The organism is Rosettibacter sp. KY25 (genome assembly GCF_057554405.1).
In genome coordinates this window covers 57,672-115,342 of the sequence record NZ_BAAJAO010000004.1, presented here as the reverse complement: position 1 = coordinate 115,342, position 57,671 = coordinate 57,672, and the positions used below count along the sequence as shown (strand labels likewise).

At 30.7% G+C, this 57,671-nt stretch carries 53 protein-coding genes (2 of these 53 cut by a window edge); 12 read left to right on the top strand and 41 right to left on the bottom strand.

The window, feature by feature from the left end:
- Window positions 1-317, top strand: the final stretch of a protein-coding gene (locus AC27L2_RS03945) for an outer membrane protein assembly factor BamB family protein (RefSeq protein WP_487210383.1). 1,492 nt of this gene lie to the left of the window's left edge; only the last 317 of its 1,809 coding nucleotides appear in the window; its start codon lies off the left edge, out of view; the stop codon is at window positions 315-317.
- Between the two features lie 3 nt (window positions 318-320).
- A complete protein-coding gene (locus tag AC27L2_RS03940; RefSeq protein WP_487210381.1) occupies window positions 321-971 on the top strand; it encodes an HAD family hydrolase in 651 nt (216 codons plus the stop codon).
- Between the two features lie 52 nt (window positions 972-1,023).
- Here the strand turns inward: AC27L2_RS03940 and AC27L2_RS03935 are convergent, their stop codons facing one another.
- The 4 genes from AC27L2_RS03935 to AC27L2_RS03920 are packed head-to-tail and all read right to left on the bottom strand — an operon-like array spanning window position 1,024 to window position 6,159.
- The gene (locus tag AC27L2_RS03935) at window positions 1,024-2,367 is read right to left on the bottom strand and encodes a hypothetical protein (protein WP_487210380.1); all 1,344 of its coding nucleotides are present in this window, start codon (window positions 2,365-2,367) and stop codon (window positions 1,024-1,026) included.
- Window positions 2,368-2,387: 20 nt separating this feature from the next.
- Entirely contained in the window at window positions 2,388-3,596 is a 1,209-nt protein-coding gene (locus AC27L2_RS03930; RefSeq protein WP_487210379.1) for a murein hydrolase activator EnvC family protein, read from the bottom strand.
- Window positions 3,590-4,372, bottom strand: coding sequence for a lipoprotein insertase outer membrane protein LolB1 (gene lolB1 / locus AC27L2_RS03925; RefSeq protein WP_487210378.1), 783 nt, complete (start codon window positions 4,370-4,372; stop codon window positions 3,590-3,592). The genes AC27L2_RS03930 and lolB1 overlap by 7 nt, the downstream gene beginning before the upstream one ends.
- Window positions 4,369-6,159 (bottom strand): tetratricopeptide repeat protein, encoded by a 1,791-nt coding sequence (locus AC27L2_RS03920; protein ID WP_487210377.1) that lies wholly within the window; start codon window positions 6,157-6,159, stop codon window positions 4,369-4,371. Before AC27L2_RS03920 ends, lolB1 begins: the two co-directional genes overlap by 4 nt.
- 246 nt (window positions 6,160-6,405) lie before the next feature.
- On the opposite strand from AC27L2_RS03920, the gene AC27L2_RS03915 reads away from it, so the two are divergent.
- Window positions 6,406-7,311 (top strand): ATP-grasp domain-containing protein, encoded by a 906-nt coding sequence (locus AC27L2_RS03915; RefSeq protein ID WP_487210376.1) that lies wholly within the window; start codon window positions 6,406-6,408, stop codon window positions 7,309-7,311.
- Here the strand turns inward: AC27L2_RS03915 and rsgA are convergent.
- The 5 genes from rsgA to cysS form a co-directional block, all read right to left on the bottom strand.
- Window positions 7,297-8,259 carry a ribosome small subunit-dependent GTPase A gene (gene rsgA / locus AC27L2_RS03910; RefSeq protein ID WP_487210375.1) on the bottom strand — a complete coding sequence of 321 codons (963 nt, stop codon included), beginning with the start codon at window positions 8,257-8,259 and terminating at the stop codon, window positions 7,297-7,299. The genes AC27L2_RS03915 and rsgA overlap by 15 nt on opposite strands.
- Before the next feature lie 112 nt (window positions 8,260-8,371).
- On the bottom strand, window positions 8,372-9,817 hold the full coding sequence (locus AC27L2_RS03905) for an OmpP1/FadL family transporter (RefSeq protein ID WP_487210374.1): 1,446 nt from the start codon (window positions 9,815-9,817) through the stop codon (window positions 8,372-8,374).
- 36 nt (window positions 9,818-9,853) lie between these two features.
- Window positions 9,854-10,756 (bottom strand): hypothetical protein, encoded by a 903-nt coding sequence (locus tag AC27L2_RS03900; protein ID WP_487210373.1) that lies wholly within the window; start codon window positions 10,754-10,756, stop codon window positions 9,854-9,856.
- Between the two features lie 131 nt (window positions 10,757-10,887).
- Entirely contained in the window at window positions 10,888-11,661 is a 774-nt protein-coding gene (locus AC27L2_RS03895) for a hypothetical protein (RefSeq protein WP_487210372.1), read from the bottom strand.
- A 72-nt stretch (window positions 11,662-11,733) separates the two neighbouring features.
- Window positions 11,734-13,149: a cysteine--tRNA ligase gene (gene cysS, locus AC27L2_RS03890; protein ID WP_487210371.1), complete on the bottom strand. Its 1,416-nt coding sequence runs from the start codon at window positions 13,147-13,149 to the stop codon at window positions 11,734-11,736.
- Window positions 13,150-13,387: 238 nt separating this feature from the next.
- On the opposite strand from cysS, the gene AC27L2_RS03885 reads away from it, so the two are divergent.
- The 3 genes from AC27L2_RS03885 to hydF all read left to right on the top strand — a co-directional run bounded on the left by AC27L2_RS03885 (window position 13,388) and on the right by hydF (window position 18,242).
- Window positions 13,388-15,496, top strand: a complete 2,109-nt coding sequence (locus AC27L2_RS03885) for a T9SS type A sorting domain-containing protein (protein ID WP_487210370.1) — start codon at window positions 13,388-13,390, stop codon at window positions 15,494-15,496.
- Window positions 15,497-15,604: 108 nt separating this feature from the next.
- Window positions 15,605-17,014 carry an aspartate ammonia-lyase gene (locus AC27L2_RS03880; RefSeq protein WP_487210368.1) on the top strand — a complete coding sequence of 470 codons (1,410 nt, stop codon included), beginning with the start codon at window positions 15,605-15,607 and terminating at the stop codon, window positions 17,012-17,014.
- Window positions 17,007-18,242, top strand: coding sequence for a [FeFe] hydrogenase H-cluster maturation GTPase HydF (gene hydF, locus AC27L2_RS03875; RefSeq protein WP_487210367.1), 1,236 nt, complete (start codon window positions 17,007-17,009; stop codon window positions 18,240-18,242). The genes AC27L2_RS03880 and hydF overlap by 8 nt, the downstream gene beginning before the upstream one ends.
- On the opposite strand, the gene AC27L2_RS03870 is transcribed toward hydF, so the two are convergent.
- The 9 genes from AC27L2_RS03870 to AC27L2_RS03830 form a co-directional block, all read right to left on the bottom strand.
- Window positions 18,239-19,222 carry an RluA family pseudouridine synthase gene (locus AC27L2_RS03870; RefSeq protein ID WP_487210366.1) on the bottom strand — a complete coding sequence of 328 codons (984 nt, stop codon included), beginning with the start codon at window positions 19,220-19,222 and terminating at the stop codon, window positions 18,239-18,241. The two genes, hydF and AC27L2_RS03870, sit on opposite strands and share 4 nt — an antisense overlap.
- Entirely contained in the window at window positions 19,191-19,853 is a 663-nt protein-coding gene (lspA, locus tag AC27L2_RS03865) for a signal peptidase II (RefSeq protein ID WP_487210365.1), read from the bottom strand. Before lspA ends, AC27L2_RS03870 begins: the two co-directional genes overlap by 32 nt.
- 12 nt (window positions 19,854-19,865) lie before the next feature.
- A complete protein-coding gene (locus AC27L2_RS03860; RefSeq protein WP_487210364.1) occupies window positions 19,866-20,468 on the bottom strand; it encodes a TraR/DksA family transcriptional regulator in 603 nt (200 codons plus the stop codon).
- A gap of 23 nt (window positions 20,469-20,491) precedes the next feature.
- Window positions 20,492-23,686 carry an isoleucine--tRNA ligase gene (ileS, locus tag AC27L2_RS03855; RefSeq protein WP_487210363.1) on the bottom strand — a complete coding sequence of 1,065 codons (3,195 nt, stop codon included), beginning with the start codon at window positions 23,684-23,686 and terminating at the stop codon, window positions 20,492-20,494.
- Between the two features lie 29 nt (window positions 23,687-23,715).
- Entirely contained in the window at window positions 23,716-24,333 is a 618-nt protein-coding gene (locus AC27L2_RS03850; protein WP_487210361.1) for a hypothetical protein, read from the bottom strand.
- Window positions 24,330-25,151, bottom strand: a complete 822-nt coding sequence (locus tag AC27L2_RS03845) for a purine-nucleoside phosphorylase (protein ID WP_487210360.1) — start codon at window positions 25,149-25,151, stop codon at window positions 24,330-24,332. The genes AC27L2_RS03850 and AC27L2_RS03845 overlap by 4 nt, the downstream gene beginning before the upstream one ends.
- The gene (locus AC27L2_RS03840; protein ID WP_487210359.1) at window positions 25,148-25,690 is read right to left on the bottom strand and encodes a DivIVA domain-containing protein; all 543 of its coding nucleotides are present in this window, start codon (window positions 25,688-25,690) and stop codon (window positions 25,148-25,150) included. Before AC27L2_RS03840 ends, AC27L2_RS03845 begins: the two co-directional genes overlap by 4 nt.
- Before the next feature lie 11 nt (window positions 25,691-25,701).
- Window positions 25,702-26,385: a YggS family pyridoxal phosphate-dependent enzyme gene (locus tag AC27L2_RS03835; RefSeq protein WP_487210358.1), complete on the bottom strand. Its 684-nt coding sequence runs from the start codon at window positions 26,383-26,385 to the stop codon at window positions 25,702-25,704.
- Window positions 26,386-26,530: 145 nt separating this feature from the next.
- Window positions 26,531-30,097: a vitamin B12-dependent ribonucleotide reductase gene (locus tag AC27L2_RS03830; protein ID WP_487210357.1), complete on the bottom strand. Its 3,567-nt coding sequence runs from the start codon at window positions 30,095-30,097 to the stop codon at window positions 26,531-26,533.
- A gap of 260 nt (window positions 30,098-30,357) precedes the next feature.
- Between AC27L2_RS03830 and AC27L2_RS03825 the strand changes: the two genes are divergently transcribed.
- Window positions 30,358-30,801: a tellurite resistance TerB family protein gene (locus tag AC27L2_RS03825; protein WP_487210356.1), complete on the top strand. Its 444-nt coding sequence runs from the start codon at window positions 30,358-30,360 to the stop codon at window positions 30,799-30,801.
- Window positions 30,802-31,361: 560 nt separating this feature from the next.
- On the opposite strand, the gene AC27L2_RS03820 is transcribed toward AC27L2_RS03825, so the two are convergent.
- From AC27L2_RS03820 to AC27L2_RS03785, 8 genes are all read right to left on the bottom strand, one after another.
- Window positions 31,362-32,129: a hypothetical protein gene (locus AC27L2_RS03820; protein ID WP_487210355.1), complete on the bottom strand. Its 768-nt coding sequence runs from the start codon at window positions 32,127-32,129 to the stop codon at window positions 31,362-31,364.
- Window positions 32,110-32,334: a PleD family two-component system response regulator gene (locus AC27L2_RS03815; RefSeq protein WP_487210354.1), complete on the bottom strand. Its 225-nt coding sequence runs from the start codon at window positions 32,332-32,334 to the stop codon at window positions 32,110-32,112. Before AC27L2_RS03815 ends, AC27L2_RS03820 begins: the two co-directional genes overlap by 20 nt.
- Window positions 32,335-32,411: 77 nt before the next feature.
- On the bottom strand, window positions 32,412-32,957 hold the full coding sequence (locus AC27L2_RS03810; RefSeq protein WP_487210353.1) for a hypothetical protein: 546 nt from the start codon (window positions 32,955-32,957) through the stop codon (window positions 32,412-32,414).
- A 174-nt stretch (window positions 32,958-33,131) separates the two neighbouring features.
- On the bottom strand, window positions 33,132-34,853 hold the full coding sequence (locus AC27L2_RS03805; protein ID WP_487210352.1) for a sigma-54 interaction domain-containing protein: 1,722 nt from the start codon (window positions 34,851-34,853) through the stop codon (window positions 33,132-33,134).
- Window positions 34,854-34,870: 17 nt separating this feature from the next.
- Entirely contained in the window at window positions 34,871-38,314 is a 3,444-nt protein-coding gene (locus AC27L2_RS03800) for a protein kinase domain-containing protein (RefSeq protein WP_487210351.1), read from the bottom strand.
- A 243-nt stretch (window positions 38,315-38,557) separates the two neighbouring features.
- Complete coding sequence (locus AC27L2_RS03795) at window positions 38,558-39,130, bottom strand: glutathione peroxidase (protein ID WP_487210350.1); 573 nt, start codon at window positions 39,128-39,130, stop codon at window positions 38,558-38,560.
- Between the two features lie 99 nt (window positions 39,131-39,229).
- Window positions 39,230-39,748 carry an anti-sigma factor gene (locus AC27L2_RS03790; protein WP_487210349.1) on the bottom strand — a complete coding sequence of 173 codons (519 nt, stop codon included), beginning with the start codon at window positions 39,746-39,748 and terminating at the stop codon, window positions 39,230-39,232.
- Window positions 39,745-40,311 (bottom strand): RNA polymerase sigma factor, encoded by a 567-nt coding sequence (locus AC27L2_RS03785; RefSeq protein WP_487210348.1) that lies wholly within the window; start codon window positions 40,309-40,311, stop codon window positions 39,745-39,747. Before AC27L2_RS03785 ends, AC27L2_RS03790 begins: the two co-directional genes overlap by 4 nt.
- Before the next feature lie 197 nt (window positions 40,312-40,508).
- Between AC27L2_RS03785 and AC27L2_RS03780 the strand changes: the two genes are divergently transcribed.
- Entirely contained in the window at window positions 40,509-40,871 is a 363-nt protein-coding gene (locus AC27L2_RS03780; RefSeq protein ID WP_487210347.1) for a DUF6249 domain-containing protein, read from the top strand.
- A 13-nt stretch (window positions 40,872-40,884) separates the two neighbouring features.
- On the opposite strand, the gene trxB is transcribed toward AC27L2_RS03780, so the two are convergent.
- The 4 genes from trxB to AC27L2_RS03760 form a co-directional block, all read right to left on the bottom strand.
- Window positions 40,885-41,835 carry a thioredoxin-disulfide reductase gene (gene trxB / locus AC27L2_RS03775; protein WP_487210346.1) on the bottom strand — a complete coding sequence of 317 codons (951 nt, stop codon included), beginning with the start codon at window positions 41,833-41,835 and terminating at the stop codon, window positions 40,885-40,887.
- Between the two features lie 74 nt (window positions 41,836-41,909).
- Window positions 41,910-42,869, bottom strand: a complete 960-nt coding sequence (gene queG / locus AC27L2_RS03770) for a tRNA epoxyqueuosine(34) reductase QueG (RefSeq protein ID WP_487210345.1) — start codon at window positions 42,867-42,869, stop codon at window positions 41,910-41,912.
- Window positions 42,863-43,195, bottom strand: a complete 333-nt coding sequence (nirD, locus tag AC27L2_RS03765; protein ID WP_487210344.1) for a nitrite reductase small subunit NirD — start codon at window positions 43,193-43,195, stop codon at window positions 42,863-42,865. Before nirD ends, queG begins: the two co-directional genes overlap by 7 nt.
- A complete protein-coding gene (locus tag AC27L2_RS03760) occupies window positions 43,192-44,040 on the bottom strand; it encodes an MBL fold metallo-hydrolase (RefSeq protein ID WP_487210343.1) in 849 nt (282 codons plus the stop codon). The genes nirD and AC27L2_RS03760 overlap by 4 nt, the downstream gene beginning before the upstream one ends.
- A 70-nt stretch (window positions 44,041-44,110) precedes the next feature.
- Between AC27L2_RS03760 and AC27L2_RS03755 the strand changes: the two genes are divergently transcribed.
- The gene (locus AC27L2_RS03755; protein WP_487210342.1) at window positions 44,111-45,004 is read left to right on the top strand and encodes an endonuclease/exonuclease/phosphatase family protein; all 894 of its coding nucleotides are present in this window, start codon (window positions 44,111-44,113) and stop codon (window positions 45,002-45,004) included.
- Window positions 45,005-45,071: 67 nt separating this feature from the next.
- On the opposite strand, the gene AC27L2_RS03750 is transcribed toward AC27L2_RS03755, so the two are convergent.
- From AC27L2_RS03750 to yidD, 9 genes are all read right to left on the bottom strand, one after another.
- A complete protein-coding gene (locus AC27L2_RS03750) occupies window positions 45,072-47,222 on the bottom strand; it encodes a VIT domain-containing protein (protein WP_487210341.1) in 2,151 nt (716 codons plus the stop codon).
- A 188-nt stretch (window positions 47,223-47,410) separates the two neighbouring features.
- Complete coding sequence (locus AC27L2_RS03745) at window positions 47,411-47,743, bottom strand: 4Fe-4S dicluster domain-containing protein (protein WP_353680792.1); 333 nt, start codon at window positions 47,741-47,743, stop codon at window positions 47,411-47,413.
- A gap of 283 nt (window positions 47,744-48,026) precedes the next feature.
- Window positions 48,027-48,761, bottom strand: a complete 735-nt coding sequence (locus AC27L2_RS03740) for a TPM domain-containing protein (RefSeq protein WP_487210340.1) — start codon at window positions 48,759-48,761, stop codon at window positions 48,027-48,029.
- Between the two features lie 14 nt (window positions 48,762-48,775).
- Window positions 48,776-49,381, bottom strand: a complete 606-nt coding sequence (locus AC27L2_RS03735; RefSeq protein WP_487210339.1) for a LemA family protein — start codon at window positions 49,379-49,381, stop codon at window positions 48,776-48,778.
- A 27-nt stretch (window positions 49,382-49,408) separates the two neighbouring features.
- Window positions 49,409-50,770, bottom strand: coding sequence for a PFL family protein (locus AC27L2_RS03730; RefSeq protein ID WP_487210338.1), 1,362 nt, complete (start codon window positions 50,768-50,770; stop codon window positions 49,409-49,411).
- Window positions 50,771-50,924: 154 nt separating this feature from the next.
- The gene (locus AC27L2_RS03725; RefSeq protein ID WP_487210337.1) at window positions 50,925-51,353 is read right to left on the bottom strand and encodes an ACT domain-containing protein; all 429 of its coding nucleotides are present in this window, start codon (window positions 51,351-51,353) and stop codon (window positions 50,925-50,927) included.
- Window positions 51,350-52,174 (bottom strand): tetratricopeptide repeat protein, encoded by an 825-nt coding sequence (locus AC27L2_RS03720; RefSeq protein WP_487210336.1) that lies wholly within the window; start codon window positions 52,172-52,174, stop codon window positions 51,350-51,352. Before AC27L2_RS03720 ends, AC27L2_RS03725 begins: the two co-directional genes overlap by 4 nt.
- A 6-nt stretch (window positions 52,175-52,180) precedes the next feature.
- Window positions 52,181-53,080 (bottom strand): hypothetical protein, encoded by a 900-nt coding sequence (locus AC27L2_RS03715; protein ID WP_487210335.1) that lies wholly within the window; start codon window positions 53,078-53,080, stop codon window positions 52,181-52,183.
- A gap of 1 nt (window position 53,081) precedes the next feature.
- Window positions 53,082-53,519 (bottom strand): membrane protein insertion efficiency factor YidD, encoded by a 438-nt coding sequence (yidD, locus tag AC27L2_RS03710; protein ID WP_487210334.1) that lies wholly within the window; start codon window positions 53,517-53,519, stop codon window positions 53,082-53,084.
- A gap of 177 nt (window positions 53,520-53,696) precedes the next feature.
- Here yidD and rlmN point away from each other — a divergent pair, with 177 nt between their 5' ends.
- The 3 genes from rlmN (at window position 53,697) to AC27L2_RS03695 (ending at window position 55,813) form a co-directional block, all read left to right on the top strand.
- Window positions 53,697-54,758 carry a dual-specificity RNA methyltransferase RlmN gene (gene rlmN, locus AC27L2_RS03705; RefSeq protein WP_487210333.1) on the top strand — a complete coding sequence of 354 codons (1,062 nt, stop codon included), beginning with the start codon at window positions 53,697-53,699 and terminating at the stop codon, window positions 54,756-54,758.
- Window positions 54,759-54,826: 68 nt separating this feature from the next.
- On the top strand, window positions 54,827-55,372 hold the full coding sequence (locus AC27L2_RS03700; RefSeq protein WP_487210332.1) for a hypothetical protein: 546 nt from the start codon (window positions 54,827-54,829) through the stop codon (window positions 55,370-55,372).
- A 3-nt stretch (window positions 55,373-55,375) separates the two neighbouring features.
- Entirely contained in the window at window positions 55,376-55,813 is a 438-nt protein-coding gene (locus AC27L2_RS03695) for a hypothetical protein (protein WP_487210330.1), read from the top strand.
- A gap of 104 nt (window positions 55,814-55,917) precedes the next feature.
- On the opposite strand, the gene AC27L2_RS03690 is transcribed toward AC27L2_RS03695, so the two are convergent.
- Both AC27L2_RS03690 and katG read right to left on the bottom strand, forming a co-directional pair.
- Window positions 55,918-56,502 (bottom strand): class I SAM-dependent methyltransferase, encoded by a 585-nt coding sequence (locus AC27L2_RS03690; RefSeq protein ID WP_487210329.1) that lies wholly within the window; start codon window positions 56,500-56,502, stop codon window positions 55,918-55,920.
- Window positions 56,503-56,591: 89 nt separating this feature from the next.
- Window positions 56,592-57,671, bottom strand: partial view of a catalase/peroxidase HPI gene (katG, locus tag AC27L2_RS03685; protein ID WP_487210328.1) — the 3' end only. Its footprint extends 1,110 nt past the window's final position; only the last 1,080 of its 2,190 coding nucleotides appear in the window; its start codon lies beyond the right edge, outside the window — the gene reads right to left on this strand; it ends in the stop codon at window positions 56,592-56,594.

Genomic DNA, 57,671 nt, shown 5'->3' with positions numbered 1-57,671 from the left:
TATCTGATGATAAAAAATTTGTTTTTGCTGGAACTAAAAACAATGAGTTTATGATAATATCTGCAGACAAAGGTAAAATCGAAAGAAAAATAAAAACAGAAATAAAATTTTCAAATTCATTTTCAAAACCTGTTGAACTTGATAATAAAATTTTCTGGAGTGATAATGGATTTGTTAATCACTTCGATTCAAAATTTAATTTGGTTAAAAATTTATATTTAGGCAGCGCACCAATTCATATTGTAGAAAAAATATCTTCAAACAAATATTTGACATCAAATATTGATGGAACAATTGTAATATTTAAGTCGAGGTAAAAATTGAAAAACTTTGAAGGAATAATATTCGACATTGATGGAACACTCGCATCCACACACGATTTGATTTTCGAAAGTTTCAATCATGTAATTAATAAATATCACAATAAAAGATTAACAACTGAAGAAATTGTAGCTTTGTTTGGACCAACTGAAGATGTAATTCTCAAAGAATGGATGAAAGATGACTATGAAAAAGCAAGAAAAGATTATTTCGATTTTTATGAATCACAGCATAAAGAAATGGCAAATATTTTTCCTGGTTTGGAAGAAGTAATAATACTTATCAAAAGCAAAATAATTCCACTTGGAATATTCACAGGGAAAGGAAGAGACACTTCGATAATTACATTAAAAGCAATTAAACTTCATGACTACTTTGATTTAATTGTTACGGGTGATGATGTCAAAGAACATAAACCAGCACCTGAAGGAATAATAAAATTTTTGAATACATTTAATCTAAAACCAGAAAAAGTTTTAATGGTTGGCGATACAAACACAGATGTAATTGCATCAAGAAATGCGGGAATAAAATGCGCCCTTGTTTTATGGGATGATTTTTCAAGAAACAATTATTCAAATGCTAAGGCTGATTATATTTTTTACTCTGTAGAAGAATTTAAAAAATTTATTGAAGAAAATATTCAATAATATACTTTAGTCGACATCTTAAATTTTATTTGAGACATCTAAATTTTTGATTCTAAATTCCTACTGGATAAATGAATGATAATCTTGGTTCAATCTTCTTTTGCGGTTTATAACCAATAACATTATCAGTTTTATCTCTCAAAGGTGTATAAGTCCAAGAATAAACTACTGAAAGCAAAAAGTATTTTTGAATTTTATAACCAAATTCTGCAAAGAGATAAGAGCGGTCATCCATCTTAAAAATATCTCCAAAATTTTTTATCTGAATTTTATCATACCCTGCACGAAAGAGATAAGGAAAACTTTCTGGATTAATAACTGTCCACAAGTGAAGCATTCCGCTCTCAGGAACTCTATCTAATTTTTGAAAACTTCCAAGAATATTATATGCACCAAAAAAATTCAGCAGCAGTTCTCCGAAGTAACCATTTCCCTCATCTGCAGCTTTTAGTTTTTGAACTTTACTAATTACCATTCCAGTTGATTTATCAATTCTGAATCTTTCAATTTCATACAGAGAATTAAAGTAAGAAGGCAAATATTTTTTTCCATTGAATCTTCTTTCTAATCTGGCTTTTAATGAAATTAAGTTTAATCCCTTAAAATCAAAAATCAGTCCTAAAGCCGAGCCGCTTCCAAATTTTATAATTTTAGAATGGTCAAAGTATATATCGAAATCGAGCAGACTTGTTCTTAACAATGGAAGTCCAATATCCACACCAACAATTGTTATTTTACCTTCATCAATTAATGGCAGAAATGTGTTATTGATTGGATTATAATCACCGGATATTATTCCACACTTTTCATCTGAATCTGTAGTTAAAGTTGCACCAAGTTCAAGATTTCCAAGTATTGGAACCGAAGATAATTGTGTAAATCTAATTGGTCTGATATAACCTCTAAAACCCATCACTCCTGATTGTCCAAAATTTCCATAGACAGATTCAAATCCAAAATTATTGAAATCGATGTCGAATTCTGTTCCGATTTTTCTTGTATCATAAGCAGGGCTGTTGTTGTAAAGATACATTATGCTTCCATGTCCAAGTGTAGCATAATCAAGAGCGCCAATTCTAAAATAAAGCGGGTCATGTTTTCTTCCGTATCGAACATAACGAATTATACTTAGATAATCTGTGAATTCATTAAAATTTTCTTTACGAATTTTTCCTTCAGGAGTAAATTCTAAATTTAAATCCAGACCAATGCCTACTTTTGAAAATTGAATTTCCGGAAAAATTCGAAATGCATAATGCGGTCTTCCATCAATCCATGTCAAACCAAAACCTCCTCCAAGCATTGCCTCGTTTTGATTTAACTGTTGAAATTGACCAAGTATAAGACTTGATAGAAAAAAGAAAATTATCGTGAATAATTTTTTTAAGTCATTCATAAATTCTATGATTTTTGTTCTTACCTTCTTGCAAGCCAGAGTTCTGGATTTTGATAATTTCTTTCATTCCAGATTTCGAAATGTAAAATATTTCCTTCAAGACTTTCACTTACTCTGCCAATTACCGTTCCTGCTTTTATTTTATCTCCTTCTTTAACTTTTATATCGCCAACATGACCATATACAGTTCGATATTGATTATTGTGAGTTAAAATAATTACGCTTCCAAATCCTGGAATCCATTCAATCGTAGAAACAATTCCTTCTGCAACAGCAATAATTTCCTGTTGGGATTTTGTTGCAATATCAACACCATAATTCAAGGTAATTGTATTTAATTTTTCATTTTTATTTTCTCCAAACTTTCGTGCAATTTTTCCTTCTTTAACGGGCCAGAGCAATTTGCCTTTCAATTTGTCAAAGTTTTCAAGCTTTGTGTAATCAAGAACTGATTCTGAAATTTTATTCTTTGTTTTCTCTTCAAGCATTTTTGCTTTTTTAATTCTTTCTTTTTCAACCAAACTGAAAATTAAATTCTTAATTTCTATTTCAGCTTTTCTTTTTGCATCAATCTCTTCCGCAATTATTTTTTTATCCCTTCTTAATGATGCAATTAATTGTTTTCTTTCTGCTTGTAAAGATGCAAGTTTTTTTTGCTCTTCAAGTTTCCGGGATACAAGAATTTCTTTCTGTTCTTTTTCCTGCTGTAGCTGATTTTTATACTTTGCTAAATTTATTTTGCTTTGAGAAAGAAGTTTTAAATCTTTTTCATTTTGCTCAGAGATGAATTTCAAATACTTATATCTCTTAAGCATCTTGCTGAAAGAATCTGAACTTAACAGAAATTTTAACATTGAGGTGTTTCTATTCTTGTAAATCCAGACAATATAATTTGAATATTTTTGTTTGAGGAGTGAAATTTTATTTTCTATTTCAGCAATTTTTCCCTCAGTCTTTTTAATTTCTGCAGACTTCTGATTTTCTTCAGCTATAAGATTATTAATTAGTTTTTGTATTAAAAGACTTTGCTTACTGCTTCTTTCTAAAAATTCGAGACTCTCTTTTTCTTTTTGTGATTTGCTGCTCAGTTCTTTTTCTAATAATTCTATTTCCTTTTTAATCTGTTCAAGTTCTTTGTTTTTAATTGCTATGCTGTCTTTCTTTTGAGAAAATGAAAGATACGACAGCAAAAGAATGAAAAGAATTATTTTTATAAATTGATTTACCATTCTAAGATTTTTGCATCTTCAGGAATTTCTATATTTATGTTAGAAATTTCCTTGTTAACATTAATGTTTCTGTATTCAATTTTTAGATGCTGGTTATTTCTGAAATCATTTATTTTTATTTCATATGGAACAGGGACATTATCGAACATTTTGAAATTTGAGTACTTCCCTTCAATTAATTTTTCTCCTTTAAGATTTTGAATAATACTTTCTGAAATTGAAAGGTCATCTGCATTAACAAGATAAATTTTCTCCAGCGAGTTAACTGAATCAATATAAGTTAATTTGTAAAACTTATTTTCGTATTCAAATTTATCTGGTTCTTTTCTCAATTTATCAGAAAGATTTACAGAACCTGTAAGTGCATCAATTACTTCATTCAGTGATAATTTTACTTTCAAAATTTTCTGCAGAACATCATCTCTTAAATTTCCTTTATAAATTTTATTGTTAATCACATCGTAAAACAAAAATCCATTTGAAGAAACTACTGCTTGAGCAAGTTCAATTCCAAAAGGACCAAAGAAATCAACTCTTAAAGAATCTGGCTTTTTTAAATTAACTTCAAAATTACTTTTTGCATTAAACTCTTTGTTTTGAACACTTATGACCCCACTTCCTTCAAAACTTTTTATTTTTCTTCGATTGGCTTCCAATTTTATGATTAGTCTGTCAGGAGAAATTAGTCTTTCTTTCTCAATTGTTTTAGTTGGTGCACAAGCAGATAAGATTGACAAAATTATTGAAAGAAGTAAATAAAAATATTTTCTTTTCACAGCTCACCCTTTTCTAATTTTTGTTTGATTTTTTCATTCGATGGTTCAAGTTCAAGTGCTTTCTGCCAGAATTCTTTTGCTTTCTCCTTATTACCAAGTTTAAAATAAACATCACCAAGATGGTCAGTTACAGTAGCACTTTTTGAATCTTGCTTGATGGATTCTTCAATATATTTTTTTGCTGTTTTATAATCTCCAAGTTGATAATAAATCCATCCAATCGTATCAAGGTAAGAAGCATTCTTTGGCTCTTTTTCAACTGCTTTCTTCGACATTCTTAATGCTTCTTCAAGCTTAATTCCTCTTTCAGCAAGCGAATAAGCATAATTATTCAGTATCAATGCATTGGTCGAATCGATTTTCAATGCTTCGCTGTAAAGAGAATCTGACATTGCAAAATTTTTTTGAGAATCATAAATCAATGCTGCCATACCGATGATATCAATATTTTTTGGGTCAATAGCTAAAGCTCTATTAAGAATTTTGAGTGCTCCTTCTTCATCTTTTAATTGATTCAAAGTATAACCATAAGCAGTTAAAGAAGTAATATCATCAGGATTAATATTGACAGCACGTTCAAGATAAATTTTTGCTTTTTGATGTTCATTATTCTGTGAAAGCGATAATCCATAAATTAAATTAATTGCAAAGTCATTCGGAAATTTTTCAACTGCATTTGCGAGAAGTGAAATTACATCCGAATATTTTCGTCTGTCGAATAAAAGTCCTCCTAATCTAATCCACAATTGCGAATTCCATTCTGCAAGTGAAACAGCTTTTTTGAAATATTCTATTGCTGAAGAATCATTTTTAAGTTTAATCTCAATTTCGCCAAGTGATGCATTTATCTGCCAATCTGTAGAATCTTTATTTAATTTTTCAAAAAACTTTTTCGCTGTAAAAAGATTAGTTGAATCTTTTTCTGAAGCCATCATGAACAGCGATGCAATTTTAAGTTTCTGGTTAAAATCGATTTCTCTGCTGTCAAAAATTTTTTCATAAACCTGAGCTGCATCATTCCATTTATCCTGCTGAATAAAAATATTTCCCTTCAGTTCAAGAAGACCAATATCATCAGGATAGCTGATTAAAGCTTCTTCACATATTTTTAATGCTTTATCATAATTTTTTGTTTTAATGTATGAATCAATCAACAATTTTTGAAGTTGTAAATCAGAAGGATTAAGCTTTATTAACTCTTCAAGGAAAGTTATTGAATCTTCATTATTCCCAAGTCTCTCGTTTAAATCAATCATATTTACAAGCACATTCCAATCTGGACCAATCATATCAATAAGTTTTTTATAGATAGCGAGAGCTTGTTTAGGTCTATTTTTCTCGTAAAGTTGTGCTAACTGAAAATAAGCCGCTGCATCAGTTGAATCCATAGAAATAATTTTTTCATAGACTGCAATTGAAGAATCTTCGAGATGAGAAGCATTATAAACAGAAGCAAGAAGGAAAAGAAATTCTTTGTTATCAGGTTCAAGCTGTGCTGCTTTTTTGGCATGCAGAAGTGCAGAAGCTAATTTATTTATTCTGTAATAATTTTTTGCAAGGGCATAGTGAATACCGGGTTTTTCAGCATAACTTAATGCAATATTATATTCATTTATTGCTTCCTGAATATTCCCTTTAATTTCCTGAATTGAACCGTTAACAAATTTTTCTATTGCTAATTTTTCATTATCTATTTTGACAGATGATGAAGGTAAAGATTTTTTACTTATGTCAGAAGAACAACTTACAATAATTATCAAGCTTAATAGGGATAATAAATATTTCATAATCACCATTTAATTTTATTCAAAATATAGTTTATCAAGGATTGATTAACAAGTTTGTAAGAGAGAAATCATATTCCAAATTAAATTAAAATGCATAGTTCAATAGAACAGTTTTCCAGTCTAAACATGCATAAAAGTAATTTTAACTATGCATTCTCATAATTCTTTAATTCGATTCTTAATTAGTGGCAAATGTAAAATTCGATAAAAGCTTTTATATTAATTTTGTAAAAAAATTTTTTCGATATGAATACATTTGACCTTGCAATTTCTTACACATGGGAATATGATGTTGAATTTGTTGAATTGACAGAATTCATATTTCAAAAAGATGGTTTTTCAACTTTTGTAATCAGCAATTATAATGTTTTTGAAGTTATAGATTCACTAAAATCGAAGCAGCTCCATTTTCGAGCTTATTTAGACAGAGCTTCCGATGTTGATTCAGATTTTGAACCAATTGCAGCAATTTTATCAAAAAGAAAATCCTACTTAATCAATCCTCATAAAAAAGTTCATAAATTCACAAATAAATCTTACATGCACAAATTGCTTTCAAAGAAAAATTTTGATTTGCCAAAAACAATATTACTGCCGCCTTACTATTTCAATCACAATCTAAACATAAACGAAGAAGAATTAAAGCAATTGGGAATACCATTTATAATCAAACCAGCAATTGAAACTGGGGGCGGCGAAGGTGTTGAGGTAGATGCAACTACGCTTGCTCAAATTCAAAAAGAAAGAATTAAAAATCAAACTGAAGAATTTTTAATTCAGGAAAAAATATATCCCAAAACTTTAAGTGGAAGAAGAGCATGGTTTAGAGTGTTCTGGGCTTTTAATAAAGTGATTCCAACATGGTGGGACGACCACACTCATGTCTACGAATCAATTACTTACGACCAGATTAAAAAATATCATCTTCAGCCTTTGCATCGAATTACTAAAAGATTATCAAGAATAACAAGAATAGATTATTTTTCAACAGAAATTGCATTAACAAGAAAAAATAAATTTGTGTTGATTGATTACATCAATGACCAGTGTGATATGAGATTAAAATCAAAACATCACGATGGTGTGCCTGACGAAGTAATTATTCAATTCATAGAGCAAATGAAAAAGAAAATTAAATCACTCAAAAAATAAATCTTCTTCTACTGTTTCTAAAATGTTCAAATAACTATTATATCTTTCTTCATTTATCTTGCCTTCCTGGCATGCCTTAACTACTGCACATCCTGGTTCATGATGATGTGTACAAGTGTTAAACTTGCAATCATAGATGTAATCTTTGAAATCTTTGAAGTAATGACTCAAATCTTCTTTTTTGATTCCATAGGGGTCAATTTCTCTTATCCCCGGTGTATCAATTACAAATGTGTTTTCATCAACTTTTTTCATTAGAACGGTTACTGTGGTGTGTCTTCCTTTCAATGTATAATCACTGATTTCACTTACTTTGAGATTAAGTCCAGGATAAAGTTGATTTAACAGACTTGATTTTCCAACTCCAGAATGTCCCCAGAACAAATTAATTTTGCCTGTCAAAAAATATTTCAACTCGTCAAGACCAATCTTATTTATTGTGCTTGTCTCAAAAACATTGTAGCCAATTTGTTGATAAAGATTTACCCATTTTTTTCTTTCATCATTTATATCAAGGTCAATTTTGTTGATTACAATTACTGGCTGAACAGAAGAACTTTCTGCAACGACAATCATTCTATCAATTAATCGATTATTAAATTTTGGATTGAGCCAGCTTGAAACAATTATAAGATTATCAACATTAGTAGCAATAATTTGTTCTAATCTTTCTCCTCTTATACTTGCCCCCTTAATTCTTGGAGCTTTTCTTGAAATTTTATTTCTTCTTGGGTAGATATCTGTTATTACACCTGTTCCATCATTATTCAAATTAAATTCTACAATATCACCAACTGCAGCAATGTCGAGTGTTAGCAATTTGTCTTTCTTAATAGAAAATTCTTTTTGAAATTTCCCTCGTAAAAAACATCTTACTTCTTTATTATTCTCATCAAATACATAATAATTTCTGCTTTCTATCTTAAAAATTATTCCTTTAATAAACACCTCCTTTAATAATTTTATTTTGCAAATCTATCTTTTGAAATCTTTAAAAACAAAAAGCATCTTATTTCTAAGATGCTTTTTGTGGTGAGCATTAACCAAGTAGGAGTGTGTATTAAAAACTATATCTTATTCCTGCAATGAAATTATTTTTTGTTATATCCTGATAAGTTCTTGAAATATTATTTCCATAATTATCGCCAAAATCTTTCCACCAGCCGTAAGCATAAGTAATATTAAAAGATAAATTACGATTTGGATTTAAGCCTAATCCTACCGTAATAAATTTTTTGTCATACTCTGCCGGGTCATCTTTATAAGGAGAAGGGAGAATCATAAATCCGCCTCTTAGTGCAAGATTTATATATGGAATTTCATACTCCACTCCAGCATGTAAATTTATTACCTGTCTGAATAATTCTTTGATATCACGATTGTTACTTTCTATGTCCCTAATATCTAATCCGCTTGTAAATTCCATTTGAGTATAATCGATAAACTTTGCATCAAAGCTTATTAATAAATTTTTCTCATTAATTGCGGCACCTAAAGAAAATTCATAAGGTGTATTAATTTTATATTCACTTCGATTTTCTATTGGAGGATTTAATGAAAATCTTGTTTGAGCGAACTGACTATAAGCATCAACAAAATAAGTTTCTCTTATTGTGAATTTTCTTGGTGTTTTGATTGAAAATCCAATATTGAATTTATCATTAATTCTTGTTAGTAAACCTAAATTTAAATTCCACCCAGAAACATCCCAGCGAATAATATCATTCATGTAGAAAGTTTGAAAATCACGAGTTTTTGGTTCACTTGGGTCTAAAAGGAAATTAATATTATAGTAATCATTCACATCATCTTCCCAGTATTGGCGGTCGCGTTTAAAATCACCATTAATAATATTCAAAGTTGCACCAAGAAAAACATCTTTCTGAATTTCAACTGCACCAGAAAACGACCAGCTGTGCAATCCTCCATCTTGAGTAATCTTACCACTCTGGTTTAATCTCCCGTTTATTAAAGTTGTATCATAAACATATTTGTTTGATTTATTATAAACTGGGTAACTAAGTGCAAGTTCATATGCAATATCATCGTTATTACTTGTTAGATCCTGAATTAATGAATTGTTGTTAGGATTATATCCATCAAATTTCATTGTATAGTTAAAATCTTTTAATTGATTATAACCAAGTGCAAATACTAAACTGCCTCTTTTTGTTGGCATAGGGAAAACAAATCCAAACTCGCTCAATTTTGTTATGCTGTTTGAATAGTCCACATTTTTATTGAAGAAAGTAGTTGAATTATTAAAAGAGTTATAGGAAAGTGCTCCTGAAAATTCTGACTTTTTAATCAAGCCAAATCCAGCAGGATTAAATAATGATGCAGAAAAATCATTACTCAGAGCTGTATAAGCATTTCCAAGAGAAAGTGCTTTTGCACTTGTTAAAATTTCTGGTTCAGTTAATCGTAAAGCATCTTTAAAATTTTGTGCTTGAGTAGTTACATTCAATATTAACAAACCTGAAATGATTAAGATTATTTTTTTCATATCAATCTCCCAGCAATAAGTTTAATAGAGAAATTTTTATCTTCTTCTTCCACTATCACCGCCTGAACGACCTCCATCACTTCCTCTTGTTGATCCACTGCTTGAACTTGACCTTGGTGGAGGATTATATGATGGAGCCGGAGCTCTCGATTCACTTGGTGGTGGCGTATAACTTGGCTGCGATGACCTTCCTGAACTGTTATTATCAGCACTTCTATCACGTGATGAATTTTCTCTGCTTCTTTCACCTGTCTGTTCTCTTGTTCCTCTGTCTCTTGTGGCTTCTATAGGATACTTAATTCTTGTCTCGCTTCTTTCTCGTTTTCGTTCAATATTAGTATTGGCACTTTCTTTTGAGAGTGTGCCTGAAGTATTATCTCTGGTTCGAGATACACCTGTTCTGCTTAAATCCACATCTGCTGGTTTTGTTGTGCCAGTTCTGTTATCAATAATACTTGACCTTCCACTTCTATAACTATCACCTCTATCCCGAATATCAACATTCCTTCCGCCATCAGTATTTCTCAATCTTGTGTAAGTATTTCTGTATTTATAAACTCCAGAATTAGAATATCCATAATGCCAGTAATTTGGATAATACCAGTAATCATAATATGCCCAATAATTATAACTGTATGGATAATACCACCATGGAACATATGGATAATAAATATCCCACCAGAATGGGTCATAGTAGGTTCCAATAGTTATACTCCAACTGGGATAATAACCCCAGTAATATCTTCTGTAATTTGGATAGAAGCCATCATAATAATAATTGTAAATATTTACTTCTCCGCGATTATATGTTGTATCTTCTTGTTCTTGATAAGTATATTCATCTTCATAATTATAATCATTGCGAAGAGCCAATTGAGTATAGCATCCTCCTAAAGTTAATAATGGAATCAATAATAATATTTTAGCTAAAGTTTTCATTTTTCACACCCCTTTTTCTGTTTCTTTGACAAAAATTATGCCTTAAATAGTTTAAAAGAAATGCTAAAAAGGAAGGACTAATAAATTAATTGTATATTTCTATGAACTTATATGTTCGATTTAGAGAACAGTTAAAAAATTGATTTTACATATTCTACAAAAATTCCTCTATCGGCACGACTGCTGTTGAATTTTTTATTATCAAGTAAATCTCTAAGATTAATTCCAATAGTAAAACCATCAGCAACTGTCCATCTTAAACCCATATTTAAATAACCATTTCCATTTCCAAGAGATAGCCCAGTATTGTCATTTACTGCGAAGTCATATTCACCAATTAATGAAATTTTATTTCCAATTGTTTTTTCAAAACCAATTGCTAAGTTTAGGTCTTTATCATTATCATCTCTTTCGAGTGAGTAATTAACAGAACCATGCAAACTTAAGTATCCAAAGAATTCAAAATTTTTTGATGCGGCTGCAAAAAATCCTGTGGATTTAATTTGATAGCGATTTAAATCTCTATCAAAAGTTCCTTTGCCTTGAGAATCAAAACCAAGTGTGATTGCAGGGGAGGATACTGTTTCATTAATTATTCTTATTCTCACATTCACACCAGGTAATTTGTACCAATCTATTTTACCCTGACCAATTATGTTGCTTCCGCCGTAAGAAATACCAAAACTAAAATTATCAAAAACACCAACTTCAATTTTTGAAATAACTACTCCAAGAGGCATTACATCTAATGATACTCCAACTACACCTTTATCAAGAACTCCTGCTGTTGGAATATCAATTAAATTTCTGTATTCATATTTTGCATCGGTACCCGAAGTGCCTTGAGATAATATTTTTGTTGATAATGCCAATAAAAAAAAGTACAGGTAGAAATTTTTCTTCATAACATTATTTTTCAATTATTATTGATAAATAATACAATATTTTTTTCTCAATACCTAAAAATTTTTTATTCACTATCTTTTTCTTTTGAAAGTTGTTCCCTCTTTACTATCCTGAAGTATTATTCCGAGTTTATTCAATTCATCTCTGATATAATCTGATAAAGCAAAATTTTTTTCTTTCTTTAATGCAAGTCTAACATTAATCAGCAGTTCTATTAATTTATCTTCTATTGCTTCTGATTTTTGATTTTCGAATAACGAATCAAAATGAATTATGCCAAGAACATTTTGTGCAGTATCACTCAGAAATTTTTTAACATCGTAATAAAATTGAGAATTTATTTTTTCATTTTCAGAAATTACTTTATTGACATTTTTGACAAATTCAAAAATTACAGCTACTGCTTGTGGAGTATTGAAATCATCATCCATCACATTTTCAAATTCTTCATAATATTTTTTGAAATCAAACTGGGGATAAACTCCATCATCTGCCTGTTTTTGAATTTCCTGCTCAACTTTTTCGGCAAGGTTTTTAATTTTTTCAATTCCTTTTTCTGCAGCAGATAGCAGTTCTTCGCTGAAATTTAGAGGACCACGATAGTGAGTTTGTGAAAAGAAAAGTCGAATTGCTTCCACAGAATATTTTGAAAGAATTTCTCTTGCAGTAAAAAAATTACCAAGCGACTTCGACATTTTTTCGTTCTGAATATTTAGAAAGCCAAAATGAAGCCAATATTTTACAAACTTCGTTTCATTAGCAGCTTCACTTTGAGCAATTTCATTTTCATGATGAGGGAAAATTAAATCATTGCCTCCAGCATGAATATCTATAGTATTTCCCAAATGTTTACAACTCATTGCAGAACATTCGATATGCCAGCCCGGTCTTCCTTTGCCCCAGGGACTATCCCAGCTTGGTTCACCTTCTTTTGCTTTTTTCCATAAAACAAAATCAAGAGGATTTCTTTTAGATTCATTTACTTCAACTCGTGCACCAGCTTCAAGTTCTTCAAGATTTTTTCCGCTGAGTTTTCCGTAATCCTTAAATTTTGTGATATCATAATAAACATTGCCATCAACACTATAAGCATATCCCTTTTCTTCCAATGTCTTAATCATTTCAATTATATCTGGGATTGATTCCGTAGCGCGAGGATTTTTTACAGCAGGTTTAATTCTTAATTTTTGAATATCTTCATAAAAAGCAGCAGTAAAAAACTTTGCTATCTCTTCTGTTGATTTTTTACTTTCTTTTGATTTATTAATGATTTTATCATCAATATCAGTAATATTCATTACAAAATTTACATTATAGCCTTTGTATTCAAGATATCTTCTTACGATGTCTGCCATGATAAAAGAGCGAGCATTCCCAATATGGAAGTAATCATATACAGTTGGTCCACAAACATAAAAAGTAACATTGGGCGGGTTAACAGGAATAAATTCTTCTTTAGTTTTAGAAAAAGTATTATAGATTAACATTAATTTTCCAAAATTTGGGAAAAAAATATACAAATAGTGCGCTGTTTATACAAATTTAATTATGGAATGAAATTTGGTGATAAATACGATAAAAAGATAATTAAACATAAAATAAAATTAGACTTTGACATCTTACATGTTCTTTTTATATTAAATAAAGGAAAAAAAATAAAAATATCTTAATAACTTGAAAATCATGATTTCATCTTCTCAACTTCTTAACTAAAGGAGGATCTTTATGATTCGAAAACTTACTTTCATTTTATTTGCGTGTATTCTCTCGACTACTCTAATGGCACAAACAGTTAAATTAGATTTTCAGCCATTTGGAGTTTCGCCGAGAGATGTTGCAAGATCCACAACCGATATTTACACTTATCCATACAATGGATTAACAAATGTCGGTGTAGGAACATTAATGTATTTTAAGGCATCAATTACAGGGAAAAAATTTGAAAATCCAGTTTACACAATTACACGTAAACCTGCAGGTTCTACAGCAACTATTGGGGCTGACAAAGATATTAAAAATGATTCAACACAAGTAGTTACATTTACACCAGATAAACTTGGTGTTTATGAAATCACTGTTACAGAAGGTTCTTATACCAAATCAATTGTTTTCAATGCTGCCAAATATTTGGGTTATACAAATACTGTTGTAAATGGAGTTGATAAAAAAGTTAACTGCCAAACATGCCATCCAGGAAAAGTAGAAGAATGGTCAAAGACAAATCATGCTACAATGTTTACTCGTGCTATGAAAGCTACTCCTGGATTGAGCGGTCCCACTGATCATTATGCAAGTTATTGTGTACCATGTCATACTACTGGATATGATGCAAATCCAACTGCAGTAAATGATGGATTTGACGACTTAGGTTTTGTTTATCCTTCTAAAATCACCCCGAATACTTACGATACATTGTTAGTGAAATTTCCTGATGCAATGTTGAGAGCAAATATTCAATGTGAAAGTTGCCATGGTCCAGGAAGCGGACATCTTGGTGTAACTTCTGATTCAAGAATGCAAGCAACTTTTTCAGCAGATGTTTGTGCATATTGCCATGATTCAGGTACTCATCACATTTTCCCTGAACAGTGGGATGCATCTGTACATTCCGGAGCTACTTCATATCCAACTGGTCCTGGACGTGAAGACTGTGTACCATGCCATACAGGAAAAGGTTTTGCACAATATGTTAATGGTATTACAAAAGCAGACCCATATTTTGATGCTTCATATACACCAATTACCTGTTCAGGATGCCATGATCCACACAGTGATAAAAATGTTCATCAATTAAGAAAAGTAGATGCAGAACTTTTAGCCCCAAATAACACAACAATTAAAATTGATGAAAGTAATGCAGGAACTGGTGCTCTCTGTTTCAATTGCCATCGTTCAAGAACAGAAGCAAATGCAGCTTTGAGCGGAACTATCAATGTAAGATTCGGTCCTCATCATGGTCCTCAAGGAGATATACTCGTTGGAAATAACATGTTAGAGCTTGCTGGAGTAAAATTAGCAAAATCCAATCACTTCGGTGCAACTCAAGAAGCCTGCGTAAGATGCCACATGTACAGCGCAAATGCAGTAACAGGTACAACTGTTAATCAATGGGGTGGACATTCATTCAGCATGAGCACATTTAAGAAAGATGAAAAAGGTAATTTCATTCTTGATGCAAGCGGAAGAAAAATTCCTGATAAAGATAACATGGAAGCCTGCGCTCAATGTCATGGAAGCACTTTTGGAACATCATTCGAAGATGTTAAATTCTTCCTCAATGGAAATGGTGACCATGACAATGATGGTGTTGTTGAAGGATTACAAGAAGAAGTTCATGGAATGATTGAAAAAATTATGGCTGCTTTACCACATAAAGCAGATGGAACACTCGATGGTCCAAAATCTTCATGGACAAAAGACCAATTAAGTGCATACTGGAATGCAATCACAGCTGAAGAAGATAAGAGCGGTGGTATTCATAATCCAAAATATGTTGTTACAGCATTAAAAGGTGCCATGAACTTACTTGGAATCCCAACCGATGTTAAATCTGATGAACAAACAATTCCAAGCGATTATGCACTATTCCAGAATTATCCAAATCCATTTAATCCAACAACTTATATCAGATTCCAGCTTCCTAAAGAATCTAATGTTAAATTAACAATTTATGATGCAATCGGAAGAGAAATTGTAACATTGGTTAACAATAGATTGAATGCAGGAACACATACAATTGAATGGAATGCAAAGAATATGGCTTCAGGCGTTTATCTCTATAGAATTGAAGCCGACAATTTTGTTAAGACAAACAAAATGTTACTGCTCAAATAATCTTCATTTTACCTCCTTCTTAAGCCCTCTGCTTGAAAAAGCAGAGGGTTTTTTTATGCCTTTAATAAGATATAGTTTTTATATTTTTGTAAAACAATTTTGAAAAAAATGAGAATTGAAAAAGATTCATTAGGCGAATTGCAAATTCCAGATGATGCACTTTATGGAATTCATACTTTAAGAAGTTTTAATAACTTTCCGCGCAGTGGTGAAAAAGTCAACCTGCATTTAATAAAAGCTTATCTACAGGTTAAACTTGCAGCAGCAGAAACAAATTATAAATGCGGAATTCTCTTAAAAGAAAAATATGATGCAATATCAGAAGCAATTCAAGAATTAATAAAAGAAACAGAAGCCTGCATCAAAGGCAATTTATCTTCTATCTATGAAAAAATTATTGTTGACCCTTATCAAGGTGGGGCAGGAACATCTCTTAACATGAACATCAATGAAGTAATTGCAAATACTGCACTGCAAATTGCTGGTAAGAATTATGGTGAATATGATTATATTCATCCTATTGATGATGTTAATATGAGTCAATCAACAAATGATACTTTTCCAACTGCACTTAAAATTGCTTCAATAAATTTATTAAGAGAATTAGCAGATTCATTTGCTGCGCTTCAAAATTCATTACAAAAAAAAGAAGAAGAATTTAAACACATCTTAAAACTTGGAAGAACTCAATATCAAGATGCAGTTCCAATTACACTTGGTCAGGAATTTGGTGCATACGCTCAGGCAATTGCTCGAGACAGATGGAGACTTTATAATGCAGAAGAAAGATTGCGTTCTGTAAATCTTGGTGGAACTGCAGTTGGCAATTCAATTACAGCACCAAGAGAATATGTTCTAAATGTAAATAATATTTTAAAAAAAATTACCAAGCTGCCAATTGCAAAAAGTGAAGACTTAATTGATGCAACACAAAATCTTGATGTATTTGCAGAAGTTCATGGACTTGTTAAAGCTGGAGCAGTTACAATTATAAAAATTTGCAATGATATTAGATTTATGTCCAGTGGTCCAAATGGAGGAATTGGAGAAATTAACATTCCACCAAAGCAGGCAGGTTCAAGCATAATGCCTGGCAAAGTAAATCCTGTAATTCTTGAAAATACTATTCAGATATGTGAACTTGTTAAAGGTCATGATGTTATTATATCGAACATTATTGGAAGCGGACACCTCGAACTCAATCCATTTGTTCCATTGCTTGCTCATCTATTTTTGAAATCACTCGAAATGCTCAGGGACTCAAATATAAATCTTGCATTAAATTGTATTGATGGAATAACAGCAAATGAAGAAAGATGCAAAATTAATTTAATCAATAGCTCTGCTATAGCTGCATCATTAATTACAACTTTTGGATATGATGCAATTCAAGAATTAGTAAAATATGCTTATGAAAATAAAATTCCATTTGTAAAAGCATTAATGAAAAGCAAGCTGCTTGATGAAAAACAATTATATAATATTATATCAAAAGAATTGGGAGTGAACCTTGAGTAAAGTTGCTCAATCCGAAAGAACTCATATTGCTTTTGTTGGAAGAAGAAATGTTGGAAAATCTTCTTTGATGAATAAATTTATAGGTCAGGATCTTGTAATTGTAAGTGATATCCCTGGAACAACTACAGACCCGGTTAAAAAAGCTATGGAGCTTCTTCCTTTTGGTCCTGTAGTTTTAATTGATACTGCTGGAATAGATGATATTGGTGAACTTGGAGAAAAAAGAATTTCAAAAACAATTAAAACAATTTCTGAAGTTGATTTTGCGATTCTTGTTTTGGATTCGCAGCAAAGATTAACTCAATATGAAATCGAACTGATAGATAAGCTGAAAAACTTTAATGTTCCTTTTCTTGCTGTAATTAATAAATCTGATTTGGGAATTAATTATGAATTAATTGAGGAACTTCAAAAATTTGATATAAAATATCATCCTGTCTCTTGCTTAACTGGTGATGGAATTTATGAACTAAAAGAAAAAGTATCACAACTTCTTCCTGTAGAAGACGAAATTCCTTTAATTGGAGATTTGGTCAAACAGCATGATTTAATAGTTCTGGTTGTTCCAATTGATTTAGGTGCACCGAAGGGAAGATTAATAATGCCGCAGGTTCAAACAATTCGCGAAGCTCTTGATGAAGACACAATTGTTGTAGTTGCAAAAGACAAAGAATTAAGAGCAGCATTAAGCAAATTAAATCAAGCACCAAAATTAGTTGTTACTGACAGTCAGGCAATTATGAGAGTAATTGCAGATGTTCCTGATGAAGTTCTTCTTACAACTTTTTCAATTTTAATGGCAAGATATAAAGGTGATATTACAGAATATGTAAGAGGACTAAAAAGAATTGAAGAACTTGAAAACGGTGATAAAGTTTTAATTGCAGAAGCCTGCACTCATCATGCTCAGGAAGATGATATTGGTAGAGTAAAAATTCCGCGCTGGTTAAGACTTCATACAAAAAAGAATCTCGAAATTGATATTGTTAGCGGTCATGATTTTCCAGAAAATTTATCTGAATACAAATTAATTGTTCATTGCGGCGGCTGCACTCTTACACGAAAAATGATGCAAACAAGAATTAAACAAGCACGTTATATGGGAATTCCAATTGTAAATTATGGTATAGCAATTTCATATCTTCATGGTGCAATGCCAAGAGTTCTTGAACCATTTTCAGAAGCAATTGCTGAGTGGGAAAAATTATTTCAACGAATTGATACTTAATCACTTCTTAATTTTTCTAATAATATCTTCATATCTTCTGGCAGTTCAGAATCAAGAAAAATTTTTTCGTTTGTGTGTGGATGAACAAAGCCAAGTGTTTTTGCATGAAGTGCCTGCCGTTTCATGATTTGAAGCAAATTTTCTACTCTGCTTTTCATCTTAGGAAGATTTGAACCATAAACAATTCTTCTTCCGCCATAAGTTGGGTCGCCAAATACTGGATGTTTAATATGTGACATATGAACTCGAATTTGATGTGTCCTCCCGGTTTTTAATTTCAATTTTACCAGCGAAGCAAATTCAAATTCTTCAATCACCTCATAAAATGTATGTGCATATCGTCCTTCTGTTTGGCTTACAGTAAAAATTTTTCTATCCTTATTTGATCTTGCAATATTTCCTATTACTTCCCCTTTCTTTTCTTCAAATAATCCCCAGCATACAGCCCAGTATTCACGTTCGATTGTATGAGCAGAAAATTGTTTTGCAAGTTGAGCATGTGTCCACTCATCTTTTGCAATAAGCAAAAGTCCGCTTGTATCTTTATCAATTCTGTGAACAATTCCTGGTCTTCCGGGTTCATTAAGTTTACTTAACTTTTGTGTATAATGAAGTAATGCATTAACAAGGGTTCCACTGTAATTCCCTAAAGCTGGATGTGCAACCATGCCAGCAGGTTTATTCACAACAATTATATAATCATCTTCATAAACTATATTTAATGGAATATCTTCTGGTTCTGTTTCTTCTGGGCGTGGAGTTACTGGAATTGTAATTTCAATTTTATCGCCGGGACAAATTAAATAATTCGGTTTAACTGCTTTATTATTAACAGTAACAAGATTTGATTTAATTAATTTTTGTATTCTTGAGCGGGTTGCATTTTCAACTGAATTGGCTAAAAAAATATCTATTCTTTCTTTCTTTTTCCCCTCAGGTATTTCAATTTTAATTTTCTTCTCTGTTATTATCTTCGACATTTTTTACAATTGGATTTGAACTCTCAAGCTCTAAATTTTCATTTGCAACTGATTCTTTTGTAACTAACAAATTTTTTTCTTCAGTGGTTGTTTCTTCAGCAGATTTATGAAATATTATCAAAAGAATAACACCGATTGTTACCGAAGCATCTGCAATATTAAAAATAGGCCAGCGGTCATATGTTCTTCCAAAAATTGTGAAATCAAAAAAATCTACATTAAAAAAATCCACAACTCTTCCATAAAATAAAGGTGCATAACCATAAAACAATCCATAAAAAGCTCTGTCAATTAAATTTCCAATTGCACCTCCGAGAATTAATGCAAGTGCAAATCTCACAATAAATTTTTTATCTCTTGATTTATACAAATAATAAAAGATTCCAATACTTGCAAGGAGAGAAAAAATAGATAAAATTAATTTCGATGAATTATTAACATCAATTCCAAATGCCAAACCTGGATTTTCAACAAATGTTATCTTAAAAAAATCTCCAATTACATTTATACTTTGACCATATTCCATTCCATTTGCTTTGATATTCAAAAATGGAATGGTTCCTCCTTTCACAAGAAATTTTGTAACCTGATCAATTATTACTACAATTACAGTTGTGTAAAGAACTTTCAAGATTTCTACCTTTTATGTTGTTTTCATTTTCTGTTTAACTTGAAGACAATGCTGAGTATGAGGCACTGCCATTAATCTTTCTTTTGGAATTAATGGGCAAGTTGGACATAAATTTTGTGGTTCATCAATACATTCAATGCAAATACCGTAAGTTCCATTTTCAATTCTTTGAAGAGCATCATCAAGATAACCTAAAAATTTATTTTCACGTTGAGCCCAGAGATATAATTTTTCTCTTTCCATTGCATCGGTTCCCTGCTCTGCCATGTGAAGAGAATACGGCGAATTTTCATTTACATACTGCCCGGTTGATGGATCCATCATTTGTTCTTTTAATGCCTGAAGCTGTTCAATTATTTCATTTCTTTTTTCAAGAATAATTTTTTTGAATTCTTCTAAATCTTTTTTCGAGTATCCCTGAATTTTTTTGACTTTCTTTGTTGGTGAAATTACTTCAACATGTTTTCCTTTTTTCATAGTTACCTTTTTTTCATTTTGATTCGACTTAGCCATTACCTTCCCCTTCTTTGAGTTTAACTTGCTCGCTGTTTTTTTTGTTGTTTTAGATTTAACAGCGGTTTTCTTATTTGTTTTTTTATCAGTCTTTTTTGCCATAACTCCTCCCATGCTTCAGAAAATTAATTATTTTGCTTTGCAATTATAATCTCACATTCATAATCGCCAATCTGCCAGTTTTGTTTATAGCCATTCATTTTCCCTTCATATCGTATTGATTCTGCAAGAACTTCATTTGAAATATAATCAGAAAATTTTTGAATATAGTTCAAAAATTTATCGTCTCCTTTAACATCAACAAAAATTCTGTCCACAACATCAAAACCTGCATCTTTTCTCATATTTTGAACACGATTAACAAACTCACGAGCATAACCTTCTGCTATTAAATCTTCTGTTAGTTCTGTATCTACTGCAACTGTAACCCCTTCTTCACTTTCGACGAACCAGCCTTCGATTTCGTGACTTACAATTTCAACATCTTCAAGTGTAATTTGAATGTTTTGCCCTTCAACTTCCACATTAAGTTTACCAGATTTTTCGAGTTCAGCAATTGAATTTTTATCGAGTTCTTTAATTACATTTGTTAATGATTTCACAAGCTTACCATATTTGGGACCAATAACTTTAAAATTCGGTTTTGCAGTTTTATTCACAATTGAAGAATCATCTTCAAGAACAATTAATTCTTTGATATTCACTTCTTCCAGAATTACATCCTGCATTTTTCTTAAGGCATCCTGTTTTTCTTTATCAACTGCCACCATTATTTTTCTTAATGGTTGACGAACTTTCAAATTGTGTTTTGCTCTGATTGAACGAGTAAGATAAACAACTCGTTGAGCAATATCCATTTTTTCTTCAAGTTCTTTTTCAAAGTATGATGGTTTAGGAAAATCTGCAAGATGAACTGATTCATAATTTTCTTTTTTTGTAACAGTGTTAAGATTCTGATAAATTTCTTCTGCTATAAACGGCGCAAATGGTGCTGTTAATTTTGAAATTGTAATCAAGCATTCATACAGAGTTTGATATGCTGATAATTTATTTTTATTAATTTCAGATTTCCAGAATCTTCTTCTGCTTCTTCTTACATACCAGTTAGATAATTGGTCAATTGTAAAATTAGCAACCTGACGAGCAGCTTTTGTTACATCATAATTATCCATTAATTCTTCATATTCTTTGACAAGCGAACTCAATTTAGAAATTATCCATCTATCAATTTCAGGACGTTCTTCATAAGGTATTAATTCTTCACTGAAATTAAACTTATCTATGTTTGCATATAGCGAGAAGAATGAATAAGTATTTATAAGAGTTCCAAAGAATTTTCTTTGAACTTCGAGCACACCTTCTTCATCAAAAAGTGTAGGTTTCCATGGCGGACTGGTTGTAATTAGATACCATCTTGTTGCATCGGCTCCATATTTATCAAACAAATCAAATGGGTCAACAGTATTGCCGCGTGATTTGGACATTTTCTGTCCTTCTTTATCGAGTATCAATTCATTCACAATAACATTTTTGAAAGCTACATTATCAAAAAGCATTGTACCAATTGCATGAAGCGTATAAAACCATCCGCGTGTTTGGTCAATTCCTTCACAAATAAAATCTGCAGGATATTTTTTCTTGAAGGTTTCAACATTTTCAAATGGATAATGGAATTGAGCAAAAGGCATTGCACCGCTGTCGAACCATACATCAATCAATTCAGGGGTTCTTTTATAAATTTTTCCATTCTTCTCAAATTTAACTTCATCAACAAAAGGTTTATGAAGGTCGATTTCTTCTTCAGGTAAATCTTTAACCAGAATTCTTTTTCCGTCTCGTTCAACAAATCCTTCTTTCAATTCGGCGATAGAACCAACAGCAAACATATCACCGTCTTCACTAATCCAAATTGGAAGAGGGGTTCCCCAGTATCTATCTCGAGATAATGACCAATCTTTATTTTCTTCAAGCCAGTTACCAAATCGACCTGCACCGACTTCAGGCGGATACCAGTTTATAGTTTTATTTAATTCAATCATTCTTTGAGCAACTTGAGTTGTACGAATGTACCAGCTGTCGCGTGCATAATAAATCAATGGATTATCGCATCTCCAGCAGTGAGGATATGAGTGCATATAATCATTTGTTGCTCGGTAAATCAAACCTCTTTCTTTTAGATTTCGAATTATATCTGGGTCAACACCTTTCTCTTCATGAGTTTCGAATTGAATTGTTTTAATCAATCTTCCTGCAAAATCTGTAACTTCTTCTGTAAATCTGCCGCTTTTTGTTACCGGCTGAATAAAAGGCAAATCATATTTTTTTGAAACTTCATAGTCATCTGCACCAAAAGCTGGAGCGATATGAACAACACCAGAACCATCTTCTGTGCTGACAAAATCACCTGCAATAATGTACCATGCTCGTTTGTTTACAGGAATGTATTGGAATAATGGTTCATAATCTCGATTCAGCAAATCAGAACCTTTTAATTCTTGAAGGATTGTGTAATCTTCTTTAATTACAGAAAGTCTTGCTTTGGCAAGATACATTACGCCGTGCTTTTCTGTTTTAATTTTCACATAATCTATATCTGGACCAACAGCAAGTGCAACATTTGAAATTAATGTCCAGGGCGTTGTTGTCCAAACAAGTATTGAAGCATCTTCATCTTTGAGTTTGAACTTAACATAAACATTTGGGTCTTGAACATCTTTGTAACCAAGTGCTAGTTCATGAGATGAAAGAGGGGTTTCGCAGTGTGGGCATTGAGGAACAATTTTAAATCCTTTGTAAATTAATCCTTTCTTGAAATATTCAGAAAGTGCCCACCAAACAGATTCTATATATTCATTTGTGCATGTAATGTAAGGATTATCGAGGTCAATCCAGTAACCCATTCTTTCAGTCAGAGTACGCCAGCCTTCTTTCATTTCAATATGATGATAGACAAGTTCTTTTGCTTTTTTATTGAAAGCAGCGACTCCATACTTTTCAATATCGGATTTTTGAGTAAATCCTAAATCTTTTTCCAAAGCTATTTCGATTGGCAAGCCATGAGTATCCCAGCCAGCTTTTCTCTGAACTCGGAATCCTTTCATTGTTTTGTAACGGCATACAAGGTCTTTCAAAGTTCTTGCCATTACATGATGAATTCCCGGTTTGCCATTAACAGTTGGAGGACCTTCATAAAATGTGAAAGGTTTGTTTTCATCTCTTGAAGAGATGCTCTTTTCAAATATTTTATTTTCCTGCCAGAACTTTAGAATTTGTTCTTCAATTTCAGGATAATTAATTTTTTCACCGAATTGCTTAAACATCTTTTTCTCTGTATTTAGATTGTTAATAATTATTCTTCTTCAGATTCGTATTTTTTTATTAATTCTTTTTCTGCAGCAATAAATTCTTTTAGTTGTGTTTCAATATATTTTTTCTTTTCCAGAATATCGTCTGCAGCTTTTTGAGCATCATAAAGAATCTTATCTGCTTTTAATCTTGCTTCTTCAACAATAATTTGTGCTTCTCTTTGAGCTGAAGTTAGTATTTTTTTTATTTCATCTAATTTTGTTTTTCCTGCGTTGCTTTCTTTTTGCATTATAAGAAGTTCACATACAACCATTCCAAATAATCCCATTGCACCAAGAGCTATATTTCGAAGTATATATAAAATCATATTTTCTACAAGTAAATTGCTCAAGCCAAAATATTCACTAAAAAATGAAATTAAAATCACGGTTAAGAATGCAGTAGAGACAATAACAGCAAATATTACTTTCCCGCCATGGTTGTAACCAAGTGTTTTATTTATCAACCATCCACAGGCAAAAGCAAAAATTGAAAGAACAAACCAGACTGCAAAATTTTGATACCCAGCTTGAAATATATCAGTGCTCAAAAAATTAGATGCAAAAATAATCAAAGCAAGCAATACGGCGGTAGCATAATAAATTGTTTTTTTTTCTTTCATAATTTTTTAATTACCTCTTTCATAATTAATGTCATTTTGGGTTCTGCTTCGTTTGCAGCAGCAATAATATCTTCCAGTTTGGCTGGTTTTAAGGCTTCTGGAAAACATTCATCTGTAATTATGCTTAAGCCGAGGACTTTCATTCCCATGTGATTAGCCACGATATTTTCAGGAACCGTTGACATTCCAACTACATCAGCTCCAATTGCTCTTAAAAATCTGTATTCTGCTTTTGTCTCTAAATTTGGTCCTGGAACAGCAACATAAACTCCTTTCTGAACTTTAATTTTATTTTCGAGAGCTGCTTCTTCAGCGAGTTTAATTAATTCAAGACTATATGGCTCGCTCATATCTGGGAATCTTGGTCCAAGTTCATCTTCATTTTTTCCAATTAATGGATTATCGCCAAGTAAATTTATGTGGTCGACCATAATCATAATATCACCTCTTCTAAAAAGAGGATTCATACCACCGCATGCATTAGAAACTATCAAAGTTTTAACACCAAGAAATTTCATCACACGAACAGGATATGTAATTTGTTGCATTGTGTATCCTTCGTAGTAATGAAATCTACCCTGCATGGCAACAACATCTTTTCCGGAAATTTTCCCAAAAATTAATTTGCCATGATGAGATTCAACAGTTGAAATTGGAAAGTGAGGTAAATCTGCATAATCAATTTGATGTTCAATTTCGATTTCTTTAACCAAGCCGCCAAGACCTGTGCCGAGAATTATGCCAATCTCATAATTCTTTGTTGTTCTTTTTCGAATTACTTCGAGTGTTTCATTAATCATGTTGATTAATTTACTCATAGTAATTTCTCCAATATATCATCTACATTTATTTCTGTTTGATTTTCTTTTTCTTCTGTAATCTTTTCTTTCTTTTTAATTTCAGGTTCTCGTGTTTGTGCACCTAATTCAAGCAAGTTCGATTGTGTTTCAATCATTGCTTTAATTTTTGACACAAGTAATTTTTTTTCTTCTCTTAATTTAACAACGGAATCACGAATTGCACTTGCATTTTCTTTGGCTTTCTCTACAATTTGAGATGCTTTAATTTCTGCTTCTTTCAAAATTAATGCAGATTGTTTTTTTGCAGAATCAATTGCTTTAGTGGTAGATTCGGTTGCACTTAACAAAGCATTCTGTAAATTTTTTTCAATCTTTTTGAATTCTTTAAGCTGTTCTTCTTTTTCTTCAAGTTCTTTTAATAATTTTTCATTTTCATTTTGAAGACGTTCAAATTCATCGGCAAGTTTTTCAAGAAAAGCTTTGACTTCATCGCGGTCGTAGCCGCGGACAGATTTGTTAAACTCCTGATTCTTAATTCCAAACGGGGTAAATTTCATTTTTACTCCCCTTAATTTTTAATTCTTTCACCAAAAATTGCTGTTCCAATTCTCAGCATTGTCGAGCCTTCTTCAATGGCAATTTCAAAATCATTTGTCATGCCCATTGATAGTTCAGTCAAATTAAATCCTGCATAATTCAATTTTTCTTTCAACTTTCTAAGTTGAATAAATGATTTTCTAATCAAGTCAGCATCATCAGTAAATGGAGCAATAGTCATCAAACCAATTAAATTTAGATTTGATGCTTCAAAACAATATTGAGCAGTCTCAAAAATATCTTTTTCATTTATCAAACCATACTTAGTAGCTTCGTCCGAAGTTTTAATTTCCAAAAGAACATTTTGTTTTTTATTAATCTGTAAAGCTTTTTTATTAATTTCTTCAGCAAGTTTGATTGAATCTACAGAATGAATAAAATCTGCTGCTTTGATTACATACTTAACTTTATTTGTTTGAAGATGTCCAATAAAATGCCAACGAACTCCATTTGATAATTTTTCATATTTATCTTTTAATTCCTGAGCTTTATTTTCTCCAATATCTTTCAAACCTGATTCAATTGCCTGCTTAATTATTTCAACTGGTTGTGTTTTGGTAACTCCAATTAATGTAATTTCACTTCTATCTCTTCCGATTGAAATACACTTGTTCAGAATTTTTTCTTCAATTCTTTTAATGTTATCAGCTATCATTTAGATTTTTTTAATCATATACAAATTTTAAGGTTAAAAAAGTATCCGTTTTGATTCTAAAAGTCAATGAATTTAATTAGTTAATATAATTATAAAAAAGGGGCTAACAAGCCCCTCTATTTTTTTGTAAGTGTAAAAATTATTTTTAACTGCAGCCTGTGGTAGCACCGCAGGTCATGCATTTTAGACAGGTTCCATTTCTTACCATTGTCATGCTTTGGCATTCTGGACAAATATCGCCGGTGTAGCCTCTTTCTCTTGCTTTCAATACTGGATCGTTTGCTGTTATTAATTTAACTTTTTCTCTGATGCTGTTTCCATTTTTATTATCATTAGTTTTATTATCAAGTTCAATCATTCTTTCACTTACAACTTCTTCTCCAATAATTTCTCCTTCAACTAATGAACGATACTCACCGCTGCTTGAATTACTTTTACTTGTAACTTCTTCCTCGTCAACATGTGCAAGGTCGTTCCTTCCAAGATAAGTTACAGCAAGTTCTCTGAAGATATAATCAATCACAGATGTTGCCATTTTGATTCTCTTATGTCCAGTAACAATTCCGCTCGGTTCGAATCTTGTAAATACAAATGCATCTACAAATTCTTCGAGAGGAACACCATGCTGCAAACCGAGAGAAATGGCAATAGCAAAACAGTTAAGCAGGCTTCTAAAAGCTGCACCTTCTTTATGCATATCAATAAATATTTCGCCTAATTGCCCGTTTTCATATTCGCCTGTTCTTAAATAAACTGATTGACCATTTATTTTAACCTTTTGAGTGTAGCCAGTTCTTCTATCAGGCAATCTTCTTCTCTTGGCAATGTATCGATGAATAATTTTTTCAGCAATTTTTACTATGTCGTTTTCTTCTTTCTTCTCAAGAATTTCTTCTGCTTCTTCTTCAGTAATTGTATTTAATGGTTGAGAAAGTTTAGAACCATCACGGTAGAGTGCATTTGCTTTGCATCCTAATTTCCATGAAAGCATGTATGCATTTTTAATATCATCAATTTCAGCTGAACTTGGAAGATTAATTGTCTTTGAGATTGCGCCTGATATAAAAGGCTGAGCAGCTGCCATCATGTAGATATGTGCTTCGTAACTTATAAATCTTGTTCCTTTCTTGCCGCATTTGTTTGCACAATCAAAAACTGGATAATGTTCATGTTTGAGAAAAGGAGCTCCTTCAACTGTCATAGTGCCGCAAACATAATCATTAGCAACAGCAATTTCTTCTTTTGTAAAGCCAAGTTCTGTCAAAAGGTCAAAACTAAAATCGTTGATTTGTTCATCAGTAAAGCCAAGATTATTCTTTAAGAATTTTTCTCCGATGGTGTATTTATTAAATGCAAAACTCAAATCAAATACTGTAGGAAGAACTGATTCTATTTTATTAATTATTTCATCTGTAAATCCTTTTGCTTTTAGAGATTCATGATTGATATAAGGACAGCCGACAAGTGTTCCTGAACCTTTTGCATATTTTACAATTTCACGAATCTGGTCTTCATTGTAACCTAATTTTTTCAATGCTGGTGGTATTGATTGATTAATTATTTTGAAATAACCACCTCCTGCCAATTTTTTGAATTTTACAAGTGCATAATCTGGTTCAATTCCTGTTGTGTCGCAATCCATTACAAGTCCAATTGTACCAGTAGGAGCAATCACGGTAACTTGTGCATTACGATATCCATATTTTTCACCGAGTTCTAAAGCCAAATCAGCATCTTCGCGTGCAGCTTCTAGTAAATCAGAAGGACAAAATTCTGGATTTATTCCCATTGGATAAATTGATAAGCCTTCATATTCTTTGTTCGGAACATTATAAGCAGCTCTTCTATGATTTCTAATTACTCGAAGCATTGCATCTTTATTTTCTTCATATTTTGGGAAAGCACCAAGTTCTTTTGCCATTTCAGCAGAAGTAGCATAAGCATGCATGTGCATTATTGCCGTAAGAGCTCCACAAATTGCAAAAGCTTCTTTGCTGTCATATGGAATTCCTTGACGCATTAATAACGAACCAAGATTTGCATAACCAAGCCCAAGTGTTCTAAATTCATAACTTCTCTGTGCAATTTCTTTGCTTGGATATTGAGCCATAAGCACGCTTATTTCAAGAACAATTGTCCACAATCTTACAGCATGACGATAAGCTTTTATATCAAAAACTCCTTTTTCATCATCATAAAATTTTACAAGATTAAGTGATGCCAGATTGCAAGCAGTGTCATCAAGAAACATATACTCGCTGCATGGATTTGAAGCTCTAATTTTGCCACTGTTTGGACATGTATGCCACTCATTGATTGTAGTATCGAATTGCAAGCCAGGGTCTGCACACGACCAGGCTGCATATGCAATTTGGTCCCACAAATCTCTTGCTTTTAAAATTTTGAATGGTTTTGGTTCTCTTCCTTCCTGTTCAGCTTTCTTCTTTTCTGTCCTCCAGTATAACTTCCAATCTCCATCATTCAAAACTGCCTGCATGAACTCATTAGAAACACGAACAGAGTTATTTGAATTTTGTCCAGAAACAGTTGCATAAGCTTCGGAATTCCAATCAGTATCATAAACAGGAAAATGAATTGACTTAAATCCCATCTTTGCAAGTTTAATAACTCTATCAATGTAATTTTCTGGAACATGTGCTTTGCGAGCTTCAATTACAGCTTTACGAAGTTTTAGATTAGTTTTTTTATTAAATCTATCATTCTCTGGATGTTCATCATAGCAAGCTTTCATGATGTTGTTAAGATGATAATTACAAATTTTTGAACCAGCCACCAATGCCGCTACTTTTTGTTCTTCAACAACTTTCCAGTTAATATATTCTTCAATATCTGGATGGTCGATATCAAGTGTAACCATTTTTGCTGCACGGCGTGTTGTTCCGCCAGATTTAATTGCACCTGCAGACCTATCTCCAATTTTCAAAAATGACATTAATCCTGAAGATTTACCACCTCCACTTAAAGGTTCATTTGCACCACGAATATCAGAAAAGTTTGTTCCGGTGCCCGACCCATACTTAAACAGACGAGCTTCTCTAACCCATAAATCCATTATGCCGCCTTCATTCACAAGGTCATCTTTGATTGACTGAATAAAACATGCATGAGGTTGCGGATGTGTATATGCATCTTCAGATTTTTTTAATTCACCAGTCTTAAAATCAACATAATAATGCCCTTGTGCAGGTCCATTAATTCCATATGCCCAGTTCAAGCCAGTATTAAACCATTGAGGTGAATTTGGTGCTGCATATTGCTTAGCAAGCATAAACATTAATTCATCATAAAATGCTTTTGCATCTTCTTCTGTATCAAAATAATTTGCTTTCCATCCCCAATATGTCCATGTTCCAGCCATCCGATGGAAAACTTGTCGGGCATCTGTTTCCGAAGTATATCTATCTTTTTCTGGTAGTTCTTCAAGTTTGCTATCTGCAGTTGATGGTTGAAGCCATTTTGGTACACCATCTTCTTTTACTTTTTTAAGAAGTTTGGGAACTCCAGCTTTGCGAAAATATTTTTGTGCGATTATATCTGTAGCAACCTGAGACCAATCTTTTGGGACAATAACTTCGTCCATTCTAAAAACTATTGAGCCATCAGGATTTTTGATTTCTGATGTTCTTTTAACAAACTCGATGGACTCTAATGGGTCTTTGCCTGCTGTTGTAAAGAGACGATTAATTTTCATTTACAACTCCAATCTTTTTAATCTATTAATAAAATACGCCTGTTTAATTTGGCTAATATTATTTGTGAATTTTCAATAAGGAAGAGTTGTTACAACATAATAAATAAATTTATATCAAGCAATAACTTTTGTAATAAGCAGAAAAATTATTCAATTGTTTTATTGTAAACTTAATTGCAAAATAAAAAAATCATTTTTAAAGAAAAGATTGATTTTTAAAATTATATTTTTAATGAACTAAAAAATTTTTAGGGTATTAAATGGTATCGTTTATCAAAAAAATTTTCAATGATAATGAGACAAACGATTCAGAGAATCAGCAAAAGAAAATTCAAATTGCTACAGCTGCTCTCTTTCTGGAAGTAGCAAAATCTGATAATCATTTTTCGAAAGAAGAATTTATACTTTTCAAAAAAACATTAAAAAAGATGTTTAATCTAAATGAAGTACAGATTGAAGAACTTGTTGATATTTCTGAAGAAAGAATTATCAAGAGTGTAAGTTTATATGAATTCACAGATGTAATTAATAATCATTTTAATGATGATGAAAAATTCGAACTTGTAAAAAACTTATGGAAATTGATTTATGCTGATAATGTTTTGAATAAATATGAAGAACATTTAATCAGAATAATTTCAAATAACCTAAAGCTCAGTCATCGTGATATGATTGCAGCAAAATTTGCTGCAAGGGAGTCGTAGTTATTTCAATGACTTATATTATATCTCTTTGCTCTTATTGCTTTACAATACTAAGTAAATCTTTCCTAGTTATTTTTAATAAATTTTTCTAAATCCATTTTTGTAATTGCATTTTTACATTATCGCAATTTCTTTATTACAATAGTCTCTTTCTTCATGTTTAAAAATTTTCCCCGAGGGTAATTCCGCATGTAAGATATTTCCCATTTAATTCGACTTCATATTACACAGCTTCTTTATTCTTATTCACAATAGTTGTAACTAAATTCCAGAGTAAATAAAATTTATTTATCATTTACGATATGACAGTTGAAACTAATTCTGTGCTTTTATAAAATGGATTAGGATAATAGGAAGGTCCATTAATACCGATATATTAAATTATTTCTGGGTCAAATTTATTTTACTGAATCAAATATTTTCCCTTATTTATTTAGTAAACTTTTTTACCTCTGAGAGAAAAAATTAATTATACATGAAGAAAATTCTAAGACATAAAAAAGGAGAGGTGTAAAATTCCCCTCCTTCTGATAATATAAATATCTGAATTACAATATAATTTAATTAACCTTTATATTAACGCTTTTAACAATTTCAGAAACAAAATAATATTTTTTACCGCCAGAAGTTGTATAGTTATATGTATATCTTACTACAAAGAGCATACAATCACCATTGAATGAAGATAAATCTGAGGTTGGAATTGTGTAGCTGCCATTATCTGATAATTCTTCATAAAATTTTGATTGACTGCTATTGACACCAGTAATCTGCACTAAAATTTTTGAAGTTGAAGATGTATTCGACCATTTAATTTGAATACCATTTGCTTTACTGACAGCTGAATTTGCTGATGGTTGTATAATACTAAAATCATTTGGACTTTTTACGCTGCCAGTTAAAGATGGAATTCCATTACCTCCGGAAACATTCCAGCTATGATTTGAACCATTCCAGCTTAAACTCAAAAATTGCATTGGATTCGACGGATCTGGTACCATGTATAAAATTTTTCCACCCTGATTAATTTTTCCCAATGAAGTTCCGTTAACACTTACACTTCCTGCATCAATTCCATTCCCAAACATTGCAAAAGCAATATCTGTTTCAACAGCCGGAAATCCAACTAATGATATTTGTGAATATCTTACCGCAGCCATTACTCCATTAACATCTTGCTGATTAGCAAAATTAGGTATTGGTTGTCCAGTAGGATTAGTTGTATTTGACTGCTGATTTGGTTCAGTGGGATTATCTTCATTTTTGCATGATGAAAAATTCAAAACCAAAATCATGAGTAATAAAAGTCTAGTTATTTTTGTTAACATCTTTCTCCTCCTTATGTGATATATTATTAATACTTAATAACTCGGGTTTTGCTAATATGTATTCTATATTAATTTTATTACAAATATTAACTACCATTTCAATATTAGTAACTGTGATTACATCAAAACCTTCTCTTGAAAGAATCTCTCTTAATTTTTTCAGTAATAGAGTATTTGGTTCTACAACGAGAATACTCTTATTCATGTAATTAATCCGAAGTTTTGTTGATATTAATTCAAACAAAAAAAGGTGCCCTGTAACAAAGGCACCTTATACACAAATTACATTCTTAGAAAAATCCCTCCTGTTATATAACCAATACCATAACCAGCTTCTGCAAATAAGCCAAATCCATTACTAAAAGCATATCGAACTCCAGCATGTCCTCCATATAATAAATAACTAGATGTTGCAGAATATCCTAATCCATAAGCAGGAAGATTGTTTGGTTCAGAAACATTAACAATATTGTAACCCAATGTAACACCTGAATATAAATCTAATTTATCCTCAGGTTTCATAAAATGATATTCACCTCTTGCACCAACTATAATATAATTATACTTCCACTCGTATGATGAGGTAATTAATCCAAACTTATAAGATGATCCTGCATAACCAACAATACCACCAATTGATATTTTATCTGTCAATCCATATTGAATTCCTACACTCAATGGTGGAATTGTAGCATCTCCCGATATACCTGCAAGACCAATGCCTGCGCCAATGTTAATTGTTTTAGCTTCTTTGTTATAACCTTGTGCAAAATTGATAGTTGCAAAAAGAAATAAAACTAAAAAAGTTACTTTAAAAAATGCTTTCATGTTTAACTCCTGATTTTTTTTTTTGATGGCATAATTTTGAGTCAAAGCTTATGCCATTAAAAAATTTGAAAAAGTGTGTCCAAATTAGAAGTGAATAATTGATTGTTGCATAAATGCAACTAATCAACTGAAAAGCTTGTGAGATAATTATTACATATTTATAAGAAGCTTATGTTAATCAATAATTCCAAGATTTGAGATCAATTTATGAAGATGGCTTCTGCTTACATTAAGAATTTTTGCTGCTTCTGTTTTGGAACCAGTTCTTCTCAAAATTTTTGTTATATAATATCTTCGGAATTCATCCTCAGCCTCTGCTAATGATTTTTCGCAATTAGAATCACAATATTCATCGACTATTTCTTGTGGTAAATCTTTTTTTTGAATAACATTCGAATCAGACAAAATAATTGCTCTTTGAACCACATTTTCTAATTCTCTAATATTTCCAGGCCAGTTATAATTTTCTAAAATGCTTATAGCTTCGTCTGTAATTAAAATGTTACTTTTATTCCCTTTATATTTTTCAATAAAATATTTCACAAGTTCTTCTATATCTTCTTTTCTATCCCTTAGAGGTGGTAATTTTATTTCTACTACTTTTAGTCGATAATACAAATCTTCGCGAAAGAGCGCCTCGGCTATTAATTTCTTTAAGTCCTTGTTTGTTGCCGAAATAAATCTAACATCAATTTTCTTAGATTCGATTCCGCCTAATCTTTCTATTTCCTTTGTTTGAATTACTCTTAATAATTTAGCTTGAAGGTTCACACTCATTTCTGCAATTTCATCTAAAAATATTGTACCACCTTCAGCTAATTCTAATTTTCCTGGTTTTGTTTTAGTAGCACCTGTGAACGCTCCCGATTCGTATCCAAATAATTCTGATTCCAATAGCTCAGCAGGTATTGCACCACAATTTATTGCAATAAAAGGTTTATTTCTTCTTGGACTATTGTTGTGTATTGCTCTTGCAAGGATTTCTTTACCTGTTCCATTTTCTCCCAATATCAAAATTGAAGCATCAGAACTTGAAACCTTTGCTGCTAATTTTAATACATTAATTAGTTTTAGATTTTTACCTATAATTTCATCGCATTTGAATTCTTGTTTGAGTTTTTCAAACTCAATTCTTGGTTTATCTTCTAATTTTTCTTCGAGTTCTAAAATTTCACTTGAAATTTGTATACCTTTAACTACTTGCTTAGCAAAAGAAATTAAAAAAGTTAAGTCAGCTTCACTAAATGGATTTTTTTCTTTTCTTCTGTCTACATAAACTGCCCCATAAATATTTCCACCAGAAATTAAAGGTACACACATAACAGATGTTAGTCCCAATCGAACAATACTATGACTTTTAGAGAATTCATCTTCATTTTTAATGTCATTTACTTTAAGTGGCATTAAATCCTGCAATGTTTTTTGAATTATAGATATGCTCAAATCTTTAGCATAACTTTCATTTGTCTCATCCATATTTTTTGTTACTAGTTTTGTAATATTTTGTTTATCATCAACAAGCACAATAAAACCTTTGTCTGCATCGAGTTCCTTGATAAGAATCTCAATAGCTCTTTCCATTAATGAAATCATTTCTCTTTCTGATTGAAAAATCAATCCTGTTACATAGAGTTTCTCATATCTTAATTTTTCCAGTTTTATATTTTCGCACTCCAATAACATTTGGTCTATATCTTTGATAAATGTATTTATATATCTTCCAAGTTCATTAAAAAAGAATAAATTTTTTTTGCTTATGGCTTTTAATAAATTTTTAGATAGTTCATAATCAGATTTTTCAATTGCAGAATCAATTTTTGCAATTGTTTCAGAAAATTCTGAAGCTTGTGTATTAACAAGATTGGAGATTGATTCTAATAATTCATGTTTTTCCAAGTTGCCCCCTCATTAAATTATTTTATTGTTTCTATTTCCAATAATATTTCTTCAATAGATTGATATCTTTCTGCTGGATTTTTTTTCAAACAGTTCATTATAATGCGTTCAATTCTGTTATCAATTGCAGGATTGATTTCAGAAGGTTTAACAGGTTCTGTATTAAATATTGAATGAATAACTGCAATTTCATTAATGCCTATAAATGGCAATTTGTTAGTTGCCATTTGATATAAAATTACACCCAATGAAAAAATGTCTGCTCTTTTATCAACCTGTATATTTGTAATCTGCTCTGGTGCAACATAACCCAATGTACCCATTATTGTACCTAAAGTAGTCATTGTAGTAACAAGAGGCGATTTAGATAAACCAAAGTCCATAATTTTTACTTTGTTATCCTTATCAAACATAATATTGGTAGTTTTTAAATCTCTGTGAACAATATCTTTTTCGTGAATTGCTTTCAATCCATTACAAATTTGTTTTGCAATAAATATTATTTTTTCATTTTCTATGAGAAAATTATTTTTTATGTAATCATCAAGAGTTCCACCACACAAATATTCCATAACCATATAACTATATTTTTGAGTTTCTCCGAATTCAAAAACCTTTACAATATTTTCGTTATTTATGCTTGCAAGAATTTTTGCTTCATTTGCAATTAATTTTCTATTATCATCGTCATTTAATAAAATTGGATTAATTAATTTTAAGGCAAATATTTCTGATGAATAAATATCCTTTACTTTCAATACTTTTCCTGTTCCACCTGCACCAATAACTTCTAAAATTTTATAATGTGATATATACTTACTTTCTTTTCTCTCAATTATTTTGGCTGAAACAAAAACAAATATGAATGCTAAACCTCCAATACAAAGGGGCGGGAAAAATAATCTTGCATACAAATTAAAATTAATGGTACAGAATAATAACACAAAGTAAATTATTAATAATGTTAATGTTACATATCGTTTTAGTTTTTTTGAATTTTTTACTCTGCTGTTATAATTAAGGATTAAATACAGTACTGCAATTGCCACAAGAAATTTTATTAACTCTTGCTGCCAGTTCATTAAATTTGTTGTTCTAATAAAATATTTCGATAAAAGTATTGCTTGTCTCTCAAGCCCTCTAGATTCATAAATTTCATTAATAGAATTTACTTTTGCTTCAATTGTTCTTTTAATTCCAGATGGAAAAATTACTTTTACTTTATAATTATAATCTGGATTGATGCCAAAATGTAATTCGGAAAAATTTTCATGCGATAAAGAATTTCCTCCCAAGCCATTTTGTCTTAATGTAACATAAATTAACGAATCTCTTTCATTATATCCCAATAAATATACTTTTGCACCCAAAGCAAATCGATTACTGATATCACCATACAATTTTACTTTAACAAAATTATTTATTAGGGAATTGTTTCGATAAAAAATTGCTCTATTCCCTTCTCCCAAAGCTAATTTCGAACTTCCTATGAAAAGGTCCATATCACCATCGTTATCATAATCAGCAAAGGCAGGTGTCCCTATAAAATTTAATCCAATACTTTTTCCTATTTCATTAAATCTAAATTCAGGAGAATTTAAATACAGCTTAGAACCAATAAATAAGTCAAGTAACCCATCATTATTAACATCTGAAGCAGCTAATATTCCACCTGTAGGATATGGATGAAAAAATCTCCCCGTTAAGCCAGCTTTTTCTTTCATCTCAATGAAATTTGCCTTACCATCATTAATTAGCAGTTTAAGTTCAGATTCATTGTTGAATATTAGTAAATCTATATAACCATCATTATTAAAATCGTTAGCTATAGAAGAGTAAGTACTTGGAGAAATTAGAGAATAAAAATTTGGGCCATCTTTCTCGGTAAACTTAAAGTTGCCTTGATTTAGGTAAAGAAAAATATGCTTGTAATTTACTGGAATTTTATATGTGATAAGAATATCGATTAGATTATCGTTATTAAAATCTGATAATGTAAAACTAAGGGAATTATTATTAACAATTTTTTTTATCCCAGAATTTTGAAATACATTTTCAAATTTTCCAGCACCATTATTTTTAAGAAGCAAATCATAATTTTCAAACGAAACATAAACGTCAATATTGCCGTCATTATTAAAATCTGCCGCTTGTGCTGAAATAACATTAGTGTTTTCAGTCAAATTATAATTTTTAATAAAATTTTCGTCTTCGATTTTTCTAAAGCCAAAGTTTCCATTTCCAAAGTATAATTTATTATTAACTACATCCAATAAATCTACATATCCATCATTATCAAAATCTGCTGAAACTATGTTTTGTGAAGAAACATTTGAACTAATTTCTTTGAATGATTCTGCTTCTAAAAATAATTTTCCGCCCTTGTTTTTGTATAAAATTGATGGGCTTTCTTCCAAATGTGTTAATAAATCAACATATCCGTCATTATTATAATCTATAAAATTTCCTGCCTGCCCTTCATTTCTAATGGATAATAAAGAAGTGACATCAGAAAAAGAAAATTTCAAATCGTGATAATTAGTATAAATACCATTATTACCAATAATCCAAATCCATACTTTGTCATCTTTCTCAATTACATCTAAATCTTCAAAATTATCATTATATATTTTAATAGATTCATCTTGCATCCACTTTCCATCTACTAATTCTAACAGAGTGGATTTATCCCCCACTATATAAGCTTTATTTTTAGAAATTACTTTTACTGAATTCAATTTAAAATTTACATTTGTACTAACTTTTATCCAATGTCCATTATCATATTTCAAGATAGTTCCATTGCTGCCTACTGCATACCCAAAGTTTTCGTCAACAAAAGATACTTTCATTAAGTCATTTTGAGTTAGAGCGGGATATTTTTCCCAAATGCCATTTTTATAACAAATTATCAAACCATTTTTACCAACAGCCCAGCCAAGATTACCATTTATCATTTGTATATCGTGTAAATCATTTGCGTTCAAATTTTCGTTCTGTTTTCTTTTATAAGGATTATTACTCACTAACCATTTTTTATTCTCATAGTAAATTATGTTTCCTTGTTGTCCTGCGAGATAAATCTTGCCATTCTGTAAAAAAGAAATTCCGCGCCACATTACAAAATCTCTATCATCCCACATAACAGTAGGCAATTTTAATTCTTTTATTGATTTCAAATCATAAACTTTCATGTGTGGTTTATAATTTTCATGATGTGAATTATGAGTAATCCAATAAATTAAATCAGGTTTTTCGATATGAATAAGCGGGAAGTCAGAATAGCTGTGCTCGGCAATTACCTCCCAGATCCCATTTTTATATAAGTAAACTTTGCCTGCAACATCATTTCCTTTGCCTCTTGAAATTGCAACCCCCAGATTTTCATTTAGCATGTCAATCTTAGCCCCCAAATCGACATATTCCTGCTGAAACCAAATTTTATCTACTTTATTACTCACTTTTAGATTATCAGTAGGATTGCAGCTAATAAAAATTAACAAGATGCAGATAAAATATTGCTTCATCTATGGTAATATTTATTATAATAATCTATAAAATTCTATAAAGGTTATGCGAGTAGATTGTAATTACGACAAATTATAATGGATGGTTAAATATACAAAATAATGTAAAATTATAAATTGATATTTTTAACAAATGCTTGATAATATTTAAGAATAACTTTTACTTAAGTTAAAATCTTACTTTTCCTGCAGCAATTTTTCTATCACTGTAATTATCTCTTCGCTTTCTGGTTTTACTTTGCTTCTGAATCTTGCTCTTATATTTCCATTTTTATCTATTAAAAATTTTTCAAAATTCCATTTCACATCTCCTTTTTCAACATAATTGCTATTTATTAATCTGTCATATAAAGGAGATTTATTTTCACCAAGTATTTTTATTTTGTCAAACAATTTAAATGTAACATTATAATTGGTTGAACAAAATTCTTTTATCTCATCGTTTGTGCCAGGCTCTTGTCCGCCAAAATCATTACAAGGGAATGCTAAGATTTCAAATCCTTTGTCTTTATACTTTTCATAAATTTTTTGTAAGCCTTCGTATTGAGGAGTAAATCCGCATTTACTTGCTACATTGACAATCATTAACACTTTACCTTTGTAATCAGATAGTTTTACTTCTTTGCCATTTATATCTTTTACTGTTAAATCATAAATTGAATTTTTCATATTCTTCTCTCCATCGGCATAAATTTGATTTAAGAAAATTATAATAACAAAGAGAAATAAATTTTTTATTAAAGTTTTCATTATACCTCCTAAGTTTTTTTGTAAAACTTCATCGGAGTTAAATTAGTTCAACTGCAGAATGAGGAAATTATTAAGATTGATATTAACTGCAGGCAGCAATTAAGAAATATCTTTCAGTTTATTTTTGAATTCTTTGTGAGATTCAATTATAAAATACAATACAGAAATAATTATTAATGTCATTGATGATGTAATTATTAAGAATAAATTATTATTCATATGATTATTGACAAAAGAGATTCCTTTCTTAAGAAAATCATTCAATTCATTTGACAAATTAATTGATGATGATTCTTTAACTACTATCCATAAAACCACTGAACATATTGTGAACAAAACGAAAGTTAAGAATGAAAAAACAGATACCATAAATTTATTTACGCTTCGTTTAATTGCATTGGATTTTTCCGAAATTAATTTCATTACTTTTTCAGTTATATCTTCAGGAGCAGAATATACTTCAAGGTTTTTTAAAACCTCGTCAACAAAACGAAGAGCTTTTAATTTTTTTAATTCATTTTCATTTTTTTCTAAAATTTTATTGAGCTCATTAATTTTTTCTGTGCTCAAAGAATTATCTATATAATCATTCATCAATTCATCAATATAATCATTCATAATAATTCCTCCTGAAAATTGTGCTTTAGAAGTAAATCTCTCAATGCATTTCTTGCTCTGTGCAGCATTACTTTTGTATTTACAAGCGAAGTTCCTAAAACATTGCTAATTTCATTAATTGAAAGTCCATCCACATAAAATAAAATCAAAACAAGTGCATTGCGGACTGGCAATTTATCTATCATCTTAAGAATATATTCTTTTGGATTTTCTGTTGATGAATAAATTTCATTATCATAATCTGCGAGGTCAAAATGTTCATCGATTGAGGTCATTTCCTGTTCTATTTTTCTTTTCTTTGAACTTAGTTTTGTCAAACCAGTGTTGTAAACAATTTTATAAAACCATGTTGAAAATTGCGAGTCGTATCTAAACGAATTAAGTGAATTAAATGCTTTCAAAAAGCTATCCTGCAGTGCTTCTTCGGCATCCATTTCATTTTTTAATAATCTCTTGAGCAAATTAAATGCTCTGTCTTTATAACGATTTATTATTAAGGAAAAATCAGCAGTATTTCCTTTTTTGACAGACTCTATTATTTCTATGTCAGTTAAATTTTTCATCACTATTTGTGACTAACATTTCCCTCAAATGGTTACATTTTGTTGAAAATATTTATTCATGCATAAACCTAATTTAATCTAAAACAATAATCAAATATTACTGTAACCTCTCAAATAATCTTATAGTCATAAGCTATAGAAATAAATTATAATATTGAATAACAGAAAAATTTTATCAATAAAAAAGGAGAATTAAAATGGGCGAAGGAATCATAGCTTTATTTATACCAATAGTTGCAGTGGTTGTAACTGGAATTGTATTGGTAACATTTTTTTACTTTCGTTCTAAAGAAAAACAATTAATGATTGAAAAAGGGCTTTCATACGAACAAATGATAGAGATGTTAAAATCTCGAAAAGATGAATATGGGTTACTGAAAGCCGGAATTATTATTCTTTTCTTTGGAATCGGTTTGGGTACAGGAATTCTAATTGAAAGATTTACTGGAATTGAAGAATGGGTTCCACTTCTTATTTTCGTGATGCTGGGCTTGGGATTTATTACAGCATATTTTGTTGCACGAAAATTATCAGAGAGAGATAAAAAAAGGTCGAGCTGAGCCCGACCTTTAATTATGCTAATTCATGTTCTTCGAGCCAGTGTTGTGCATCAAGTGCTGCCATACAGCCAGTGCCTGCAGCTGTAATTGCTTGTCTGTATTTTTTATCTGCAACATCACCTGCAGCAAAAACACCTTCAACGCTTGTCTTTGTTGTTCCTGGTTGAACAATGATATAACCTGTTTCATCAAGTTCAAGTTTGCCTTTGAATAATGATGTATTTGGCTGATGTCCAATAGCCATAAAAATTCCGTCTGCTTGAACTTCCCATGTTGAATTGTCTTTTGTACTCTGCAATATTGCACCAGTAACAAATTTTCTTCCGTTTTCTTCTTTTCCAAGAATCTCTTTTATAACCGCACTTGTAATGAATTTAATCTTTGGATTTTTCTTGGCTCGTTCAAGCATAATTTTGGAAGCTCGAAATTCATCTCTGCGATGAACAATTGTAACTTCAGAAGCAAATTTTGTAAGATAAATTGCTTCTTCCATTGCAGTATCGCCGCCACCAACAACAAGAACTTTTAAGTCCTTAAAGAAAAATCCATCACATGTTGCACATGCTGAAACGCCATAACCCATATATTTTTTTTCACTTTCAATACCTAATAACTTTGCAGATGCACCTGTTGCAATTATTACTGCATCGGCAGTATGAATTTCATTTTCTGCTTTAATTACAAAAGGTCTTTTTGAAAAATCAACTTCGGTTACACTTTTGAAAAAACACTTAGCACCAAACTTGCAAGCTTGTTTTCTCATTATGTCCATAAGTTCCGGTCCCTGAATTCCATTTTCAAAGCCCGGATAATTTTCAACTTCTGTTGTTATTGTTAATTGACCTCCAGGCTGCATTCCTTCAAATACTATTGGATTAAGATTTGCACGTGCAGTGTAAAGTGCAGCTGTTAATCCTGCCGGTCCTGAACCAATTATAATTACTTTATGATGATTATCACTCATAAAAAACTCCAGAATTATGTTCAATAAAATTTAATTTCTGCAGATTAGATGAATATTTATTTAATTCGATTCATTTATGAAATTAAGAATTTTGCATTTCTTTTTAATCCATACAGCTTAGTTCTTTTAATTGGACTTGATTCAAACCTCTTTTGAAATTCTTCTTCATTCATTTTCATAACTTCTTCAATATGAAGTTCTTTATTTTCTATTGAATTAAATTCATGATTCTTATTTGGTTTTGAAAATTTTTTATTCCATGGGCAAACATCCTGACAAATGTCACATCCAAAAATCCAGTTGTCAAATTTATTTTTAAATTCTTCTGAAATTTCTCCTTTATTTTCTATTGTTAAAAATGAAATACATTTATTCGCATCAACCACATAATCATCAACAATTGCTTTAGTTGGACAAGCATCAATGCAAGCTGTGCAGGTGCCGCAAAAATCTGAAATTGGTTCATTGTATTCAAATTCATAATTAGTTATCATCTCGGCAAGAAAAATCCAGCTTCCCAATTCTCTTGTTATAACATTTGAATGTTTTCCCATCCAGCCAATTCCGGATTTTACTGCCCACACTTTATCCATCACAGGTCCAGTATCAACATAAAATTTTGATTCAAACGATGAATCAATTTCTTTCAGTTCATCTTCAAGCAATTCCAATTTTTCCCAGATAATTAAATGATAATCTTTTCCCCAAGCATATCTTGATACTTTTCCATAACCATTATCATTCCTAAATTTTCCATCTTTATAATAATTAATTGCAAGTGAAATTATACTTTTAGCATCTGGCAGAATTTTCCTCACATCAAGCCTTTTTTCAAGATTGCGATTCATATATTCCATTGAAGCATGATAACCTTTGTTTAGCCATTCTTGAAGATGTTCTATTTCTTCGTTCAACAATTCAGCGCGTGCAAATCCTATTAAATCAAACCCAAGTTCTTTTGCTTTTGCTATTACTATTTGATTCGTCAATTTCATCTTTGCTTCAGCTTTCCTTTCCAAAGAATTTTTTACCAATTAAAAATTTTCCTGTAAACTTTTACATAAACATCATCATTAATAATTTTGACTTCATAAGAATCCAATCCTTTTCTTCCATTTGCAAGATTTCCTGTAGTTAACTCAAATGCCCAGCCGTGAATTGGACATAAAACTTTATCATTTTCTATTTCGCCTTCATAAATCAAATGAGTTTTTTGATGCGGACAAATGTTACTTAATGCATAAACTTTGCCATCTACTTTAAAAACTGCTATTTCAACATCATCAATAAAAAATTGTTTACCTTCGTTTTCTTTCAATTCATTATACTTACAAATTTTTACATATTCATCATTCATCATTTTAGTTCCGTAAATTTATCCTTAATCATAAAACCTTTTTCATTTTTAGTTATGGTTGCTGCAAGTGTAAAAGGATCATGTTCAAAAAATAAAATCCAATTCTGTTCAAAAGCTTGATTTAAAATTTCTTTTTTCTCTTTAAGTGTAATTAATGGCTGCAAATCATATCCTGTTATATACGGCAATGGGACATGAGATGTAAAAGGGAATAAATCACCACAAAAAAGTAAAGTTGAAGATGAATCCGATATTTTAATCAACTGCTGATAAAATGTATGGCCATTTGAAATCAGCAATTGAATTTCATCATCAAAAAATTCTTCTCCATCTAAAAAATGAAGTAAGCCTAATTCATGCAAGGGTAAAAATCGATTTGAAATAAAACTTCCTCTATCACGTTCTGATGGATTGATTGCCCACTCAAAATGTTTTTTCTGAACAAAATATTTTGCATTTGGAAATGAAGGAACCCACTTACCATTTTCTAATTTTGTAGAACCTCCAACATGGTCAAAATGAAGATGAGTCAAGATTACATCAGTTATTTCTTCAGTCAGAATCCCAATCGTCTCAAGTGATTTTAATAAATCATATTTTGAAAAATCTAAGTTGTAGATGCGAGTAAACTTTTCGTCCCAATCATATCCAATTCCTGTATCAATTAAAATTTTTTTACTGTTGCTTTTCAAAAGCAAACAGCGTGCATTTAGTTCAACACGATTTAATTCATCAGGCGGATTTGTATTCTGCCATAGTGGTTTAGGAATGATACCAAACATTGCTCCGCCATCAAGAGCAAATTTGCATGTTTCGATTGGATATAATTCGTATTTGCCGATTTTCATTTTTTCTCTTTATGTTTAACTATAATTATTTCAAAACTATCTAAATTTAGCAATAAACTTAGGAAATATTATGAATAATCGAAAAATAAGTTTTGGTTCTTTCTTACATAACTGTATAATTTTTTTAATATTTTCTTTTTCTTTGATTAGCTGTTCGTTCTTTCAAAGGTCAATTACAAATAACTCAACAGAAATTAAAGTGATGACGTTCAATATTCGTTATGGCAGTGCTGATGATGGAGAAAACAGCTGGGAGTACAGAAAGAAAATACTTTTTGATGTTGTGCTGGATTATAATGCAGATATAATTGGAATGCAGGAAGTATTAAAATTTCAGTTGGATGAATTGCTGTTGGAATTACAATCTTATAGTTACGTTGGTGCAGGAAGAGATGACGGCAAAACTGCCGGTGAATATTCACCAATTCTTTTTTCAAAAGAAAGATTTATTCTTGATACGACAGAAACATTTTGGTTTTCGGATACACCTAAAATTCCCGGTTCAAAAAGCTGGGGAAATAATATTACAAGAATATGCACATGGGCAAAACTTTTTGACAAGTTTACCCGCAAAAATATTTATGTTTTTAATCTCCATCTTGACCATCAATCTGCAGAATCAAGAAGAAAAAGTGCGGAAGCATTAATTAAAAAAATTAACGAAATGAAAATTTCACAACCAATAATTTTAACAGGTGATTTTAACTGCTCGGAAGATGAAGAAACAATTAAAACAATTCTTAATTTTGGATTGATTGATACATATCGAATTCTTCATGCAAAAAGTAATAATGAAGGAACATTTAATGGATTTAAAGGAGATGACACAGGCAGCAAAATTGATTTTATTTTTACCTCAAAAGATTTTAAGTCTGTCGATTCAAAAATCATCAAAACAAATTGGAATGGTAAATATCCTTCAGACCATTTTCCAGTGACTGCGGTAATAAAATATATTTATTAAAAATTATTGGAACGCAAAGAATATATATCCCCTTTGCGTTCCTTTTATTTAAAAATCTCAAATAAAATTATTTCATATAAACTAATTTTATCGATTTACTAAATCCTTGTCCTCTTACCGTAAATATGTAAATGCCAGATGCAAGTTCTTCATTATTGTCGTTTTTGCCTTCCCAAAGTAATTCAATTACATTTTTATTATTATCATTAATTTCAAATGTTTTTACAACTTCTCCCAATATATTATATATCTTCATTGAAAAATCACTTGCGTATTTTCCTGCTGGCAATGTAACTTTAATGTTAACCTGTGAATTAAATGGATTGGGATAAGCATCAATCTTAAATTCTTTTGGCAATTCTTTTTCATCATCTACCGAAATTAGAACTCCACCATTCCAGCCTCTCTGCTGTTGAATACACTCAAGACAAATAGTTGTATCTCCTGGTTCAAGACACAAAAATGATGTGTATGTCGATAGTACATTAAATTTTATGCTCTGATAAATAATTTCATTGATATCTGTATTTGTTAGATTATTTCTTTCAATATTAGCTATATACCACCCAATCCACATTTTTTCTGTAAGACTATCAGCCTCTTTGATATCTTCTTCATTAATATTAATTGTAGATATAAATGGTTTGGAATTATAAATACCTGAAGATTTAATAACAAATGGAAAAGAACCGACATATTTGCCTATATGCATAATTGGTTCGTGGACATTTAAGCTCGAACTTGTATTAATATAACTGTATCTGCTGAAACAAAATCCACTTTCAAGGGTTGTATATAAATCAAATGAATTAATTTTACCGCTGATTAAACTCAATAAATAACTCATAGTTTTTATAGGTTCTTCAGAAGAAATTCTTTTATAATCGCCGCCTGTTATTCTTGCGAGATTTTGATAAAAATATTCATTCCCTAAGTATGAATAATTATTAAAATAATAGTAAAAGATTTCGGCATTGTTAAAATCGAAAATGTATGTTCTTGGTAATTTCTTATAGTAATTTTGAAGGTCGGTCAATAATTGATTTGCTGTTTGATAATTCCCAAGCTGATCAGAATTTGAAATTAAATAAATAATTCCTTCATCATTACTACTTTTTATAAAATCATATGCATCTTTCAATAATGTAGGAAGATTGCTGTATGATGATAAATTCGAACCATTTAATTTAGTTAACACATTACTTAATGTTACTGAATCGGCATAAATCCATTCACTTGATAATTTATTTGTAGATAGACCCGAATAAAAAACATTAAATCTATCGCTATCACTAAAATTAGAATTTATCAATGTCTTCAACAGATTTACTATATCATTTTTGCTCAAACTGCTTTTTCTTGAATCATAATCAATAAGAAATAGAACTTTTTTGCTTTCCAGTTTAATTAATGATTTCCCGGGAAACATTGCTAATTGATAAAAACCCTCATTTGCCAAACTAAATTTTTTCAGATAAAGGCCATTATGCATTGGATTTGGAAATGAAATTGATAATGAAGATAGAAGCTTTGTTGGCTTAATTAATCTAACATATTTATAACTTGATGGATATTCGCCATTGTCTTCTGCATCTATAAAATTTTGATTCAATGTTTTTAGTTCAGGATTGCTGAACTCATCTTTTGCATAAACTGCAATATCTACCTTATTGATTGGTTTATTAGAAGTATTTAATATTTGTACTGGTAGAGGAATTTCTACAGAATTTTCATACCAATTGTTAGGAACTAAGTATTCAATTTTAAATTTTCTGTTTTGAGGCGGGATTAATGGATAAACTCTTAATTCATACATTAAACTATTTCTTTTGTAAAGAACTGCAGGGTCTCTTCTTCTTTTTACTATTCTTTCATAAATTGTTGATGCAGTCCATGTATCGAGCAATATTCCTTTGCTTATTTCTTCACCACACCAAAGCCATAAATCTGTTACAATACTTCCTTCTGGTAATGCAAAGTTTAAAACTATTTCGAGCTGTGTATTTGAGCTTACATTAGATGTTGTGTAGACGCTTAATGTAAGGTCTACTTTACTAAAAATGCCTTCTGGTTTAATGATTATTTGTGCTTCATCAATTGCAGGGCTGTAATTCCCCCAGCTTTGAGGATTAATTATCTGCAATGTAGTTTGTGATGAGATTAGTGAATAAATTAAAAAGAAAAATGAGAAGAAAATAAAAGTAAATTTTGTTTTCATTTCTACCCTCGGATATTATTAAAGAATTTAATAGTGCAATTATAATACCTGAAAAAGTTCGTTTTATAAAAAATTTTAAGCCCTCAAATAAATCGGATACGAAAATAAGTACTCAACTGTGAAAAAAATTCACAGTTATTTAAAATAAAAAAGGCTCGACAAAGCGAGCCTCAATTTTTTTATAACAATTATCTTCCAATACTATCAAGATATTCTTTCTTTTTTAATAGTGTTTCTTTATCCTCAACATGATTTGGGTCAGGAACACAGCAGTCAACTGGACAAACAGCAGCACATTGAGGTTCATCATGAAATCCAACACATTCAGTGCATTTATCTGGCACTATATAAAATCTGTCGGCAGAAAAAAATCCAGTTGCACCAGAAGGAGCGGGGTCGTTTTCTCCATAAGTTTTATCCCCTAATTTCCATTCAGCACCGCCTTCATAAATTGCAGTGTTTGGGCATTCAGGTTCACATGCACCACAGTTGATGCACTCATCAGTTATCATTATAGCCATAATAAATTCTCCTTAATTTATGAAAAATTCGTTGTTTGATTTTTATTATCAATTAAATCAACAATTTTTATTCATTGAATTCGAGTTGCTGCATAAAATTTGATTAAAAATTTTTCATCACAAGGTAATTAAATATCAAAACACAAGAACAATATTTCATTCTTAAAAACACTGTAAAGCAAAATTCTTAGAATAAAGTTAAAGAAGATAAATGATTCATACAAAAAGAAAATGCATTAAAAGTAACTAATACTTTGTTAAAAATATAGAATTCTTAAACTTACTACCAACTGCCGCTTGCCCCGCCACCTCCGAATGAACCGCCTCCTCCGCTAAAACCACCGAATCCACCCCCAATTCCACCACCAAATCCACTTCCTCCACCCCAGCTTCTTCCTCTGCTGCCACCCATAGAACCAATAATCAGCCATGGAATTATGCTTCCACCTCCCCTTCCGCCTCGTGCTAGTAATAAAAAGATAATTAGCATTATGATATAAATAAATGGAAATTTAATATCATCTTTTTTCTCTTTTTTGTCGCTTTTATATTCTCCTTTTGTTGCAGAAATTATTGCATCAATTCCAGCTTTTATTCCTTCAAAATAATCACCTCGTTTAAAATGTGGACGAACTTCATTTCTTAATATTGAACTTGCAAGTGCATCAGGGAGTGCTCCTTCCAGACCATAACCTACTTCTATTCTCATTTTTCTGTCGTCTTTAGCAACAAAGAAAAGAACTCCATTATCATTCTTTGCGGTTCCAATTTTATTTCTTGATGCAACTTCATAAGTATATAATTCAATTGGATATCCGTTCAAAGTTGATATCATTAAAAATACAATTTGATTTGAAGTAGAGTCATCAAATCTTTTTAATCTATCATTCAGATAAGCGAGCTCTGAATTTGAAAGAGTAGAAGTAAAATCATTTGCATAATACTTTAGTATTGGAAATTCAATTTGAGCATTAAGAACTACAAAAGGAATTAATAAAAGTAAAATAATTTTTTTCATATAAAACTCTTTAATCAAAACTGAACCTTAGGAGCCTGTTCAGCGTTTGGTGCTGCTTTGAAATATTGCTTTTCTTTGAATCCTGTCATATTAGCAATTATAGAAGCAGGAAATCTTTTGATTTGAGTATTATATTCCTGAACAACTTGATTAAATTTCATTCTTTCTACAGAAATTCTGTTTTCAGTTCCTTCGAGCTGAGCTTGAAGCTGGAGAAAATTTTCATTTGCTTTCAATTGAGGATAATTTTCAGAAACGACGAGCAGTCGTGAAAGAGCACTGCTTAATCCATCCTGAGCCTGTTGAAACTTTTGAAAAGCTTCTGCATCACTAAGCTGGTCTGCTGTAATTCTAATTTGTCCAACTTTTGCTCGAGCCTCTGTTACGGCTGTGTATGTTTCTTTTTCAAAATTAGCAACACCTTTAACTGTTTCTACAAGATTAGGTATTAAATCATATCTTCTTTGATATTGGTTTTCTACTTGGCTCCATGCTTGATTTACACTTTCATTTAAGGAGACTAATCTATTATAAACACTCACACCCCAGCTTACTGTTAGTAAAATAGCAATTATAATAACAGCAGCAATTCCAAGTGCAATTAATAGACCTTTTTTCATTTTACCTCCTATTTATGATTAGGATTTTCAATTTGTTAAACTTCTTACTGGAGCAGGAATTCTTCCGCCTCTGTTTATAAATTTTGCACTACTCAATTTTCTTACACCCATCACAGGTGCTTTTCCTAATAGGCCTCCATAATCAACAAAATCTCCTTCTTTCTTTCCAAAGGCAGGAATAATTCTTACAGCGGTAGTTTTATCATTTATAACTCCGATTGCAGCTTCATCTGCAATAATGCCGGCTATAGTTTCGGCAGGAGTATCACCTGGAATAGCAACCATATCAAGCCCAACAGAGCAGACCGCAGTCATAGCTTCCAACTTTTCAAGTGACAGATTGCCGGCTTGAACTGCGCGAATCATTCCCATGTCTTCACTTACAGGAATAAAAGCCCCGCTTAGACCTCCTACAGATGAACTTGCCATAAGTCCAGCTTTTTTAACCGCATCGTTCAACATAGCCAGAGCTGCGGTTGTTCCTGGTGCACCAACATCTTCAAGGCCCATTGCTTTAATAATATCTGCAATGCTGTCTCCCTCAGCGGGAGTAGGTGCAAGTGAAATATCAACTATACCAAATGGGACACCATTTTTTTCTGCCACTTTTCTGCCGATTAATTCTCCTGCTCGTGTAATTTTAAAAACAGTTTTCTTAATAACTTCAGATAGCTGATGCAAGTCTACTCTTCCTGCTTCACGAATTGCATCAAGAACAACTCCAGGTCCACTTATTCCAACATTAATCACAACTTCTGGTTCAGAGACACCATGAAATGCTCCTGCAACAAACGGGTTATCTTCAACTGCATTTGCAAACACTACTAATTTTGCACAGCCTATCGAATCTTTATCTTTAGTAAGTTCAGCTGTTAATTTTATAACTTCAGACATCATTATTACTGCATCCATATTAATTCCAGCTTTGGTGGATGCAACATTCACACTTGAACAAACTCGCTTTGTTTGAGAAAGTGCATAAGGAATTGATTTAATTAATTCCTTTTCTCCATTTGTCATTCCTTTTTGTACTAATGCAGAATATCCGGCAATGTAATCAATGCCAATTTCTTCGGCTATTGCATCTATGGTTTTTGCAATTTCGATAAATTCTTCTGAATTATATGAATCGAAAGGAATTGAAATGGGGGTTAATGATATTCTTTTATTTGCAATTGAAATTCCAAATTGTGATTCAACTTCTTTTGCATTTTTGACATGATTTCTTGCGTAACGAATAATTTTATCATAAATTTTTTGTTTTGTCACCTCAATATTTCTATCATAACAATCACGCAAACTTATTCCCATTGTAACAGTTCGAATATCGAAATGCTCAATTTCTGTCATTCGAATAGTTTCAAGAATTTCTTCAAATTCATATTGCATATTTATTCCTAAATTTTTTCAATTTCATTTTGAAAAACGACAATTATTAATTTCTTACATATTAATTCAATAGCTAAAAATTCATTGCACTTTCATTGTTCACACTTACAAGTTTATTGTTTTAAACTATGGTTACAATAAACTAACATAGCTGCTAAATCCTATGCATATATCTAAAAACATCTTCGTGCTGAAGATAAATTTTTATTTTAAGTTCTTCGGCTACTTTTGCCATTTCATTTTGAATTTCTTTCAAATCTTTATTTGATGTTGAGATATCAATTATCATTATCATTGTAAAAAAATCTCCCATTATTCTCTGACTTAAATCCTGTATATCGCAATTCGATTCTGCCAAAGCCTTAGTAACAGCTGCAACGATTCCAGGTTTATTTAATCCAAATGAAGTTAAGATTACTCTTCCAGAAGTAACTTCTCCGCTTTTTAATTTTAAATCATAATCTGTCATCGATTCAATTTTTTTTCGAACTGCTTCTTTAATTTCAGCTGGGGTTGCATCTTTTCCTAATTCATTGACTGTTTCAAAAGTAATTTTTCTTATTTCTTCTTCTGTAAGTTTCATGGCTTATCGCCTCTATATTCATTTTGTAAATAATTAAGAACTCTATTTGAAATAGAAATATTTTTTTCAACTACAAATTTTTCTGCATTTTGAATATTGCCTCTGTAAAATCTCAACCATAACAAGCTTCCTATCACAACACCATCAAAAATTCTATCTTCCGAAAAAGATTTTGCAGTTAAATAGCCAAATAACAAATTATATCCAAATGAGATTAAACCAGAAAACAAGTGTCCTGTATAAATTTGTCCTGCACCAGGCAAAATATAAGAAATTACCTTAGCAAATGTAACCGAATATTTTTCTTTAATTACATTTTGCGATATAATAGCCAGTTCATGATAGGGCTGAAATTTATTGAAATAAAATTTTGCTTTTTCCCAGTCATCACTGAAAATGAATGTCCATCCTCTCCAATAATTTAATGAATCCAGATTTTGACTGAATTCAGAAGAATTTTCGATATCATTTAAGATTTGTAATGCTCTTTCGGGTGTTCCTCTTAGCAAATTTATTTTAACAATTTCAATTTTAGCTCGATATTTTTCGGCTGAATTGTTTGAAGAAACTTCTGCTAAGGAAAAATATTTAATAGCATCATCAAACTTGCCGCCTGCTTTATAACATTTGCCAATATTGAAATTGCAGATGTATGAAAATGTTTTTGATGTATCAAAAAAATTTAATCTTTTGTATTCGGTAATCGCATCATAATATTTTTCAGACTTATAAAGTTTATTCGCATAATTCAGTTGTTCCAACAAACTTTGTGCATTAACAGGAAAACTAAGCAACAGCAAAAAGAAAAAATATTTTTTCATCTGCAGTTATTTCTCCAAAAAGTTAATTTGGGGTAAAAGAAAGTCACGCTGTTCAAAGTAAAGTTTAATCTCGTTTCTGAAATTGAATTTAATCTTAGCATTATAAATTTGTGCTGATGCTATTGAACCATAAATATTTCCAGCATAAGTTAAAACAGAAATTCCTGTAAAGAGCCATCCTCTAAAATTGTGATGATGATTAAAATTATTTACAGCTAAGAAAGCGAGAATTCCTGTTGCTGCAAAAGCTGTGATGCCATCAGTAATTTCTCCAGTGTAAATTTTACCCAGTCCAGGCAAAAACGCAGACAACAAACCAGCAGCAGTTTGACTTTTATAATGAGGATATTTTTTCATTAGATAAAATTTTTTAATCATAGTATAATTTGAATCATCGAACGCAGAAAAAAATTCATTTGTATCGGGCAATATTGAATTATCAAATAAGTGGGAAATAAATTTTAATCTTTTTAGATGCTGTGAATATTTATCGCTTAAATAAATTTCTTTTTCAGTCAATTCTCGAAATGAATAAAAATCTGATGAACTGTTTAAGCTCATTAAAAAATTTGTTCTGAAAAACTGGAGTTTTGCTTCTTCTTCAAGAGACGAGTTAAAAAACAAACTTTTAAAATTTTCTGCTGCTTCTTCATATCTTCCAATTCTAAGGAAACAATCAGCAAATTTGAAACGAACTGTATCATTGTTTTCTGCTTTCAAATATTCACGAAATTCTTCAAGTGCTCTTAAATAATCTTTTTCTGCATAAAGATAATTGCCAAATTTCAATCGATTAAGAGGAGAGTAGATGTTAGAGTTTTCAAAAGATTGTGCAAACGAACCACAAAAAGAAAAAAATAAAACAACAGTAAAAACGAATCTTTTATTCAAAAAAAATTTGAGCATGCTATTTTACAAAAGATGTTGGCGGAATATAAACTATTTTTTGTGGAATTAAAGTATAATTATAAACAGGGTCATAAAATTTACCGTTTGCGTATCGAGGATAATGCCAAGTCCCTTTGAAAAAATTTATATCTCTAGTAAATCTATCTACAAACATCAAAGTGCCTTTAATAAAATTTGTCTCGTTGACTGCTTGAACAAAAAATTCAGAACATGTAGGATGAAATGGACAATTATCACCATCATAATCTGATATTAAAAAGCTATAAAAATTCTTTAGATAGCCAATTAAATTACTTGAAGAAATATTTTTTTTAACATCGTAACTTTTTTCTAAAATTATTGAATAAGGTACTTCCTTCTTATCCCACTTAACCCAATCTGTTTGAGCCTTTGCAAATGCTGAGAGAATTAAAATAAGTGTTATTAATTTTTTCATAGTGTAATTATCAATAAAATCATAAATTAAAATAACAAAAAAATTCTAACCAATTAATCATATTTTTCAAATACAATGATAAAATTTTATAAATAATCTTTATCTTTTAATAAGATTTAAGAAGAAATTTAGAATTTCTTATTTCAAAACATAACGCTAAAAATTATGCGATTAAATATGAAAGAGAATCAAAAAGTTCAACTCAAAGGATTAACTCTCGAAGAACTTCAAAATTATTTTATTTCTATTGGAGAAAAGAAATTTCGAGGTGAACAGTTATTCAACTGGATGTATAATCATTTAGTATTCGATGCTTCTGAATTGAAAAATTTTTCGAAAGAATTAAGAGAAAAAATAGATGAAAGTTGCGAGCTAAAAACTCTAACACTTGTCGATAAACAATATTCAATTTCAACAGGGACACAAAAATATCTTTTTGCAACTTATGACAATAAAAAAATAGAATCAGTTATAATTCCAGATAAAGAAAGAAATACACTTTGCATTTCCACTCAAGTAGGCTGTCCACTCGATTGTAAGTTTTGTGCAACAGGATTAATGGGTTTCAAAAGAAATCTGACTGCAGGTGAAATTGTAGACCAATATTTACATTCTGCAAAAGAATATGGGAAAGAAAAAATCACAAACATAGTTTTCATGGGAATGGGGGAACCGCTTTTAAATTTTCAAAACACAATTAAAGCCGTTGAAATTTTCACTCATGAATTAACAAAAGGTTTAAGCAGAAAAAGGATTACAATTTCAACTGCTGGAATACCTCATAAAATTATTGAACTTGCAGACTTAAATCTTAGAGTAAAACTTGCATTTTCACTTCATTCAACATTTGAAGATGTTCGAAGCAAAATAATGCCGATAAATAAAAAATATTCCTTGAAAGAAAATCTTGAAGCACTTAAATATTATGCAAAGAAAACAAAAACAAGAATCACATTTGAGTATATCATGTTAAAAGATATAAATGACAGAAAAGAAGATATAAAAGCTCTAACAAAACTTTGCAGTCAGCTTCCTTCGAAAATTAATGTGATACCTTTCAACAGCATAAAACACATGAGCCCAGATGGAATATCAGCCGAACTTGAATCAACTCCATACGATAAAATTCTGCAATTTGTTGAACAATTAAGAAATAATAATATAACAGTATTCATAAGAGATACACGCGGCGACGATATTGCAGCAGCATGCGGACAATTAGCAATCAAACACAACTAAATTAAGTGCTTGAATGTAGATTAATATTTATTTATTATCACAACGAACTAAAGAGACAATTTAGAATTATGTCTCGATTATATAAAATATCATTTTTTGTTCTGCTATTATTCACTCCAATTCTGATAATTTCTCAATCCGATAATCAACAAAAAATTATTCGAGCAAATAGTGTTCTAATTCTACCTTTCATTGAAAATGAAAAATACCCATATGCATCAGATGAGGTTAGATTTTCATTAGTTACTGGTTTTCTTCAGAAAGGTTATAATGTAATTGAAAATGACACAATCTGGAATGAGCTAATTAATTTGGATTATAATTTATGGAACATTTCCTCCGAAATAGCAGATTCAATTTCAAAATATGTCAACACAGATTTGATTGTTTATGGCAAAATAGATGAAGTAATAAATACAAGAGAAACAGGTCTAAGCCGCAACAGAATAGTTTATAAACCCATACTCGTCAAAATTTATGACACAAGAAAAAAATCAATCATATTTTTTGAAAGAATAAATATGATTGAATACTGGGGCATGTTTGAAAATGTAACTTCGATAAGTGATTTAGGATTAAAAATTGCTACTGAATTACGCAATCGAGGTTATTAAAATATGCGAAACGAAAAATTAATTATCACACTTTTATTTATAATTTTTGTAAGCTGTGAAGAAAGCAGTGTAATATTCGATTCAAAAATAAAAATTTATCAGATTCCAGGATGTCAACCTGCAATAAGTAAATTTTCTAATTCATTGATTGATTCGTGTTTTAATTACACTTTTTTTGATAAGCTTAAAATCAATTTTTGTGTAAGTGGAAATTGCTGTCCAGATGAAAATCGATTTTTGATTAATTATAAAATTTACAATGATACAATAACTATTACATTAACAGACACTGCAGCAAATCTTTGCAGATGCATTTGTAATTATATTATTCATGGAGAATTTGAATCTTTGCCTTATGATGGTTATATAATTAAATGCATTCAAAAAACAGCTAACGAATCAAAAATTCTTTATAATCAAAAAGTTTTTGGTGCACATTAAATATTAAATGTTGATTCAATGTTAACACAAAAATATAATGCTTCAAGTTTATCATAATAAGTAATATTAAATTTTTAGCCTATATACAAAATGATATTCATAATTTAACTATGAACATTCTTTTTGAAGTTTATTGTAAAATTAAATTTATTACCATAGAGTTTATAAAATTCAAAACCTACAGTCTCTGCAAGTCTTTTAATTTCTTCAGCTGTAAGTTTATCTGGATCGCCGCCCAATTCTGAAATTGACAATATTCCACCTTTTTTCAACATTCTAAAAAATTCATTAAAATATTCTGTTTTATTTTCCACTTCGCCAACAACTGCTACTAAAAATATTCTGTCAAAATAATTATCCTTAAAGTCAAAACTTATTCCATTACACAAATAATATTCTACATTATGAATTCTTTTTTTGTCAATTCTTTTTTTAGCATAATTAAGCATTTCAGGTTGTATATCTGCTATAACTAAATTACCATTAGTTAAATTCTTTGCTACATAAACACTATAATATCCTGGACCCGAGCCTACTTCTAAAACATTAAAGTTATTTTCCAATTCAAGTCTTTTTACTAATTTTTTTGGTGATAAGAAAATATTTCTAAATGGAATTAATAAAGTAAAAGCCATTTGATGAGGGAAAACACCCTTTGAAGTAAATCTCTTAATAATTTCTTTTTCCATGATAAATTAGAGTTGTATTAAAAAATTGACAACAAATATAAAAAAAGCCGTGATATTGCTATCACGGCGCAGTAAATGAAATTATTATTTTACTGAAGCAAATCAAATCGATCGAGCATCATTACTTTATTCCATGCTGTAACAAAATCCTTAACAAATTTTTCTTTGTTATCTTCGCATGCATAAAATTCTGCCACGGCTCTTAATTCGGAGTTATGCCCAAATATCAAATCAACACGTGTAGCTTTCCATTTTAATTTACCAGTTTTTCTATCATAACCTTCAAAGGTTTCTTTTGTATCATCAATTGCTTTCCATTCTGTACTCATATCAAGCAGATTGACAAAGAAATCATTTGTTAAAACTCCCGGACGGTTGGTAAATACGCCATAGTCCGAGTTATCATAATTTGCTTTCAAGACACGCATTCCGCCAATTAAAACTGTCATTTCAGGAATTGAAAGATTAAGAAGTTGTGCTTTATCAATCAGAAAATGTTCTGAATGAATTGATGTTTTTGCTTTCAAATAATTACGGAATCCATCAGCAAAAGGTTCGAGATAACAGAATGAATTTACATCTGTTTGTTCTTGCGTTGCATCCATTCTACCAGGTGTAAATGGAACAGAAATATTATAACCAGCATCTTTAGCTGCTTTCTCAACTGCAGCACAACCTCCAAGTACAATTAAATCTGCAAGTGAAATTTTCTTGCCATCTTTCTGATTAGAATTAAATTCCTTTTGAATATTTTCATATACTTTTAAGACTTTAGATAACTGTGGAGGATTATTTACTTCCCAATTTTTTTGTGGTTCTAATCTAATGCGTGCGCCATTGGCACCCCCGCGTTTATCAGAATTGCGATATGTTGATGCAGATGCCCATGCTGTTACAACCAGTTCAGAAATTGAAAGTCCAGATTCAAGAATTTTTTTCTTTAACTCCTCTATATCATTTTCATCAACTAATTTATGGTCTAATTTAGGAATTGGGTCCTGCCAGATTAAGTCTTCTTCTGGAACTTCAGGACCAAGATAACGAGATTTTGGTCCCATATCTCTATGAGTTAATTTAAACCATGCTCTTGCAAATGCATCTGCAAACAAATCAGGATTTTCATAAAACTTTCTGGAAATTTTTTCATACTCAGGATCAAATCTTAAAGC

Excerpts from the sequence above, each read along its gene's own strand:
- AC27L2_RS03790 (WP_487210349.1), bottom strand. The coding sequence starts at position 39,748 with ATGAATGATTATATTGATGAATTGATGAATGATTATATAGATAATTCT.
- ileS (WP_487210363.1), bottom strand. The coding sequence starts at position 23,686 with ATGTTTAAGCAATTCGGTGAAAAAATTAATTATCCTGAAATTGAAGAA.
- cysS (WP_487210371.1), bottom strand. The coding sequence starts at position 13,149 with ATGTTAATCTATAATACTTTTTCTAAAACTAAAGAAGAATTTATTCCT.
- AC27L2_RS03720 (WP_487210336.1), bottom strand. The coding sequence starts at position 52,174 with ATGAAAAAATATTTTTTCTTTTTGCTGTTGCTTAGTTTTCCTGTTAAT.
- AC27L2_RS03785 (WP_487210348.1), bottom strand. The coding sequence starts at position 40,311 with ATGAAAAATTTAACTGACATAGAAATAATAGAGTCTGTCAAAAAAGGA.
- AC27L2_RS03750 (WP_487210341.1), bottom strand. The coding sequence starts at position 47,222 with ATGAAAACAAAATTTACTTTTATTTTCTTCTCATTTTTCTTTTTAATT.
- trxB (WP_487210346.1), bottom strand. The coding sequence starts at position 41,835 with ATGAGTGATAATCATCATAAAGTAATTATAATTGGTTCAGGACCGGCA.
- AC27L2_RS03830 (WP_487210357.1), bottom strand. The coding sequence starts at position 30,097 with ATGAAAATTAATCGTCTCTTTACAACAGCAGGCAAAGACCCATTAGAG.
- AC27L2_RS03815 (WP_487210354.1), bottom strand. The coding sequence starts at position 32,334 with ATGAATAAGAGTATTCTCGTTGTAGAACCAAATACTCTATTACTGAAA.
- AC27L2_RS03880 (WP_487210368.1), top strand. The coding sequence starts at position 15,605 with ATGAGAATTGAAAAAGATTCATTAGGCGAATTGCAAATTCCAGATGAT.
- AC27L2_RS03695 (WP_487210330.1), top strand. The coding sequence starts at position 55,376 with ATGCGAAACGAAAAATTAATTATCACACTTTTATTTATAATTTTTGTA.
- AC27L2_RS03825 (WP_487210356.1), top strand. The coding sequence starts at position 30,358 with ATGGTATCGTTTATCAAAAAAATTTTCAATGATAATGAGACAAACGAT.
- AC27L2_RS03840 (WP_487210359.1), bottom strand. The coding sequence starts at position 25,690 with ATGAAATTTACCCCGTTTGGAATTAAGAATCAGGAGTTTAACAAATCT.
- AC27L2_RS03725 (WP_487210337.1), bottom strand. The coding sequence starts at position 51,353 with ATGAAACTTACAGAAGAAGAAATAAGAAAAATTACTTTTGAAACAGTC.
- AC27L2_RS03845 (WP_487210360.1), bottom strand. The coding sequence starts at position 25,151 with ATGAGTAAATTAATCAACATGATTAATGAAACACTCGAAGTAATTCGA.
- AC27L2_RS03905 (WP_487210374.1), bottom strand. The coding sequence starts at position 9,817 with ATGAAAAAAATAATCTTAATCATTTCAGGTTTGTTAATATTGAATGTA.
- AC27L2_RS03915 (WP_487210376.1), top strand. The coding sequence starts at position 6,406 with ATGAATACATTTGACCTTGCAATTTCTTACACATGGGAATATGATGTT.
- AC27L2_RS03900 (WP_487210373.1), bottom strand. The coding sequence starts at position 10,756 with ATGAAAACTTTAGCTAAAATATTATTATTGATTCCATTATTAACTTTA.
- AC27L2_RS03740 (WP_487210340.1), bottom strand. The coding sequence starts at position 48,761 with ATGAAAAAAATTATTTTACTTTTATTAATTCCTTTTGTAGTTCTTAAT.
- AC27L2_RS03930 (WP_487210379.1), bottom strand. The coding sequence starts at position 3,596 with ATGGTAAATCAATTTATAAAAATAATTCTTTTCATTCTTTTGCTGTCG.
- AC27L2_RS03755 (WP_487210342.1), top strand. The coding sequence starts at position 44,111 with ATGAATAATCGAAAAATAAGTTTTGGTTCTTTCTTACATAACTGTATA.
- AC27L2_RS03895 (WP_487210372.1), bottom strand. The coding sequence starts at position 11,661 with ATGAAGAAAAATTTCTACCTGTACTTTTTTTTATTGGCATTATCAACA.
- AC27L2_RS03730 (WP_487210338.1), bottom strand. The coding sequence starts at position 50,770 with ATGCAATATGAATTTGAAGAAATTCTTGAAACTATTCGAATGACAGAA.
- rlmN (WP_487210333.1), top strand. The coding sequence starts at position 53,697 with ATGAAAGAGAATCAAAAAGTTCAACTCAAAGGATTAACTCTCGAAGAA.
- AC27L2_RS03860 (WP_487210364.1), bottom strand. The coding sequence starts at position 20,468 with ATGGCAAAAAAGACTGATAAAAAAACAAATAAGAAAACCGCTGTTAAA.
- AC27L2_RS03935 (WP_487210380.1), bottom strand. The coding sequence starts at position 2,367 with ATGAATGACTTAAAAAAATTATTCACGATAATTTTCTTTTTTCTATCA.
- AC27L2_RS03870 (WP_487210366.1), bottom strand. The coding sequence starts at position 19,222 with ATGTCGAAGATAATAACAGAGAAGAAAATTAAAATTGAAATACCTGAG.
- AC27L2_RS03885 (WP_487210370.1), top strand. The coding sequence starts at position 13,388 with ATGATTCGAAAACTTACTTTCATTTTATTTGCGTGTATTCTCTCGACT.
- yidD (WP_487210334.1), bottom strand. The coding sequence starts at position 53,519 with ATGAAAAAATTAATAACACTTATTTTAATTCTCTCAGCATTTGCAAAG.
- AC27L2_RS03715 (WP_487210335.1), bottom strand. The coding sequence starts at position 53,080 with ATGCTCAAATTTTTTTTGAATAAAAGATTCGTTTTTACTGTTGTTTTA.
- AC27L2_RS03745 (WP_353680792.1), bottom strand. The coding sequence starts at position 47,743 with ATGGCTATAATGATAACTGATGAGTGCATCAACTGTGGTGCATGTGAA.
- AC27L2_RS03850 (WP_487210361.1), bottom strand. The coding sequence starts at position 24,333 with ATGAAAGAAAAAAAAACAATTTATTATGCTACCGCCGTATTGCTTGCT.
- AC27L2_RS03760 (WP_487210343.1), bottom strand. The coding sequence starts at position 44,040 with ATGAAAATCGGCAAATACGAATTATATCCAATCGAAACATGCAAATTT.
- AC27L2_RS03920 (WP_487210377.1), bottom strand. The coding sequence starts at position 6,159 with ATGAAATATTTATTATCCCTATTAAGCTTGATAATTATTGTAAGTTGT.
- AC27L2_RS03690 (WP_487210329.1), bottom strand. The coding sequence starts at position 56,502 with ATGGAAAAAGAAATTATTAAGAGATTTACTTCAAAGGGTGTTTTCCCT.
- AC27L2_RS03820 (WP_487210355.1), bottom strand. The coding sequence starts at position 32,129 with ATGTTAACAAAAATAACTAGACTTTTATTACTCATGATTTTGGTTTTG.
- nirD (WP_487210344.1), bottom strand. The coding sequence starts at position 43,195 with ATGATGAATGATGAATATGTAAAAATTTGTAAGTATAATGAATTGAAA.
- AC27L2_RS03735 (WP_487210339.1), bottom strand. The coding sequence starts at position 49,381 with ATGAAAAAAGGTCTATTAATTGCACTTGGAATTGCTGCTGTTATTATA.
- AC27L2_RS03835 (WP_487210358.1), bottom strand. The coding sequence starts at position 26,385 with ATGATAGCTGATAACATTAAAAGAATTGAAGAAAAAATTCTGAACAAG.
- AC27L2_RS03780 (WP_487210347.1), top strand. The coding sequence starts at position 40,509 with ATGGGCGAAGGAATCATAGCTTTATTTATACCAATAGTTGCAGTGGTT.
- AC27L2_RS03795 (WP_487210350.1), bottom strand. The coding sequence starts at position 39,130 with ATGAAAACTTTAATAAAAAATTTATTTCTCTTTGTTATTATAATTTTC.
- AC27L2_RS03700 (WP_487210332.1), top strand. The coding sequence starts at position 54,827 with ATGTCTCGATTATATAAAATATCATTTTTTGTTCTGCTATTATTCACT.
- AC27L2_RS03810 (WP_487210353.1), bottom strand. The coding sequence starts at position 32,957 with ATGAAAGCATTTTTTAAAGTAACTTTTTTAGTTTTATTTCTTTTTGCA.